Here is a 57,671-nt window from a genome sequence, read left to right on the forward strand (position 1 = left end):
GCCCGTTGTCAGAGCTGAAGAACACTAGCGTGTTCTCGGAAACGCCTTGAGCTTCCAGTTCTGCCATGAGTTCGCCCACGTAGTCATCGAGCACACTCACCATTGCAGCAAATGCAGCACGCGGAGTTTTCTGCCCTTTGTAGTACGCCATCGGATACTCAGTCTCCGGTTCATACTTACCGCGAAACTGGTCCATATAACGCTCGGGAGCATCCATATCGGCATGCGGTTGAATCGCGGCATAATACATGAAAAATGGCCCCTCTTTGTTATCACGGATAAACGATAGCGCCTGCTCATGAATCAGGTCTGGTGCGTAGTCCTCGGTGTGCGAAGCCACATTTCCCCAGAGCAACTCCCGCTCATCATCATTCCACAAAAAAGCAGGATAGTAGCTGTGGGCGATACGCTGGCAGTTATAACCGTAAAAGCGGTCAAAACCCATTTTTAGCGGCTCACTGGCTGTGCCTGGCCCGCCAAGTCCCCATTTTCCAAATACTCCGGTTTTGTAACCCGCAGTCTGCAACATGTGAGCCACTGTGAAAGTGTCGGCAGGCATTGGTTGCTGACCTTCCGGCTGCAACTCAGCGTTACCACGCACCCAGGTATGCCCGGTATGCTGCCCCGTCAGCAAGGCCGCCCGCGACGGCGCGCACACCGCACTACCGGAATAGTGTTGAGTGAAAAGCATTCCCCTCTCCGCCAAAGCATCGATGTTCGGGGTTTTAAAGTGCTTCTGACCTAGGCAACTCAGATCTCCGTAACCTAGGTCATCAGCGAGGATAAAGATAATGTTGGGCTTCTGCTTCGCGTCTAGGGCCGCAACCAGGAATTGAGCCAAGACAAATAGGAAAACGAGGGTCAGCTTGAGCCCGACTCCATGGTCAGGCAGAGAGGAAGATAAGCGCTTCATTCGATAACAACAGTTTGGGGAGAATCAGATAGAGCCCAAAGTGTATCGCTCCACCTCCTCCGCCGATAGTTCATCTTGCGTAAAGCTTGTACACTATCTCGCCAAAGAGAGCGCTGATGCCAAAGGTAGCGTCCGTTGTCTCCAACGGATACAAAGCCGATTTGCCCGCTGGGGACAGCGGCTCTACCTTTGGGAGATTTTGGGCACACAAAAAAGCGGAACCGCCATTCGGCGATTCCGCTTCGGGAAATTTGAACTCTCAACCGGCTTACCAGAAGACCGCGTAGAGAATCAGAGTCGCAACAACGACGAGCCCACCGAGGAGCTTCGCAGTTGGTGACGATTCGAGAGCGATCGCGTCGTTCACTGGCATTTGTACCTTGTCCTTCATCGGTTTAATGATGGTCAGCGCGATACCGATGGCTACTACGCACCCGAGGGTGATCGCCATGCGGTTGAGGAAGGCGATGTCTTCCGTACCCACTTTCAGGGCACCGTAAATCACGATACTCATTACGATACCTGCGAAACCGAACCAGCGTGGAGTCTTTGGCGAGAAGAAGCCAAAAATGAATACAGCCAAGATACCTGGAGAAATGAAGCCTTGGAACTCCTGAATGTAAGCGAAGATACTATCAAACTTGTCCAAGGCAGGAGCGATCAGGCCGGCGATGATTACGAAGATGACAACGAAGATTCGTCCCACCTTAACGAGCTGGGCTGGGTTCTCTTCGCCGGAGAACTTGGCGTACAAGTCCATCGTAGCGATCGTCGAAGCCGAGTTGAGCATGGACGCCAACGAGCTGATCACCGCACCACACAAGGCAGCCAAGACGAACCATGAGATCCAAGGGGTCGGCTTGATCAGGTTACGAACGAGCACCGGGAAGGCCGCGTCGTAGTCGTAAGACTTGAGAACAGCTGCCTCGATCGCGCCATTCGCAATCGCCTTTTCCGCAAGCGCATTGATGCTATCCGAGCTCAATGAGCCGGGAGCGCTGCCTGCTTCAGCCGCGTTGTGGGCCAAGATTTTGGCAGCGAAGGCGCTGTGTACTTCTACAAACTGTTCGTCTACCGTGAAGACCTCGCCCTTCTCCACCGCAGCGAAGGCTGCCTCATTGGTGTCAGCCATCGATTGCTTCAAATCGCCGCTGAAAAGGTTGAAAGCCAAAATACCTGGAATTACCACGATGAACGGGATGACCAGTTTAAGACCTGCTGCAAAGACGATACCCTTTTGCCCTTCCGCGAGCGACTTGGAACCGAGGGTTCTTTGCACGATGTACTGGTTGAGTCCCCAGTAGTACAGGTTCGGAATCCACAAACCGATCAGCAAAGCCGTCCAAGGAATGTCGGAGTCAGTCTTAGGACGAATCATGTGAACCTTACCGCCGGCCCCGTTTGGTCCTTCCAATGCGACCGCTTCACCATCGACACCATCGTTGAGCAGCATGAAGCGCTCGGCAGGGCTCGCGCTCTCCAAATCAGCAATTGTTGCGTTGGAGTTCGCAACCTTGGTGAGGATAAGCTCTTCAGCAGGCTTTTCAGCGAGAGCGTTGAACGACAAATACATGACGATCGCGCCGCCGACGATCAGGGCCGCACCCCAAACCAAGTCCGTCCAAGCACAAGCCTTTAGGCCACCAACAAAAACGTAGACCGCAGCCAGAATCGCGATCGCCCAGCACATCGCTGGCAAGCTGTTGAGGACTGGGACAGTATTGTAGTATTCAGAGACGAACTTCGCGCCCGAGAAAATAACGGAAGCAGTAGTCACGAACACCAAGGTCAAAATCATTGGGATCGCCATCGCAAGACGTGCCTTCGAATCATAGCGGTATTCCAAGAATTCAGGGATCGTGTACAACCCAGCCCGCAAGAACTTAGGCAGGAACCAGAAACCGACAAAAATCAGCGTGATGGCGGCCATCCACTCGTAGGAGGCGATCGCCATTCCCAGCCAGTTCGCAGAGGAGCCCGACATGCCCACAAACTGCTCAGTGGAAATGTTGGCCGCGATCAGCGAGAAACCAACCAGCCACCAGGTCAGGCCACGACCGGCCAAAAAGTAGTCCGCAGCACCGGATTCTTCCGATACATCAGACTTACTTTTCCAAATTCCTAGCCAAATGACGCCGACAACGGCGACAATGAAGAGTATGACTTCAACTGCGTTCATAAATTATAGGGTGCTGAGGGGTTGCTTTTAGGGGTCAGAAGGTCGAATAAGCAGCATAAACTGGGTTAAACAGTTAAAATAAACATAAAGAACCGAGGCTGCTCTATAAGATTGCGTAAAATGCATGTCCGATTCCGCCAATTCAACTTATTTCCCACCAACTCCCTTATAATTAGGAGCATCCGGACTGAAAAACGGCGAGCAATACACAAAATCATCTTCAGGTATTTCCATTGATCCTGAGGAAAACCTCGTCAGATGTCTCAACAACGAGCTATTTTTCGCTCAAGCCACCGAATGGAAAACGTGGAGTCTCTTGCGACGTCAGTCGAAACTGCTTCTCAAATTCTTGAACGAGCTCAGGGTGATTCGCTGCGAGATCATTCTCTTCGCCGATGTCCCTCCGCAAGTCGTAGAGCTCAGTTTTCTCCGCAACACCATAGCGAACCGCTTTCCAGTGCCCGCGGCGAATCGCTTGGCGAAATCCTTTTCTACCCTGTTTTCCAGCAACATGCGGAGAGTGGAATTCCCAATACAAGTACTCGTGCTCGGGCTGCGGATTCCCTGTAAGCTCCGGCACGATCGAAATTCCGTCCGTCTGCTCGGGACACTCAACACCTGCGATCTCCGCTAGGGTCGGCATAAAGTCATAACTCGCTCCAATATGGTCCGAGACAGACCCCGCTTTAATCTTGCCTGGCCAATACGCAATGAACGGCACTCTCATACCCCCTTCGTAAAGGTCGCGTTTGTAGCCTTTTAGCGGGCCATTGCTCATGAAAAACCTGTGGTCGTGCTTAACTTCCGGCGGACCTTCGGCATGCCCCCCATTGTCGCTCGTCAAAAAGACGACTGTATTCTCAAGCTCGCCCATTTCTTCCAAACGCTGAAATAAACGCTCAATTTGCGCATCCAGCATTGTGATACGGGCCGCATGCGTTCGCTCAATCTCTGGCCAGCCCCTGTCCTTATACAAGTCGTTATCGCGAATCTTGAACTCATGAGCGTGCGGGCTCCGATAAGACATGAACAAGAAGAATGGCTTCTCCGCGTCCACCGTATTCAAATACTCAAGTGCGTACTCCGTACGGAAGTGATCGAGGCAATCCCAATCTTCGTGATTATACATAACACCCTCTTCACGCTGACCGATCCATTGCATTCCGTAGGGAAACTTCTCTCCACCTCTAGCAGAAGACCATTGTTCCTGTATCGCGTAATCGAAGCCTCTATTGATCGCCCATGTTGAAAGATCATTAGGATCCTCCACATGAAACTTTCCCACAAATCCAGTCTGGTAACCACCGTCCCGCAACATCTCAGCTAGAGTAACTTCGTCTTTGCGAAGCGGCACTCGATCCCAGACTCCATCGGAATAGATCCCCTTGTTACCACGAATACTAACGTGCCCGGTATGCCGCCCGGTAAACAACACAGCCCGCGAGGGTGAGCACACAGAGCTCCCCGCATAGAAATCTGTGAAGCGCATTCCTTCCGCAGCGAGTTTATCCAGAAAAGGCGTTTTGATATCCTCTTGGCCATACGAGCCAAGCTCTCCGTATCCTAGATCATCAGCCAAAAGAAAAACGATATTCGGACGCTCGTCGGCCTGTTTCGTCTCACCGTGTCCACTGGCTAAAGCCAGAAACAAGGCAGCAAGTACACTCATTCCAGTCAGTCCTTTCATCCTTAAAATCCTTCGTTGTTCGAAACCTGGAGCGTTTCCCTGCTAGACGCATCTGCTTCGATCGCCTTGGCATAGCTTCCGATGTAGCGGTTCCCCGAAATCTCAACATCGCTACAATTCTTGAAGTCAAACAAAGCCGCTTCTGGATGAAGCTGATCCCCCTGGTCCACCTTCTCGATAGTGTTCCCTTTGATCACCAATCCTTCGACCCGATCCGCCCAAACGATGCGATTGTCAAAAGTTCTTATGTGGTTATCCACGAATCGAATGTTTCGATCATAACGGATACTCTTGTCGAAGCTCTTACCCAGACGTGGAGTCACGTACAGGACCGCATGCTCCATAGCGCTGTAAGCACAGTATTCGAATCGATTGTTCCGTATCAAAACATCAGATACTGCACCAGATTCGTACCAAAAGAAAGTTTCCCCTCTAAAAAAGATTGAGGACATCATTGAGGAGAATTCGTTATCCTCGATCACGATCTTGTGCGGTGTCTTGATAACAATATTCCTAGCACGGTGATCCCGAGCGATGCATCCACGAAATGTAAACGTCGGATTCCAGGTTTTGTTCTCAAGAATGTCACCTACGGCAAGAGCGTCAGGAAGCTTTTCCTCAAATCGCAGTTCGAAATAGTTTTCGTTAATCTCTCGAACAGACTCGACCGTATTCACATCCCCACGACTCGGGTCAGGGCTGTGAATAAACCAGACTTCATCTCCAACTCCAGCAAACTCAAATCCCAACTGCTGAAAATGACCGTAGGTCGCGCGAACCGTACGTTCATTCAACACCTCGTCCACAACAACATAGGTTCCGTGCACGTTAGTCGTGTCGTCGAGCATGTTCTCGAAGCGAGAGTTCTCGATCAGGATATCCCCTTTGCAATTACAGAAGTGAGTCGCATCGGCCAGCGCTGAAATCACACGGTTCGTCCCCTCCTTCAAATACACGCCACTACGGCGTATCACGATATCTTCGCAACGCTCGAACAGGAAGCCCATGCCTAAGGCGTGGTGTACCACAACCCCATCGAAAACAATATCTCGAGAGTTCATCAACTGAAAGGCGGGAGCGTATCGATTCTCATCCATGCCTCCTTTCGAACTCAGCAGACTTCCAACTGGCGGATACTGCTTGAGCTTCTCATGGAATCGCAAAATTCCGCCTGGTCGTCGTTCTACGTGCTCAGGATCTGAATACTGATCCCATGCTCCGTGCGAAACACGTTTTTCTTTAGCGTCAAAAGGAAGTGTCGCACCCATAATCTTGTACTTGAACCCATCGATATTTGGAAACACGAGTTTCCCCTTCTCCAGCTTCCAAGAATACCCTTTTTGAACTGGCCGAATATCGCGCCAACCTTCCTCTTCGTTGGTAGCGACCACTTCTCCGAGGAAAGTGAACGGATAGTCCCAATCAATCGACAAGTCACGAATCCTCACTTTGTCGCAATCCTCAATGCGAAACGGCAACACTTGTCCGTGGAAAACGAGTTCCGCTCCATTCCCCTCGATCGTCACCGAGTCGAATCCGCTCAATGGAAAGATGATATTCTTCAAGCCATTGTTATGGTTCGTCACGTAACAGTATCGCTGAGTCGCGTAGTCCGGCTTGAAGAGGTAAGTCCCCTTCGAAAGCACAATCGTCACGTCCTTACTCTCAACTCCCTCAAGCGCCTCTCTGAGTTTCAGGGTCATATCCCCTTCCTCTGGTGGCAGCTCGATCACACGAGCGGATACCAATGAACAAACGCAGAGCGCGGCGGCAATCAGGGTCGCAACGCAACGGATCGCCGAAGAAAGGGAATGGGGGAATCTCATAAGTCAGACTTTTGGAAAACGGGCCGTTTTGCTGCCCCGAGAGTGAAAACAAGATCGAGACAGCAGTCCGATTGAACCACATGGGGTCCCTTTTCGCTACCCTGTTTTACGTAATTCATATACGCGATACCGCCAATACGACCCCTGTTCAACACGACGGCGTGATCGCATATGTTTTATACGCGATGGGATATTGTGAGCACTTTAGGATTCGCCTATAGTCGTTCTAGATCTCGACCGCACCCCAAAGTGCCCCCACGAGAAACACTCCAATTTACTAATCTACCCGATGAAAAAACTGCCTCTGTGCCTATTTTCTCTTTGTGCGCTATCGTCTCTGGGAGCTCGTACAATAAACGTCGCTGACCACGGCATTGTGCCGGGCAAAGACGTTACCTTGCAGGTCAACCAACTCATAAACGCGGTCAAAGACGAGCCGGACGTTACGCTCTTCTTCCCCCAAGGAACCTACGACTTCCATCCTGAAAACGCTCTGGAGATCTACCGTGCTGTCGCCAACCACGACAACAGCCTCAAGCGAATGGGCTTCCCGCTATACGGACACAAGGACCTGACAATCGATGGCGATGGCTCTCTCTTCATGTTCCATGGACACATGGTCCCATTCACTCTGGAGAGCGTGGATACAGTCACACTCAAGGACTTCACCATCGACTGGAGCCGCTCATTCCATGACGAACTCCTCGTCGTCGAGCGCGATGATACGGACCAAAGCTTCATCGTTGAGATAGATCCCAAGCAAGATCCCTACACCATAAAGGGCGGAAAGCTTTACTTCGAACGCTACAAGATCGCGGAAGACGGAATCGGTTCGAATATGGTCTGGGACCCTAAGACGCTCTCCCCCATCTACGACACCCGTTCCTATCAAATGAACGCGGGCAAAATGAAGGTCAGCCATGCAGGCAAGAACCGCGTAAAGATCGAAAAAGCGGTCAAGGTTGCTCCTCCAGTCGGCACAACCCTTATCACATACGGCACGCAGACAACGAATCGTCTTGCCCCTGCCATGCACGTGACCAATTCCAAAGACATCGTCATCGACGGTGTCACCGTACTCGATGGCGGAGGTATGGGCCTCATCGTCGAGCGTACCGAAAACGTCACCCTTGAAGGTATGAAGGTTCAAGCGAAGGAGGGTTACTTCGTATCCACCCGAGCTGACGCCACACACTTCATCGGATGCAAGGGCACCATCAAACTCGAGAACTGTGAATTCAAGCATATGCTAGATGACGGAATCAACGTCCACGGCGCATATGTGAAGGTCGAAGAGTACCTTGGAGAAAACCAGTTTCTCTGCGAGATCAGCCACTTCCAACAATGGGGTCTCACATTCGCAGAACCCGGGGATAAGGTCGCAATCCTATCACGTGAAACCATTCTCCCTTTTCACGAAACCGAGGTCACAGAGTTTGAGATCATCAACGAACATCGCTTCCTCATGACCGTCGCTAATGTTCCAGCAAACCTCCCCAAAGGGCCGCTCTCCGTTGAGAACCTCTCTTGGTATCCAGACCTCATAATGCGCAACAACCGCATTTTGCAAAACCGTGCCCGTAGTGTTCTCGTAACTACAAAGGGAAAGGTCGTCATCGAAAACAACTACTTCAACTCCCAGATGCACGGGATCCTTATCGAAGGCGACAACAACAAATGGTACGAATCCGGGGCTGTGGAAGATGTCGTCATCAGAAACAACACCTTCGATAACGTCGGCTACGCAAAAACCGAACGTTACCCGCTACTCGCCTCCCCACTCTTTCGTCCAGAACAACGCTTCGGCGAGGGTCACTACCACCGAAACGTTCGCTTCACAGGCAATACCATCAAGACATTCAATGGCCTTTCAGTGAAAGCGCTTTCAGTCAAAGGACTCGATATAACGAACAACACGCTGATCTTCGATAACAAGTATCCAGAAGCGGACGAAGGACCGTCCATCGTTCTTGAATACTGCGACGACGTATTGATCAAAGGCAACAAAGCCAAAGGTTTCAGCCACGACATCGGCATTAGCCAAACGGATGACTGCACTTCGATCACAGCCAAAAACAACAAAGGCCTATAACTCACTTTTTCATAAAATGTCGAATCGGAGAAGGGTAACTCCGTGACATGGTTTGGGCGAAGGGCCGAGGCGAACACCTCGGCCCTTTCTTTTGCACATGTAAACTGCCTACCAACGGGATCAATTGACGAAGCCACTGAATAGCCATAGCAAATCCCAACCGTTTTTATGCTTCCTCTAGCGACAGTCAATAGCCCCACCCGCCTCCGTAAAATTCTCGCAGGCGCTCTGATCCAGTATCTCGCACTCACGACTGCCGTATCCGCCAAGCCAGCGAAAAAAGACCATATCATTCACGTTCGTCACCCAGGTGACGATGGTTCGGGTCCCGAGACTCAAACGCTCGTCCAGAGATTCACCAAAAACAAGAAGGCGAAGGATTATTACCTGGATGCAGAATCGGTCTTTTGCGCCGATGGCGAGTGCTCCATCGTCAACGTACGCATTTTCTGGGATAGCCTAGGTTACTATGACCGTTTCGAGCTCGAACCCGGTGTCGAACTCGAAAAGGCCGAGGGTGCTCCCTTTACCGCAGAGGACTATCAGCGTCTCCACGAAATCCTCGGCGAAAGGGACTCAGTCCTAAAGGACGTCAAGCGCGAGGACATCAAGAACCACGAAGCCGAGCTCATCGAGGACCCACACGCAACGTCCGGAGCCACCCCAGAGATGTTCGAGGGAGCAGCAGTAGAAGGCGCAGCTTGGACAAGCTACACTCTCTGGCATTGGGCGAATGGAGAATTAAGCAAGCGAGCACGTGCCCTAACGACCTCCCTCTCCGACCGCGACGATTTGCACGCGTATCTAAAAAGCGGTGACGTTCGAGCCAAATCCTTCGCGCTCGAGGAGATGAGAACGAGAAACATCAATGATACCCACTCCATGGAGATCGCAGTGACTGCACTTCTCCACACACCCCGAGAAACCAGTAAGCTCGCTCTCCGTTACTTTGATTCAGCTCCATCAAGCGATCGCAACAAGGCCTACGCCTCTCTCTTCGAATCAGGCAGTACCGAACAGCGGGTGCTTATTCTCAATTCACTTCTTGATTCAGAGTCGCTGCCCTCGCCTTCTTTACTAAAGTCCTTCACCCGACACCTGCTCGATCTCAAGAATTACCAGGAAGTCGATCTCCTGCTTAGACTTCTCCAACGCGAAGAGCCACCTTCTACTCAAGCGATCGATAAAGTTGCCCAACTTTTGAATACAGACAATTTCATCTTCGCCCGACGAGCATTCTGGTTTCTTTCTGACGTCAAGATACCCAGTGAATACCTACCACGCGTTGACGCATTTGCTCAACGACACCAATCACGTTTGTAAATTAGCTAGAAAAGCCAGATGACTTGCCGCAAGTTGAGGTGCCTTAACCACCCCAACTATGCTTCGTCTCATCACCTTCGTATCACTCTTCGCTTTTCAACTGTCCGTCTTCTCGGCCGAGCGGGCGGGTCCAAACGTTCTCTTCATCGCGGTTGATGATCTTGCCGCAGCCTTGGGCTGTTACGGAGATAAGGTAGCGATCACTCCAAACATCGATCGCCTAGCTGCGACGGGCGTTCGCTTCGACAGGGCTTACAACCAACTCCCGCTCTGCAATCCCACTCGCGCGTCGGTCATGACAGGCCTCCGGCCAGACGAAATCAAAGTCTACGACCTCGACGCCCACTTCCGAGATACGGTTCCAGACGCCATCACCCTATCTCAGCGTTTTATGCAAGAAGGCTGGTTTTCGGCCCGCGTCGGAAAAATCTATCACTACAACGTTCCAGCGAGCATCGGTACCGACGGATTTGACGATCCCCCATCGTGGCAACGCACCGTCAATCCTTACGGACGCGACAAGACAGACGAAGACCTTATCTTCAACGCCGAGCCTCACCGCAAAATCAGCGCCGCTCTTAGCTGGCTCGCGGCCGACGGAAAGGACGAGGAGCAGACCGATGGTATGATCACAACTGAAGCCATCAAAATCATGGCCGAAAAGAAGAACGAACCCTTCTTCTTGGGCGTCGGCTTTTTCCGTCCCCACACTCCATACGTCGCTCCCAAGAAATACTTCGACATGTATCCGTTGTCGCAAATGCGGCTTCCCTACGCGCCCGAAAACGATCGCGAGGATGTTCCCACCGCTGCCTTCGCCCACAACAATCCAGTTCCCCACTACAATCTCGATGAGCTCACATGCCGCAAAGCCATGCAGGCCTATTATGCATGCGTTTCGTTCATCGATGCTCAGGTTGGCCGACTCCTAGATGCTCTCGATGAACTTGAAATCGCCGACAATACGATTGTCGTATTTTGGAGTGACCACGGCTATCACCTCGGCGAACACAACGGTATCTGGCAAAAGCGTACACTCTTTGAGCAAGGCTCCCGCACTCCGCTGATAATTAGAGCCCCTGGACTCGCGGGCAACGGTCAAGCCTCGCCGCGAATCGTCGAGTTCGTTGATATTTACCCAACTCTCACTGACGTAGCCGGCATCAGCTCACCAGACGGCCTCGCCGGCCGCAGCCTACGCCCCCTTCTAGAGGGTCCAATTCGGGAATGGGACGGTGAAGCCGTCACCCAAATCCTTCGTCCCGCCGACGATCGCCTAGATACACAAGTAATGGGATGCTCAATACGCACTCATCGTTGGCGCTACACCGAGTGGGCAGAAGGCGAATCTGGCGTCGAGCTCTACGATCACTATTCCGATCCAATGGAATTCAACAATCTCGCCCTCAATCCCGATCCAGAAGCTATTGCAATAATGAACGAGCTTCGTCCACGTCTTCGAGCTAAGGCAAGCGGCCAGATTCCCACTTCTCCAGTCAACCCAAAGCGGTTGTAGGGTAAACGAACTACAGGGTTCTTCCAGCCGCCACCTTGGATCCTGAAAAAGGCACATAAAGGACCGAAAACTGTATATACAAGGAGTACCGAAGTGGGTTAGGATCTCGTCCTAAGATGAAGCCCCTACTCGTATCCCTTTTTCTCTTCACGTTTCACTTTTCACTCTTCTCAGCCGAAAGGCCGAACATTCTTTTCATCATCGCCGATGACGCATCGATGCGGACGTTTGGCGCCTATGGTGGCACAACAATCGAGACGCCAGCCTTCGATCGTCTCGCCGAACAAGGGGCCATCTTCAATAACGCTTACAACTGCAACCCGAAGTGCGCCCCGGCTCGAGCCTGCCTCGTCACTGGCCGGTTCAGCTGGCAGTTGAAGGAAGCCACGAATCACTGGCCAGATTTCCCGGCCGAATTCAAATTCTACCCACACCTGCTCATGGAGAAAGGCTTCCACGTCGGTCACACCGGCAAAGGCTGGGGACCTGGGACTTACGCAACGGAACACAATCCGGCTGGGCCCGCATACAAGAAGCTCAAACTGAAGCCGCCTTTCAAGTCGATGAGCAACGATGACTACGCAGGGAACTTCGAACTCTTCCTCGATCAGAAACCATCCGACGCACCCTTCTGCTTCTGGCTCGGCACCTACGAACCCCACAGAGCGTACGAAAAGGACCAGTGGAAAAAAGTCGGAATGAAACTGGAAGACGCTGTAGTCCCTGCCTTTTACCCAGATAACGAAATCGTTCGTGGCGACCTCTTGGACTACGCCAACGAAGTAAAATGGTTCGACCTCCACATCGGCCGTGCCGTCAAAGCCCTGGAAGATCGCGGACTGCTCGAGAACACGCTCATCCTCATAACCTCCGACCATGGGATGCCCTTCCCACGAATCAAAGGGCAGCTCTACGACGAAGGCGTCCACGTTCCACTAATCGCATATTGGAAAGGAGTCATTAAACCGGGACGCGTCATCGAAGACTTCGTCAATTTTCCCGACTTTGCTCCAACCATAATGGAGGCAGTTGGCTACGAGCCACACGAGCAGATGACTGGCAAGAGCTTCCTAGACGTTCTCATGTCTCCAAAGTCTGGCCAGATCGACAAAAGCCGTGACCACGTTCTTCTCGGGAAGGAACGTCACGATACAGGTCGAGCCACCAAAGACGGTATAAACCTATCCTATCCTGTCCGTGCCATCCGCACCAAGGAGTTCCTCTACGTCCACAACATAAAGCCAAATCTCTGGCCCGCAGGGAATCCAGAATACGGATACAGAAACGTAGACGGTTCCCCTATCAAGACTTATCTCACCGAACTCAAGCCTGGCGATGCTGATTACAAATATTATGAGCAGAGTTTCGGCAAACGCCCGGAGGAAGAGCTTTACCAAGTCAGCAAGGATCCAGATTGCGTAAACAACCTGGCCGACAATCCCGAATACAAACGCATAAAGCAGCGCCTTCGCAAACAGATGGAAAAGGAGCTCACCGACCAAGGCGACCCTCGCACCTTGGGTAATGGCGACATCTTCGACGAGTACCCGTACACAGGTAAGCAGCTCGACTATACTACAGGCAAAATAGTGCAGTAGGCAGGACGTGAACACCCCTCCCCAAAGTTCACAGTGAAACTCGCCTCCGCCAGCTTACTCTTTGTTCTGTTTAACCTAAGTCTCTGGTCAACCCCCACAGACCTATCACTCGACATTTCTTCTGCTAGCATTGAGCTCTCAGCAACCGAGATCACTCCATCGCCCTCGCCTGAGGAACTCCTTGCTGTCGCCATTACCGACAAACGAAACCTGTTTCCCTCGGTCAAGATTCCTTTAGCACTAGAACAACAGGATCTTTCTCGTCACCACTACCTCGATACAACGATCGTCAATACAGGAGACGCTCCTCTGAAAATTACTTTCTGGGCGGTCGGCGAAGTCACATGGGATCCTGCAGCAGGAACAGTGGAGCTCGCCCCTGGCGAATCCAAAGTCTGTTCGGTCGATCTCTGGCAATCTTGGCCTGGCGGACTAATGAGCAAGTGCGATCCGAGCAAAATCACACACATCCAGTTCACTGTTGATCGCCCCAAAGCATTCGGAAGCTACACCATTGGGAGAATCACTCTCCGAGGTCAGCCACCAAGCGAACGTCCAGATTTCAGTGCAGCGAACCGCCTTAGCGTTCCTCCTATGATCGATTCCGCCCCTGCTCCTGGCAAGAGAGTGCGTCAAAAATTACCGTCATTCGAAAATACCAGCATCTACCATAGTCTCTATCTTCCAAACGACTGGCAGCCCGGAAAACGCTACCCAATCATCGTCGAGTATGCTGGAAACCGTTGGCTCACCTCAAAGGTCTATTCCCCAGGCACCCCCGAAGGGTCCCGCATGGGTTACGGCATGTCCGAAGGAGATGGATACATTTGGGTCAATGCGCCCTACGTCAACGCCGACCTGAAAACCCAAGCGCTTAATGGCTGGGGCGATGCCGATGCTACCGCTGACTACGCAGTGGAACTCGTAAAGATGCTCTGCGAGGATTTCGGCGGCGACCATTCTTCCGTCATAATTACCGGCTTCTCCCGGGGAGCAGTCGCCGCGGGATTCATCGGACTCCGCAACAAGCAAATCTCAGACGTCTGGCTCGGCTTCCACGCTTGCCAACACTACGATGGCGACGGCATAGGCGGTGCCGACTACGATTCCGCATTAAGCATCCGCGGGCCTCGAAAAGCTGGGCGAGCAACCTTCCATACCGACAACACCCAGCACCAAGAGCTCCACAAGCTCTTCGAGAGACTACAATTTCCAGTTACATTCGCAGACTCAAAACTCAGGGCACACACAGATACTATGTTTCTCGAGGATCGCCCCTCCACACTTCTGCTCCGCCAATGGTTGGCCGATACGATCGCAAACAAACCTGGCACAGCCTCCATTTCGGGTCGAGTGAGCAAGAAGAATGGGAAGCCACTCCCTAACGTCCGGATTCAATCCGGAGATACTCACTTCACCTACACAGACAAAAATGGAGATTACCTCCTAGAAGGCCTTGTCACGGGAAAGAGAAACGTCAGCGCCACCCTGAAAAACTGGACCGCGAATCAAACGATCGTCTTGGAATCCAACGGGACTACGGGCCTCAATTTCAAGATATAAAAGGCCTCGTTCAACGGCGTGAAGACTATTGAGCTTCCTCAATCTTCACTCTGAAGAATGCCTTCGCCGGAAGGCTCGAGGCATCTGCTATCTGCAAAATGACCTCCTCAAAATCCGGTTTTTCTGCCAACTGTTCGCGGCTGTGTTCGATCTCCCCTGCAGAAGTCCACTCTCCGGAGCCTAAGTGTTCACGCATTTGCAAGGTGTAGTTAACACCCCGATACGATCTTTTTTGACGCTCGACAGTTCGTATTACGAGAGCCCCATTCTCCGCCCTCATGAGTTTAGGAGCAAATCCACGACTCTTAAAATCCGAAGGGTCACCACCGACACTGAACTCGTAGAAGTTTGAAAGACCGTCATTATCATCGTCGCCACTCAGACCACCAATCAAACCGCTCTCTTCCGCATATTTCTGAAAGCCAATTTTCTGCCCATCTCGAAGAGATTCAGGATTCTCCAAATCCTCAGCAACCGCAACGGGTACGTCCATATGACGAAACATGATCCGATCTACCTTAAAAAGCTGTGATCGCCCTGAAAGGACCAACTTGTAAGTCTCACCTGCCTTGAAGTCATAGACAGCCTTTCGCTTGTTGTTGTGGCCTCCGGGATCGAGACGATTTCCGGACGCCCAGACGAACTCCCTGTTCTTTCCGCCAAAGAACTTGGTGTTCTTTTTCAACAAGCTCAGTAGACCGTCGTCCCCATGTTCATTTCCAGCGTTTGGGCCTTCACCGTAATCGCCTTCGACCCTCACGTATCCATCATTCGCTACATCATGCCGATTCTCACCATTGATGACCACCATGACCCGAGCACAGTGAAGATGTAAGCGGTACAATCCCGGTTTCGTAATTTTGAACTCATACTCGAGGGGCGAGTTTGCAGGGCCTGACGCAGGAGAGTTGCCGCCAAACTCTATGTATCCATCTCCTTGGTGTCCTTCGATTTCGGTCTTTTTCGTCCAGAGACCGAATTCCGACTCTGTATTTTCGGCTTCGAAGATCACGATACCGTCCTTTTCAATATAAGGACCTAAAACGTCATCCGCGTTCAGTAAGCAACAGCTCGCCAACGCCGAGAGAGAGAACAAAAAGCGATTCATGGATTGGGGTAGGTTTTTGGGGTACAAAGGGACTCAGAGACTCACTTGCGTCGCCAGATTCTAACATCATCGACGTAAGCATGTCCTGGAACGAGCAGACGAAGCAGCCCTTTCCGCCTATGGGCAAAGCCTTCTGAACTGAACTGTTCAAGTACAGTCCCATCAATCTCCATCCAAATCGTATCTCGATCCACATGAACAAACAATTCATGCCAAACGCCCTTCTCAATTGAGTGGACCACCCGGAGCTTTTTCGTCTTCAACATTGCCGATTGCTCTTTACTGAGACTCTTCTCCCTTCGAGCTTTCCGTATTTCCAGGTCCATTACGCCTGTTTTCTTATCTTCGTAGCTCACATAGTCCAAGCCAACGACGGCATCAAACAAATGCCCCGCGTGCACCGACTTCAGGGTCATGTCCGCAAAGTTCAGCTTTAACGAGTCCCCATCGTTTGGCAGCATGAACTTCATCCCGATCGATCCATCCTCAAACTCAAATGCGTGCCGCGTGGAGACGGCGTGATTCGCGCCCTCCAGCGTCTGCATGTGCATCACACCATCTACCAAGTCCACCTGCTTGCGACCTCCAGCCGTTTTATCGCTGCTGGTGGTCCACTCGTTGCCCGGTTCATCCTTGATCTCCTGCGACTCCTGACGTTCGAAGTCGTCAAAGAAGATCAACTCGCCATAGGAAACCTCCGTATCCAACTTTTTGGCATAACATGACGCGGCGAGAGAGATGGCAACAAGCGACGACAAACAAACGTTCCAGTTCATGAGCATTTCAGGCGGGGTTGGCAAAAGGGACGGCAAAGAGTACACGCAGCTTCCCCCGAAAGGAATAGACAAAGACTCTTCGATTGATGGAAGAAGTGAAACCAAACGCCGCACTAGCGCCAGCCTCCTCCCAGTCAACAGTACACGATATCAACCACAGATTCGCCCCCAAACAACAAACGTTTGGAGGCCCTCTACCTGCACGTGGCGAGTTTCCACAGACCTAGCGGATTCTCGCCCCATAACCCTGTCAATCCGTGGCTGGTTCCAAACGATTTCTGATGATCGCCACAGAAAACCAGACGACCATACCGATCGTCATCGCGAGCTTCAGACTCTCGATCGAAATGGCGTCGAAAAGAAAAAGAAGCGAAGGAACCAAGGTCAGCACGAGTCCCAACCATCCGATAATTCGAAGCATAGTATTCATAGTATTGATATCTTTTAGGTTAGGATGCTGATGGTTTACGACTTAGAACCAGATAAAGAACCCCTGTTATGAGCCAGCACGGCAACACGAAGTTTACCGCCGTATAGCCTTGGTAAACGATCAGATAGAAGGCTGGCACCACCGGGATCAGCCACGCCAGCAGCACCGGCACGCTAAACGAAGTGTGAGGAGCGGAATCGTGGAAAGCGGCGACGTCCCCTTTTCGTCGTACATACCAGTCAAAAAAGATCACGCCGCCCATCGGGGCCAAAATCGTCCCGTAGAGTCCGACAAACCCTAGCAACTGCCAAGCGAAGGCCGGAAACGCCCCCGCAATCGTCGCGATCAATCCGGCAGTAAACGTCGCCCAAAATCTGGATACATTGGGAAATATCGTCTGAGCCATGGCTTGAAACGCCAGCCCCGCTCGGTAAATAGTGGGATTCGCGGTAGTCCAACCGGCCACCACCACACAAATGACACCCGCAAGGCCGACTACGTTGTTCGCCATCGGTCCTGGCACCGGATTCGCATCCTGGTTCAGCTTGATCTGGGCAGCTAGCATGAACGCTGCCGCAACCCAGGCCATATAGTGCCCGACGTACATCCCGGCGCTGGTCGCCCACCCTGCCGAAGCCTTCTTCGCGAAGCGGAAAACCGACAAGTCAGCCATGCCAACGTGCATCGCCGCATTACAAAACCAGGCAAAAAGAAAGACGCTCCAAAATCCCATGGTCGACTCGCTCTCGCCGTCCTGAGCGAAAACGATCGATTCAGTCCAAATGCTGTTGAGCTCCTCCCAGCTTCCCGCTCCCAGTTGCTTGAACGCCACAATCCCGCAGGCGAGGAAAACAAGAACCATCCACGGGGAAGCGATATTCGCGAACTTGGCCACCGTATCGTAGCCGAGGGACGCGACAATCGCGATCACAAGCCCGACCGCCAGAACGACCACAACAAACATCGCGCTATTCGGAAGCCAATCGTCCGTGGTCGGCATCGTCATGTCGAAAGGGATACCAACAGCTGTGGCCGACACCGTGATCATCGCACCCGCCAAAAAGCAAAACAACAACCCGTTCGCCAGATTGTACAAGAGCACAAGCCACTTGCCCGCGATCTTCTCCAGATGATGATACAGCGTGTAGCGAGCCTTCGTCGCTATCGGCACACAAACGTATCGCCAACTTAGAACGGCCATCAAGTTCCCCAACAGCAGCCCCCAAACGATATTCTGTAGCGATACCCCCGCGAGCAGGAATAAAGGCCCGATCATGAACTCGGTTCCGGCCGCATGCTCGCCCGCATACATTCCCCAGAATTTACCCGCTCCTTTCTGCGCGTTTTTCGGTACAGGCTCTCGCTCATACTCGTTAACTTTGGAGTCGGAGCGAGTCGCTTCGACAGCCGTCGGCTTAGAATCGGTTACCATATGCAAATCTACATTGAAAGGCGAAGTCGCCAAATTCGGAGGAACGGAACGGGAGGAGGCTTAAAAAAAGCACAACGAATCCCGAAGGTTTTATAAATAATTCCTAAAAACGTATTCTCAACCACACAGCCGTAGGTCCTACCCAAACCTCAGCTTATTCCGTTCAAATTCGGCCGTTACGACCGAGGAGGCCGATGGAGGTTCCGGTTAAGAAATCAAAAAAGATTCAAAGACTCCGGGAATCAACACATGTGGCTCGATTCCTTAGGCTAAGCAGCGATACTATGCTAATATTTCATCGTTTTAAACGACATGCCCCATACCCACCCACTCCCGCAACTTGTTTGCATTTTCACCCTACTAATCCTCACCGCCTTCTCTTCGGCCCAGGAGAGGAACTTCGAGAAGCTACGCTTCCAATCCCTCAACGAACAAGCCGGAAGCCAATTCGGGCAAATACACTCGGTCGCGCAAGGCCCTGCAGATTTCATCTGGTTCGGCACCAGCCATGGAGCCCACCGCTACAACGGCTACGACATCGTTTCCTACCAAAACGACTCGAACGATCCCAATTCGCTCATTCACAGCACCGTCTGGTGCTTCCATCTGGATTCGAGAAAACAGTTCTGGATCGGCACCCAAAAAGGCATCAGCCGCTACCTGCCGGAAATAGACTCCTTCAAAAACTACGTTCTCAACCCGGTCGACATGAACAACAACCTCAACAATCGCTGCAACGCGATCGTCGAGGATAGTTCAGGCAACATCTTCGCCTCCGCCGAAGATGGGTCGATCTATGTCTACAACCCCGGTGAAGATCGCTTCGAAGCGAAGGTCACCAACCGCTTCGGCACCATCAAGTCGATGTCCTTCGATTCGCAGGACGTGCTCTGGATCGGCTCCGACTCCGCGCTCTACAGCTTCGATCCCCAGAATTTGAATACTCGCAAGTACGTCGACGGCCTAACTCCGCCAGAAGGAAGCGCCAAGAACTTCCTCTACAGCCTCGTGCCTGACCGAGAGCGCGGGATCGTCTGGGTCGCCTCCTCCTATCACAGCATTACCCACATCGACATCCTATCAGGGAAGGCGAGCAGCCTTCGAGACGCGTTGACCTCCTCCCGAGTCCACAAGCTCTACCCTCACGGTTCAGACCACATTTGGGCCTGCCACGCGGGCGGAATGACACTTTTCCAGCGGGATGGCACAAAACTGTTCGACCACCGACCAACCGAACGCGACGACTCCCTTCCCGCAGGATCTACTCGCTGTGTTCTGATCGACACCCAAAGCAATCTTTGGGTCGGCACCTACAAGCACGGAATCTACGTTTCGAGCAACAACAAGGAGTTCGACACCTTCACCCCTCGTCCGCCAGATCACCGACCTGGCTTCAAACCCGTCGTATCCTCGCTCCTGCGCGACAGCCAGCAACGCCTCTGGCTCGGATACAGCCATTCCGGCATAGACGTGTTCGCGCGCGAAGGGACCCTCCTCTTTTCACTCCGAAAAGACCCAAACAACCCGCGAAGCATCGGACGCAGCGGCGTGTATTCCATTTTTGAGGACAGTCGAGGACAAATCTGGGTAGGAACCTACAATGGAGGCCTACAGCTCTTCGATGAGCAAGGGAGAGACTTCACCACCTACCGCCACGATCCCGAGGACCCCAACTCCATCGGCGGAAACGATCCGCGCGCGGTAGCTGAAGACGAGGATGGCAACCTCTGGATCGCCCTCAAGGGAGCAGGTATCTCACGTTTCGATCCGACAACCAACACCTTTAGCTCATACCGCTACAATCCCGAAAACACCAAGCAAAGCCTGCTCGATGACTGGCCTTCCGACATCGAGGTAGGTCCAGACGGAGCTGTATATGTCGCAACTCCAATCGGGCTGTCCATCCTCAATCCAGAAACCGACACATTCGATAGCCTAACTCCCACCGATACATCCGACTCCCTCTCGGACGCCCACTGCCAAACCCTCTTCTTCGACTCAAAGGGACAGCTTTGGGTCGGCACAAAAAACGGGCTCAATCTATACCACCCAGAGAGCAAGTCCTTCACTCGCTACCTCACGGATCCCCAAGAAACCGCCAGGCAAGTCCAAGCGATCGCCGAAGACGATTTCTCCCACCTATGGGTCGGAACCGACAACGGTCTCGCTCGCATCGATCCTAGCAGCGGCGAATTCAAATTCTACGACACGCTCGACGGTATCGTGCACGATTCGTTTCTGCCATCCGCCGTAGCCAAATGGGAAGATGGAACCATCAACTTCGGACAAAACGGAGGAATAACATTTTTCCAACCATCGAAAATCAAAGACAACACAACCCCGCCTCCCGTATTTATTACCGACCTACAGGTCTTCTTCAAATCTCTACAAATCGATCCCGACAACAAGGCGAACAGCCCGCTCCAGAAAAGCATCCTCGAAACGAAGACCATCACCCTCGGCTACGAGCAAAAGGTGCTCACCATCAAGTTTGCCGCAAAAAACTACATCCAGTCTCCAAAAAACAATTACAAATACAAACTCGAAGGATTCGATAAAGACTGGAACTTCGTCGGCACTCGAAGAGAAGCGAACTACACGAACCTCGACCCCGGCACCTACCTGTTTCGCGTCCTAGCCAGCAACAACGATGGCTACTGGAACGAACAAGGAGCCAGCCTCGAGATCATCATAACTCCGCCTTTCTGGCAAAGGACCTGGTTCCTCACGCTGAGTGGCCTGTCTATCGTAGCGCTCATCGCCGCGTTCATCTTGAAACGTGAAAAGCGACTCAAGAGCGAACACCGGCGACTCGAAGATCTCGTCGAGAAACGCACCCACCTGATCAACGACAAGAACGAAGAACTCGCCACTCAAAGTGCTCAGCTCATCAAGCAACGCGACGAGCTAGCCGAGCACAAAAATCTCCTTGAACGAAGAGTGAAAGAGCGTACTCGGAAACTCGAGGAAGCAATGCTTCAGGCCGAACAATCCGACCAGCTCAAGTCATCGTTTCTCGCCAACCTATCCCACGAGATTCGCACTCCCCTAAACGCGATCGTAGGTTTCTCCAAGCTCCTCGAGTGCGCCGAAGATGCTGCGGAACTAGACGAGTACATCCCCATCATCATCGACAACTCCGACTCGCTGCTACGCCTCATCGACGACATCCTCGACATTTCACTCATCGAATCCGGACAGCTGAAGATCGCCAAGTCCGAGTTCCAACTGAAGGAGCTAATCGAGAACATTATCCACTCCCATTCCGTTCAAGCCCAAGAGAAAGGGCTAGAACTTCGCCTACAGAACAAACTCCCCACCCTCGACATCTCGATCGATTCCGACCGCAACCGCATCAAGCAGATCGTCGACAACTTCATCAACAACGCGATCAAGTTCACAGAAACCGGTTCCGTTACACTCGCCGTTCGAGCAGAAAACGAGAAGCTTCGTATTTCCGTTTCCGATACAGGAAACGGTATACGCCCAGATGATCAGAAAGCCATCTTCGAACGTTTCTACAAACTACAAGAGGACGATAAACGAGCGAGACGCGGAGTCGGCTTGGGGCTCGCCATATCACACAGTTTGGCCGAACTTCTAGGAGGTGGAATCGAACTAGAATCGACCCTCGGCAAAGGCTCCTGCTTCGAGCTGGTACTGCCGCTGCCAAAGATCAACCACTTGGACGAGGCTTCCACTTTCGATCCTCACAACGCCAACCTTCCCGACCTCGACCCAGAATTCCTGGACAGTTTGAAGGTTCTGGTGGTCGACGACGAAGAGACCAACTTCCGATATATCGAGGCGGCCCTTAAGCGCTGCCGCGTGAAAACAGTTTGGGCGCACAGCGGACCAGAAGCTGTTCACGCATACGAACAAGAAGGGCCATTCAATCTCATCATGATGGACATCAAGATGCCTGGCATGGACGGATTTCAAACCAAGGAAGTTCTCCGAGCAAAAGGCTGCAAGCTTCCCATCGTAGCCCAGACCGCCTTTGCGATGAAGGAAGACGAGGAACGTATCCGCGAAGCCCAATTCGACGACTACCTCTCCAAACCGATCGACCGCATGCTCATGTACAAAAAGCTAGCAAGACATCTGGTCGAACAGCTCCCAAGAAAAGCCTCGAAACTGTAGCCCTTGCGAGACGAGGGCAAACGCTACCCCGAGACTGGCTTCTAGATGAAGTTCAGACGTCCGATACCGTCTCCGGCACAAAGATAACCGAATACATGCGGCATTCGTCAGGGCCGACCTCCCGATTCGATCCAAGCGTCACAGATTCGTTCTTCTCAAGTTTCCGCCCATAAAGAACAAGGCGAGCGTCATTCAATTCAAGAGCAGGTCGCGCCTGCATTCGCCCCACAAAGCCCGTATCCAGTTTTTCGTACGCCTTCAGCCATCCAGGGGTTGATAAACGGTCGTCATGGGCGATGTAGAGCGTGCCCCTCTCACTAACAGAAAAGTCCATCAGGTCCACCGCTTCGTACAGTTTTTCCCCGTCAGAGGTCTGGATATAGTCTGCCCCACGCATGAACTCAGGAATCTCCTCGAAATAGTCATCGCAATCGACGTAGGGCTGAAGTCCGTCCTCGGCATTGCTCATGACCGGTAGCGACAGGCGCGTACCAGAATACGAGAAACCTTTGATGTAGTTTCCTTCGCTTTGCTCAAAACTCACTCCATCCATCTCCTCGTCCACTAGCTTCAGTTCCCCCGAGGATAAGTCATATGGCATCGCCGAAGGAGAGACGCCAACCCCGCTCTCAACCCCAACCTGCCCCGCCTCGAGCACAACGCTAGCGGGCTCCAAACCGCTACCCCGAGCAGTAAGCTCGATCCGGCCTGCCTCTCGTGTCGAGCGAACCGCGACGCGATTGATCCCGCATTCCAAATCCAAATACAAATGGTTCGTCGAATGCTCTTTCCCGCTGTTGTAGCCACCTCTCCAGACCGCCGGACCAGCAAGGTCGAATTCAACTCGTTGCTGAAACGTCGGGTGGCGGCGTCCTTCTGAATCAACCGCCTCCACATCAAATAAGGCGACATCTGAACCGTCGGCCATGAAGCCCTCAGGACCAACGATCGGGGTCACTCTCAGGGCGACAGCAGTCGCGACAGTCTCCTTCCTTTGCCTCGCCTGCTCGTTCCCCTCCCCGTCGTAGGCCACCACTTCCACCTCTCCAGCTTCCCATCGAATCGAATCAAAAGTGAAGAGGTATTTGTAGCTCATCTTGCCAAAACCGCGCGACTCGCCATTCACAAACAGCTCCACCTCGGAACAATTGGATACGACGTAGAGCGGCTTTTCAGTCACACGATCCAACGGATAGGTCCAATGCCCAATGAGGTGAACTTGCGGCTCCCAATGAAACAGAGCCCTGCAAGCATAGAACGCCTCCTTGGGCAATCGAACCGCGTCGACGACCCCGCTCGCCCGCGTCACTTCGCAGTCGTTTCGTCCACCACTCGTCGAATCGGAAAAGATCCAGTTCGCCCCGCCACAGTGATTAGAGGCGCCCAGGCGACGAACGAACTCGACAACCTGGTTCACTGCGAACGACTCGCTGGTCAACTCATACTCCTGCTTCCTCGGAACCTTGTATCCAAAATCTGGTGGAGAATAGTCGTCCCAAACGCGCCTCGGGCACTCCTCCCGATTGTACTCCCCCTCCACGACCGGCTTATCGCGAAATTTGTGCCCGCCTTGGGTCCCGATCTCGATGTCGCTATAATCGATCGTTACCTTACTCGGCCGACGATGCGCGTAGGCTCGCTTTCCATGAGGATCGAACCGGTCACAGTAGGAGCGAAGCTGCTTCACATGCGGAAGCGAAACGGCTTGATTGCCCCCCTCCCACACAAGAATGGACGGGTGATTACGGAAATACACGACAGCATCCCTAAACGCCTGGGCGCGCACATCCCAAGAGTGTCCTTCCAGATCCCCCTCGCCATCAACTCCTGGCTGGATAGTAATCAGGCCCAATCGATCTGAAGACTCAAGCTGCCCCGGTGAACCAGCAGTATGCCCCCAACGCACCATGTTCCCTCCCGCTTCGCGCATCTGATTCATCGTATAGAAATGCATCCAATCCGGAAACGCATTTCCAAGGCCCGCCCACTCATTCGTAGACTTCTGACCCCAGCCTTGCAGCTTCATACTGCGACCATTCATCAAGAAACCACGATCTGCCGTGAACTCCCAAAACCGGATTCCCAGCGGGGTATCAACTGTATCAACAACCCGACCGTCCACGAAAACGCGAGTCCGCGCCCTATACAGATAGGGGCGCTCGGGATCCCAAAGATTCGGATTCTCAATACGTCCTTCCGAACTCACGACTACGGTTTCACCACTCGAAAGCTGCGCGTTCTCTAAAAGTTCCAACACACAAAAACCAGCCGCATCCAATATCTCAGTACGAACTTCACATTTTCTGGAATCCTCGTATTCGTTTCGCAGTTCAATCTCCACGCCCACAAGCGCATGATCAGGACTCACCTCGGGCGTGTAAACGTACGTACCAACCGTCTCCAGGTTATTGTAGAGCGGCAAGGTCACGTGCAACTTGTCCATCACGTGCAAATAGACATTGCGGTAGATTCCACCATGTGCGGGATGCCAGTGCGGATTATTCCAGGAAACCCGGGCGCCTCCCTCGTAGCTGGACCACTTGATCTCCCCTTCCTCGTCCGATACAAACGAGTTATCGCACATCACTACCAACACATTCTCGCCTTCCACCTTCAGATGCGGGCTCAGGTCAAAGCCGAAGGGCAAGAATCCATTTTCGCACTTCCCCAGAAAAACGCCGTTGAGGAAAACCTCCGCTAACTGGCGAACTGCCTCAAACTCGACAAAAACCTTCTTGTCGCGAGCGGATTCAGGCAACCGAAACGTCTTCCGGTACCATGTCCGCCCCGACCATTGCTCTCGTTCACCCGAGTGATTACGCGACTGGAAATGAGCGAACGTATCCACATCGTTGTAGGTATGCGGAGCGGAAACAAGCTCCCAACTCTTGTCATCGAAGTCCTCGGACTCCGCCCCTTCGACATCCGCCTGGAGAAACCTCCAGTCCTGGTTGAAACTCAAGCGTCGTTGAGCCAAGCCCGCGCCTTCACCACTCGTCACGCCCTTCAAAACGACCGCGTCCACGCTCACCCTTCGCTCCCCTCCAACAAGCCTTTCAACACAGATGTGTCTTCGGAGAACTGCTCCAAGCAATCCCCAAGCACAAACTCCAACATAGCATAACGATCCCCTGCCAAGGTTCGCAGTTTCTGGATGTATGCAGCCCAGCGTTCCCTTCCTTCCGACAACGGACGACGGTCTACCGAAAAGCCATCCTCCTGAAGCAGCCAGTGAAAGACATGCACATTGGAAATTCGATCTCCCAAGATCGATATATCCTCCAAGTTCCCCGCTAGATCAACACCATGACGAGGCTGCCAATACGAATAGAGATTACGACGGCCTAACTCCTCAATCAACTCAACCGTGCTATCCGCCGTATCAGCAAGCGTATTACGATGAAACTCCAAATGCACCGTCATTCCGAAATCCGCAGCCTTGTCGCAAAACGAAGACAGACAACGCCTAACCTCATCACGATACTCGATCGAGGCTAACGCGCTCGCTTGCCGCCCCGCCCAGACTCGGATGGAGCTCACTCCCAAGGTCCGAGCAGTTTCCAGAACCGGATCAGCCCCTCGATTCCAGCTGAACTGCCCGCTGCCACCTGCCTCCTCGTCGCACGGATAATACGAACCGTAGCTCGCGCAGATCAGGCCACTGCTTTCGCACAGCTCCCTCACAGACCTAGCTCTTTTCAGATCGCCAGGAGGTACATGCTCGTTCCCAACCCACTCAACCGCCGAGATTCCGTGGGCTAGCAATGTCTCGACCACTTCTTCCGGAGCGCTGGAGCGCAGGGTCACTGAGTTAACGGCAGCCTTCATCTACTTTCTTCGATCTCCCTTCTTCAATGCGTAACCAATAACGATCAACACGCCTCCGCAAAACAGAAACGACACACGCCCGATCAGCGGGTTAGGAATCAAAGCCAACAGGGCGACAAAGGCACCGTAAATGAGAGATAACATCCCCAATGCGCTCCCCTGATTCGAGTCCATCGCTTCCGAGCCATCTTCCTCGGCTTCCACCGGCGTATCCAGGTTTGTGAACAAACTATTCAACTCATCAGCACGTTTCCCCTCTGGTTCACGACAAAACAGCGTTGTCGACAAAAAGAAGACCGTTCCAACGAACAGGTTGATCACCACGCCAAAAATCAGAGTGATATCCTTCGCTTCGCGACCCGAGAAATCGACTTCCAAGCCAAGCAGCCCCGACAGCCACTCGGCATCCAAGTTCGTCTTCACCAGGAAGGACGTTAGCAAACCTACCAAAATAGAGACCCAACTCGCCCAGTCCGGGACTCGCTTGATCACGATTCCCCAGATCAAAGGCACCTGCATTGGAATCGCTACCAACGCGCCAAACTGCAACATCAGGTCAAAGAGCCCGATCTCCTTCATCTTGCTGAACTGAATACCCGCCAGAATGATCGAGGCCCCGAAAACGAGCGTTGAAATCTTACCCGCTAGAAGCAGCTCTCGCTCGCTCGCCTTCGGACGCAGTAGCGGGTAGTAGAAATTTCGCACAAAAATCCCCGAGTTACGGTTCAACCCACTATCCATCGAAGACATCGTCGCCGCAAAAATGCCGGACAGCAAAAGCCCCAACATTCCAACTGGCAGCGTTTGAATACAGATCGCCACGTACGCCGCTTCAGAACCGTTTTTCAGCTGAGGAAAAACAGAGTCCAGATCTGGATACAATATAGCCGAGGCCATCGGCGGAATAAACCAGACCACTGGGCCAATGATAAACAAAGCCGATGCCAACAAAGCCGCCCTTCGGGCATGCCAAGTGTCTTTCGCGCAGAGATAGCGAGACGCATCCATCAGATTGTTTGTAGAGGCAAACTGCTTCACAATGATCACAATTATCCAGACCCAGATCAATGCCGGGTAATTCGTACCGCCCCCAAGGAAGCGATCCGCCGGAAACCTCTCTACCAGCTCGCTCACACCGCCCACTTCCTCCAGCGCGAAAAAGGCCGCCACCACCGAGATCGGCATCAAGACCAAGACCTGCATAAAGTCCGACGCCACCACGGCCCAACTTCCCCCAGTTACGGAAAGGATCAACACCACCGATCCAGTGATCAGGATCGTCGTCTCAATATCGAATCCGAAGACCGCCGCGAAAAATACGCCAAGCCCATTCAGCCAGATCCCAGCATACAAGGTTCCAATCGGCAACTGCAGCCAAGTGAACACCTGCTCCGAGGTCTTGCCAAAACGCTGCCGCATAGCCTCAACCGCCGTAATGACACGCAACTGACGGAACTTCCCAGCGAAATACAGATAATTGCAAAGGAAGCCGACCGCATTACCAAAGAAAATGACCAAGATCAGCAATCCGTCCTGATACGCCTTACTCGCCGCCCCGGTAAACGTCCAAGCACTGAACTGAACCATGAAGGCGCTACTCCCGGCCATCCACCAAACCATCTGGCCTCCACCCCGAAAGTAGTCGCTCGTATTCGTAATGTAGTTACGAAAAAAGACGCCAATCCCCACCATAAACAGGAAGTAGAAGGCAACTACGCCATAATCAAAATAACTGAGACTTATATCCATTCTATCAATATCCTAGCGGTTTCGCCCACAGACCTTTGCAGCGACCACATTCCTCACTTCGCCAACTCAGGTGCTCCGATCGTAAATATCCGTAGTAACGATCGAGCTCACGGCCTCCCCGTTGAGGAACCTCGCAACATTGTCATGTGCATGATCTCCCGCATCACGCCTGCGATCGGTCGTCGGTCCCGCGATGTGCGGCAACATCACGATGTCATAGCAGCCTCGAAACGGATGATCCTTCGGCAAGGGCTCAACTGAATACACATCGACGCCTGCCTTGATATGCCCATCGTTTACCACCCTCAAAAGAGCTTCCTCATCAACAAGCTCGCCACGAGCCACATTTACGAAGATCCCCCCTCGCGTCATGGAACGAAGCAAGCTCTCGTTCACGACCTTCACACGTTCTGGGATCAAAGCCTCCAGTTCGAACACCACATCGCGATCTCGAAACAAATCTTCCACCGAGTCGGCTGAAGAAACGCCATCAGCCTTGAAAACCTCAGCAGGAACACCATCCGAATAGACCACGAGCTCGCAGTTAAACGGCTTCAGCAAAGCGATCAAAGCCCGAGCGATACTACCGTATCCATGAATGCCGACACGCTTCTCAAATAAGGATCGCGTTGTCGTCGTATCATCTTTCCAACCACCACAATCGTGCATCTGACGATTCCAATGAGCCAAATTGCGACAACAGGAAATGGCCAAAAACAATGCGCATTCAGCTATTGTCCGACTGATGGACGCCCCCCAGTTACTTACCAACAAACCATCTTCAATCAAAGACCTGGGGACGACCTTCCTCACCGATCCCGCCAAATAGCAAACGTACTTCAGATGAGGACAGACCTCTCGCAAGGCGTCCTCCGGCAATCGACTCATCTTCCAGCCTGCCACAATAATTTTCGGATTCACCTCGGCCAGCAGAGCGCGCCATTCCTCGGCACCCATGTCCCGGCAATCGACAACACGGCAATCCCCCAAAAGCGACTTCAACGCTTCGAAGCGACCCTCCGGAAAAAACGTGTCGATCTCGACCTCGGTCAAAACCAATATACTCTTAACACTCATACAGATTGTATCATCCCCTCAACTACTTCTTGGACTCCGCGTTCCATCGCTCCAGTTCTTCAACGAGAAAACCAGGCACACCCCCTGTTCGTTCCATCAACTGAGCTTCAAACAAAGACAGTGGATCAACCCTTTTCCCTAAACTCTCGACCAGTCCCATATTCTCTAAATTGAACTCAGTCTCAACGCCGTGGAATCCCACGAACACAGGTTCGAGAAAAAGGTCGCGATCATCAAACTCCCCGCTTCTCCAAAAATCGAATTTCGGCTCCTTGCCTCCTGTCCGCTTAAAATTCCAAACTACCAAACCTCGCATATGGTTAGGCATTCCCGCCATAGGACCGCCACTACGGCCATAGCGCCAACCACCTGAGCACGCATCCAACAGAGTCGCGTACGGAAACGTAGAGTGAGCGTCAAAGGAACTCTTTGAACCGTAGTCATACCTCCAATACACTGTACTAGCACTTTGGTAACCAACGCTCGGCCCATGAAAGTGCCCAGCCTGGTCCGATGAAAGCCCGACCAAAACCCCATACCCACCACGAGCCTGCACGCCATGATGCCCTGGAGTACCGGTCAAACGCGTCCGAAAAACTGAAAAAGCCGAACACGCGCTCATCTTCAATGCGTAGTTCCAGTTCTTAAACTCGACATCCCGTATCCATCCGTTTCTCACATTCTTCAGATACAAGGCACTCCACCCCCCATCATCCAAGGCGCTGCGATGATGCACAAAGTCGCCCTTCCAGTCACCCGTTAGACGCATGCCTTCCAAACCAACTTCCTCAAGAGCCGGATAACTACACAGCGTCCAATCATGAGCGTCTTCGACATCAACCTGCAGAGGCTCCTTAAATCGAACCGCTTGACCGTCTATCGCGACCACTTGATGCCTTTCCGCGACCTGCACTCCCTGAGTCCAGCTCCTCTCCCATTCCTTCCGCGGCGTACGCCCTCCAAAAAAGAGCTTAATCGCCTTGGGATCGCTTAAACGAAGCGTAATCCAGTCTCCAACCGAAAGCTTAGACGCGTCCGCAACCCGTATCTCGAACTGCCCCTTTTTCGCTCTTCCAATCAATTTGGTGAGCGTTTTCTCCTGAGTGCTTTTCGGCGATACTTCGATCATGAACGGAGTCGAATACATCTTCCCCGGAACCTCAGGCTCTAGATGTCTAGGCCAGTAGAGTTCGGTCCCCTCAAGCCCCGACCCCATTCCCTTCAGGACAACATTCGAAGCAGCAAGCCTGAGTCGCTTCTCAATGCCACCTTCACTATTCATGAGATACCTACCGCCTTCAAACAACACGACACCACCACCGGCTTTGCTAGCGGCATCGATCGCCCCTTGCACCGCCATCAAATCCAGCTTCCCGTCATCCGGAATCGCCCCAAAGTCGCGAACAAGAAACGCAGGGCCGTCGACCTCCGGAATCGGACGCTCGGAATAATGGTAACCCGCAAAAGAGAAATCCGGCAGGACGGCCTCCTCTCCGACGCCTCGCGTCTCGAGAAAATTCGCCCAGCTCTTGGGCATCGCAGCTCTGCCTATCTCTTGCTCTTCGCAACCTCCCAACAAGACAGCCAGAGAAAAGACAAGAGCGATCAGCCTGTACGTTGAAAATGAAGCACGCATTTCGTCCAACTAAACGAGTTCCAGCCAATGGTCTACCCAACAGTAGGATAAACCGGGATAAAAAGATGCCTTCCTCTTACGGAAGGCATCTGAAAACACTAACCCAGATCGGTCAGCCCCCAAATTACATTTTCACGCGGTAACGTAGGATGAAACGCTGCTCATCACCACGCTTGGCATCACCGCGTATATAGTCCTCATCAAAGAGGTTCTTCGCAGTCACTTGCACGGTGTGCTTCGCGTCATTGCCCCAACGGTAACCGATACCACCTTCTACAAGCGTGTAACCGTCCATGTAGAGCTTCCAGCGGCCACGGCTACGATCGCTCCAGCGAGACTCGCCTACATCGCGAACACCGAGCATATAGAATATACCGTCACCACTGCCGTACTTCATGACAACGTTAGCGCTGTAGTCAGGGATCTGAGCAACAGGAAGACCTGCGAGATTCTCATCTCCAACATCAACCATCTCCGAATCCACAAAACCAATACCGCCAGTAAAGCTAAGCTCCTTGTTGACCGCGTAGTTGAAGTCGAACTCGACACCGGTAGCATTTACGAGACCCGCTTGGCTCAAGTAGTTGAAGGTGTCGCCAGGATCTCCATGAGGAGAGCCTGCTGGATACTCACCCACCAAGTCGAGAACGATGTCCTCTCTATCCGTGTCGAAGTAAGCGAGAGTGAAGCTCAGCTTTCCTCCAACGCTGTCCCCCTTGATACCGACTTCATAGCCGTCACCCTTCTCAGCGTCAAATACCTCAGGAGTGATTGGAGCGCCGGTCACAGGATCCGTATCATTCGTCGCACGACGTGGGTTAAGGTTGAAGGAAGTGCTCTTGCTCGCATAGAGCATAAGCCCTTCGGCAATACGGTAGTTCACACCCAATTGGTAAGACTCTTGGTTCGTATCGCGAGTGGTTGGAGTGAATGAAGGATCATCCAATCCAAAGTAGGACGAATTGTCGCTTACCTCTTCCACAGACAGATCATCGTAGCGGAATCCCGCATTGAGGTTCAAGTCACCATCCAGCATCTTCAACTGGTTCGCAACGTAGATACCTTCGAACTTAGTGATGTTGTCGCGACCGCGGTCAACACGACCAAAACCACCTTCAACATCATTCGCCAACTCGAACGCCCGGTCACCAAGGAAGCTGTAGTCAGGATCCGATAGTGGCATTGTACGAGAAGGAGACTGATCAGTACGGTTGATACGCTTACGATCATCGACACGACGGAACTTGTTACGGTCGAAAGTCACGAGAAACCGTCCTTCAAGAGATTCGTTCGAGTACTCCTTGAGGAAATCAACCTGAAACGCGTCGCCACGCTCCCAAATACGGTGATGACGCAATTCGAGATCACGAAGAACACCTTCCTCCCAAACGACGTCGGAAGTGATTTCACTCGGGTCACGACCGTTCAATCGCAAGCGAACCTCACCCGGGTAGGCCGCACGCTCATTAAAGAAGCGGTTGAAGGTATTGAATCCAGCACGAACTGAGAACGTATCCGAAAACTGGTGAGAAAAGCGAACATCAGTGCTGTTGACAGTACGCTCGTTCAAGGCGTCTGGCCCCAACAAACTAAAGTCATAGAGCTCAGTCGCAAAACGGTAGTGCTGATCGTTCGTCGGCAAAGTGTCATCGCGCAAAGGAACGAGACCACGGTCTCTTAGCGTGTCGCGCTCGATGTACTCGCGCTCGAAGATAATCTCCGTTCTTTCAGTCGGGTTGTACTCGACAACGCCGGAGAGCGAAAGCTGGTCGCGTCCAGTAAAAGCAAAGTCGTCGCGATCATACCAGGCACCATCCAAGCGATAGAGCCACTTCTTGTCCTCGGTAATCGGACCTGTAGTGCCAATCGCATAACGCTGATAGCTATCGGTTCCGAGCTCGATCGAGAACTCCTGCTCAGGAGTTTCGGAAGCGGACTTTGTAATGACATTGATCATACCACCTGGGTCGATCTTGCCGTAGGAACCAGCCGCGGGCCCCTTGATCACTTCCGCACGAGAGATCGTTACGCGATCAACCAATCCAAGTCGGGTAAAGCCGTTACGCATCTGATTGTTCTGCTTGAATCCACGAAGCTGATACCAACCTTCAACCTCATCACCCGCAAACGAGCTCACATAAGCGAACTGGTCGTCAAGAGAGTCAGCGTTGAAGTCTTCAAGGAATTCGTTGGTAACAACGTTCACCGAGTAAGGCAGCTCCGCGATCTTAGTGCGGATACGAGAACCCGAAATGGACTCCGCAGCGTGGTAGCCGCTTTCGCCAGTGGAGCTCACCTCGAATGGGCTGAGTTCGAAAACCTCCTCTTCGTCAGTGCTCTGAGCGAAACTAGGATTGGTCGCGCCGATTGTCAGAGCCAATCCAAACATGATCGGGCTCGAAAAGGAGCGCTTCACGCCCCTCGCATGTGTTCTGTAAGGTAGTAACATCGTTTGTTCTGGTTAGGGTATAATCAGGTGCCAGTCCCGGCGGGATGGCCGAAGCGAGAACGCGCTTCGATTTGCAGCGGCGATAAGCCAAGCGTCTTTGGTATCACCAAATTACTACCTCGGGTCAATTATAAATTGATAATTATGAATTTTTAATATGATATTATGAACCACAACTCCCCTACCCAGCCGGTTCATAAAAAGAACGTCAGGATGCCGATCCCGTTTAACTCGACTCTTGCAAGTTAATAATTTGGAGAACTATTAATAATCAATTCAGCAAGTTCCCATGAGCAATCGCCCTCGAAAACGCATTTCCCAGTCCGCCATAGCCAAAGAAGCTGGCTGCTCCCAATCACTCGTGTCCATGGTCCTGAACGGCCGTACCCAAGGGATCTCAGAGGAGACCTACCGTCGCATCCGGGAGATCGCCCTGAAAAACGGCTACAGCCTGCCTGGCATGAAAGCCGACGCTAACGGTACCAGCGACGGCATCAAATCAGTCGGCTACATCCTCCGCTCTCCCCTCAAGCTCGCCAATAAGAGCAACTTTTTCAGCCATGTCCACCAAGGCCTGCACGAGACGCTCGTAAGCGAACGCATCAAGACCGTTTACCTGGGCTCAGAGGACGATTTAGCCTCCAATCCGGAGGAACTCGCCAGCCTCGTATCTGATAATATTAAAGCGATCGCCATCATGGGCGAAGTCGCCCCCCACTTCCTTGATGAGCTCAAGGCCCTCAAGCGCCAGCTCATCTACATCTCCGCTCGCGCCCCCGGTACCTGTCACTCAATCCTTTCAAACGAAGGCGACTCCGCTCAACTGCTCGTTGATCGACTCTACGAACTGGGTCATCGCAACTTCGCCTGGATCGGAGGCAACTATCCATCAAGCGTTCACGACGACCGACTCGCCGCCTTCGAAAAGGCGCTGGACACCCACTCGCTCAAGCTCGACCCCAAATTCCTGATACACACGAAACGGGCCGACAGAAACGAAGGCTATGACGCAGCTCACAAGATCTGCCAGTCCGTCGCAAGCAAGGACGAACTGCCAACCGCATGGCTGTCACTAAACGCCCTCATGGCTCGCGGCGCCATCAACTACCTCTTCCAATCAGGATACAAGGTCCCCAGCGATGTCAGCATCGCAGCCTACGACATGACACGTGTGTGCGAAGAAGAACGCCCCGGCATCACCTCCGCTGGAGCCGACCCAGAAGCCATGGGAGCGGAAGCCGCACGCATCATCCTCCAATTCTGCGAACGCGGCAATATCCCGCTCATGGACCTCACCCTGCAAAGCGCGATCGTGGAGCGCGAGACGACTGGCCCTGCTCGCACACCAGCCGAGGCAGGCGCTTAGCCGCTCCTCCCCTAATCGAACTGCTTCGCCAACCCTTTCCGGAACTCCGATACGGAATCTATCGCTCCCAGAGCCTTGAGTTGATAGGCCGCGTTCCCAATCACCGCAGCCTCCGTTGGATAAGCATAAACGGGACACCCGCTCCGCTCGTTCAGAGAGCGACACAACAACTCGTTTTTCGCTCCGCCTCCGATCAAAACGATTCGCGGATACCGACGCCCCAGAGCCGACTCGAATTCCTTGAGCGCCGCAGCGACGCTTTCGGCGATCGACTCGTATACAAGACGTAAATACGCCGCCAAGCTAGCAGGCAATGGCAATCCTCTAGATTTCAACTGAGCGTCGATCGCTTCCCTCATGTCACTGGGATTAAAAAGGCTCGAATCCCCCGTATCCAAAACCTCACCCGGGACCGGCTCCACTTCAACATTGTGCAGCAGGCTGCTCCAATCCTGTTGAGATTGCGGGTGAACGCCAAAGCTATCAAACAGACGCTCCACCATCCAAAGGCCAAGCAGGATTTTCGTAGGCCTCAAACCACCATCCCCGCAACGCTCGTGAGAGATACCCTTTTGCAACCCAAGCTCAGTCGGGAACGGCTTATCGGAAAACGCTCCGGCCAACACCCATGTCCCCGTACTCACAACGAAGTCATCCTCAGTAGCTCCAGGAGCCCCTTCGAAGGCGCAGGACGTATCATGCCCGGGCACGAGCGACACTGACAAACCTTCCAGCCCCTTTTCTGACTCAACCGAACCAAGCACCTTTCCACACTTGCTAGGTTCGCTAAACCAATCCTGAGGGATGCCCATGCGATTCAAGGTCTCGGCATCAAAACCGCCACCGTCGAGAGAGAGCAACTGAGAGGTACTCGCGATGGAAACCTCGTTCTCCTTGGCTCCACTGAGCAGGTAGTTGACGTAGTCAGGCAAAAACAGGCAACGCTCCACCGAGTCCCGCAAAGCAGGCATAGCAGAAAGCGTCTCCTTTAACTGTATCGAACTGTTGTAGACGACCGGCGGAATCCCCGTCCTCGCATAGAGTTCCGCAGCTTCCTCCGATTCCCGATCTGGCATGAGCAATCGTGTGCGCTCATCCCTATAGCTATAGATGGGATGGGCCAGCCGGCCATCCTTCAGCAACAAAGCATGGTCGACACCCCAAAAATCCAAACCGCAAGACGCAAGCTTCGGCTCGGCTTCACGCGCCAGTCGCAGCCCGTCAGTAATTTCCCGATACAAAGCCCCCATCTCCCAATAACAATGGGATCCGAGGCTCGCAAAACTATGACGAAAGCGGTGAGACTCAGACATCTCAAGATGCTCGCCATCCCATTTGGCCACAAAGACCCGTCCGCTCGTAGCGCCCATATCCACGGCCGCTACAGAGACCGATTTTGACTTACTCATATCTGTACTAGCAATATACGCAGAGAATCCTCTGTACCAAGCTCAAGCCTAGGCAAAGACTAGCGCTTGGAAAGAACAGCGGTCTCGTACTCCTTGACCGCACCTAAAAGTTCAAGCTCTCCAGGAGCTCCCTGCCGGCGGCAGAACTCCTCCCAAACTACGCTCCATGGAAGCGCCTTGTTGATTTCAAGCAATCCAAGGCGGGTCGTATAGTCTCCCGCCAACTCCGCCTCACGAAGTTTTTCGGCAGGCTCCAAAAGAGCGAGCAAGAGAGACTTCTGGGCGGCACGTGTTCCGATCGCCCACGCTGCGATTCGATTGATGGAAGCGTCGAAGAAGTCCAGCCCAATGTGAGTGCGATCCAACACGTCACAGCGAACAAGTTCCTGCATGATCGCTTGGGTCTGGTCATCCATTAGCACAACGTGGTCACTGTCCCAACGAACCCCGCGAGATACGTGTAGCAACAATTCCGGTACATACATCATGACCGAAGAAATCTTATCCGCGATCCCTTCAGTAGGATGGAAGTGCCCTGCATCCAAGCAAAGAGCCGTCTGCTCACGCTGAGCGTAGCCCATATAAAACTCGTGCGACCCCACCACAAAGCTCTCAGAACCAATACCGAAAAGCTTACACTCGACCGCATCAATGTTGTGAGACGGATCCAACTTCTCGGACAAAATCTCGTTCAAGCTAGTCTCGAGCCGACGACGGAAACTCAAGCGATCCGCAGGAAGGTCCTTCATACCATCAGGTATCCAAATATTGGTCACACACGGGCTTCCAAGTTGCTCGCCAATCGCCGCGCCAATCTTCCGGCTAGCCTGGCAGTGCTTAATCCAAAACTGACGCGTCTCCTCGTCGGGGCTGCTGAGCGTCAAACCATCGTCCGCTTTCGGATGGGAGAAACAAGACGGGTTGAAATCCATGCCAATCCCCTGTTTCTTACACCAGTCGATCCAGCTCTGGAAATGCTTCACTTCGATCTCATCGCGATCCACCTTTTCCCCGCCGAAGTCGCCATAAATAGCGTGCAAGTTCAGACGGTGATTTCCAGGAATCAGAGACAACGCTTGCTCCAAGTCCTGACGAAGCTCGTCAATCGTACGCGCCTTGCCTGGGTAATTGCCCGTGACAGCAAGACCGCTTCCCAATTCGCCCGCATCCGACTCAAAGCCAGCCACATCATCTCCCTGCCAGCAATGCAGCGAAATGGGAGTGGAAGCCATGACTTCCAATGCGCGCTCTACGTCCACGCCCAACTCGGCGTACTTCTCTTTAATTTGGTCAAACATAGGAAATTTAACAGGTATACCCCCAGAATACCGGATTTGCTGCCTGAGATAAAGTCACCTCCTGACATAAAACTTGCACTTTTTGACAAACAAAAGGACACTAAACGCATCCATGAAAATAGCTCCGGAGTCGTTCACACGCTACCTCCCCGTTAGCTCGCAATCGATCCGCTGGGGCTGGCACCTCATAGACGCAGGCAGACAACACGTGCCTCCTGGCTCTTCCTACCCGAGCGACGGGCACCCACTCAACTATCGCTTCGACAGCGACGGAGGACGCGTCTTGGACGAATTCCAAGTTGTATATATTGCCTCCGGAAAAGGACGGTTTTCTTCGCGCTCCGCGAAGGAAAAAGAGATAAAAACCGGCGACGCCCTCCTGCTTTTCCCCGGGGAATCCCACCGCTACCGCCCAGATCCCGCAACGGGCTGGAACGAGTACTGGCTCGGCTTCTCCGGAACAGACGCGACCCGCGTCATGGAAGCCTTCTTCTCCCCACGAGATCCAGTCCTTCGCTGCCAGCATACCGGCGAGCTGACACGTCTCTTCGACCAACTACTCCACTGGGTATCCAGCCCCACCGCCAGCTCGCCACAACTCCTCGCCAGCCACATCCCCATGATTCTGGCGTTCCTGAAAACCGGATCCAACGAACGCTCCGACGAAGCAGCCCTCGTCCAGCAGGCGAAAATGCAAATGCTGAGCGACCTTTCTAAACGCACCGACCTCCAAGCGATCGCCCGCGAACTAGGCACCAGCTACACGCACCTACGTTCCACCTTCAAAAAACACACCGGCTACGCCCCGAGAGAGTTTGAAAACATGATCAAGCTCAAGCGGGCCCACGACCTTCTTCTTTCCGGAAAATACAACGTTTCAGACACAGCTGAGGCCCTAGGCTTCAACTCCCTCCACTACTTCTCCCGAGCCTTTCGCAAGGCATACGGCCAATCCCCCAAGAGCTGGCTCAAGCAAAACGAAGCCTCCGCCAAACAACGTTTCCCCTCTCCGTCCACCAGAGAGACGTCGCCCTAGGAACAGAGCCTCAACCGAAAACACCAGCCAACGGGCACCCTTTAAAGCAAACGGCCGTTGGGACAACGGCCGCTACCGTTTAGCCCTACTGAAACGACATCGTAAAGCCGTATTCGTACTTTCCGGACGGGATCCGATACTTCTCGATCGCTTGAGATTTCGGACTCCAAGAATCGTTTCCACCAACACCAGCTTGGACCAAATCGATATTTACCGTGTTGTAGCCCTGGTAGACCAAATCGTACGGGTGCTTTGCTTCGTGCAGATTTTCCGCAGACCACGGCCAAACCGAGACGCTTAGATGCTGATCCCCATCGATACGCACCTCACCATCCTCGGAATCCTCCAAACAGAGCCAACGCACACCTGTTCGGTTACCGTTCTCCTGCGGACGAACGTATTCGACGATAAAGTCTGCGACGCTTCCGGAATAAACACCCACTTCGGCAGACTGAACGCGGTCGATGTAATTTTCCCACGGGCCCTTTCCAAAGAAAGTCATCTTGTCGTAATCGGACGCGACTCCCATCGCCATTCCAACACGCAAGAGATTCGGCAAAGTTTCATCGGCATCCAGGTCCATATTCACGTGAACAGAACCGTTAGCGGAAACCGTGTAAGAGATAGTCAAATCGACAGCGTCCTTGTATCGCTTCTTGGATACAACCTCGACAGAGCCCGAGGAGCGCTTTGAGACATCGACACTCACCGTTTCCATTCTGTCGGCGAGGCCATCCCAAACCGCATTGTGCTTATGAGGCTTCCACCCCCAAACTTCATTGTCATTCAGCGGACGCCAGAAGTTTGGCTTCATCTCTTCGGTTATGATCTTCTCGCCATCGAGCCTATACGAGCCCAACCAACCGGTCGACTTGTCTACACCGAGTTCGAAATTCTTTCCGGAAACGAGAATACGCCCACCCTTTTCCTCGAATGCGATCTTGCCCTTTCCTTGGTCGGAGTTGCTCGCAATCTTCGAGACAGGCAAGGCGAACTGCTCTTTCGCTAGCTCGAACCCAGCATCAGCCCAGAGGCTATCCTCCTTCGAATGCACGCTCATGCGCAGGAAATACTCGATACCCGCCTTCGGCTTGATTTTCGAGTACGGCACCTCAACTCGCAACACTCCATCCGGAGCGAGATCAAGAGAACCGAGAGAGCCCTCTTCGATCACATCACCGTTTTCGGAAACAGCCCAACGTACTTCGTATTCATTGAGGTTGGTGAAATTGAATCGGCTCAGCAACGAAACAGTCCCGGAGGAGAGATCCACCTCGTCGAAGATAATCGGCTGAAAAACGTACTTACATTCCCATGACTGCGGCTTGAGACTGCGATCTGAAGCGACAACACCGTTGATACAGAAATTGCTGGAGTTTGGCTTATCCCCAAAATCACCGCCGTAGGCGTAGAACATTTTTCCATCAGGTCCGATTTTCTCCACGCCTTGATCGATCCAGTCCCAAATGTATCCACCGATCAAATTCGGGTAGGAATACATCAGATCCCAATACTCTTTCAGGTTACCCAGTGAGTTCCCCATGGAGTGAGCATACTCGCAAGTAAGAATCGGGCGATCAATGTACGGACTACGAGCGAGATCCTCGAAATCATCCAATCGTGGATACATGCGGCTAATAACATCAACGAATGCAGGGTCAGTCGGATTCGCCATGGTCGCAAACGCCTCGAGACCATTGATGCTCTCAACCATGTTCTTCTTCAATGCAGGAGCAACGTAGGCCGGATGATTCGGATCGCCTTGCGCGCCCTCGTAGTGAATAAAACGTGTCGGGTCGAAATCCTTGGTCCAACCCGCAGCGGCCGCGAAACCAGGACCAGTGCCGGACTCGTTTCCGAACGACCAGGAAATGATGGACGGGTGATTCTTGTCTCGCTCGATCATTCTCACCACGCGCTCCAGAATCGAGTAAGTCCACTCCGGCATGTTTGCGAGCTGGCCTTTAACTCCGTGTGACTCGACGTTAGCCTCGTCCATCACATAGAGGCCATACTCGTCACAAAGCTCGTAAAAGTAGGGATCGTTCGGGTAATGCGAAGTGCGTACCGAGTTGAAGTTGAGCTGCTTGATCAGCTTCACGTCTTCCAAAATCTCCTCGCGTGTGACGGCCTTACCGTTTGTGGCGCTATGATCGTGGCGATTTACTCCAACGAGCTTCACCTCTTCCCCGTTGATGAGGAGCGGCCCGTCCTTGACCAATTCGACCTTGCGGAACCCTACCCGCTCACTGCGAGCTTCTACCAACTTCCCCTTCTTGTCCTTCAGGCTCAGGACCAGAGTATAGAGGTGCGGCTTTTCTGCAGACCACTTCATCGGCATTTTGACCTCACCTTCCATGAGGGCAAACGGCACGTTGTCGCGTTGGGGGTACTGCTCCTTGACAATCGACTTGAGGTCAATTGACAGAGGCTCCTCGAAAATAGATCCGCCATCTGGAGCGAACAATTGGGCCTCCAGGTTCCAGCCCTTGAAATTAGCATCGTTGAGCACGGTGATTTCAGGGCGGATCTGCAGCTTCGCATCCAAGAGACTCCGATCAAAAACGGTACGCACATGGAAATCGGACAGCGAGATTTCCGGCTCGGCTAGCACCAGCACCTCACGGTGGATCCCGCTCATTCGCCAGTGATCCTGGTCTTCCAAATAGCTGCCGTCGCTCCAGCGAATGACCTGAACTGCCAAGCGGTTCTTGCCCGCCTTAACATACTCAGTCACGTCAAACTCCGCCGGCAATCGGCTTCCCTGGCTGTACCCGACCTCTTCGCCGTTCACCCAAACGGTCATGGCCGAAGACACGCCACCAAAATGCAAAATGATGCGTTTTCCATCCCACTTCTTAGGAAGGTCGAACTCCCGCACGTAAGTGCCCACCGGATTGTCGGTGTCGATCTTCGGCAGCTTGACTGGGAAAGGATAGACCGAGTTCGTGTAGATCGGGATTCCGTAGCCCTTCATCTCCCAGTTGGATGGAACCGAGATATCGTCCCAAGCGGATACATCCGCATCCGCCTGCCAGAAGTTTTCCGCCTTATCGTCGATTCGCTCCGCGAAATGGAACTTCCACTCCCCATCGAGGGAGAGCATCGCCGCCTTCGAGCGATCGTAGCTTCGAGCATCCTCGACAGAATTGTACGAATACGAGGTGGCTCGGGCCGGCAATTTAGCACGTCCGATGACCTGTTCGTTCTCCCAATCATTGAGACGCGACGAAGCCACCGACGACGCTGCTAAAACACACGCCGACACGATTACAGAAAGAGATGTTCGAATCGTTCGATTCATAGATGATATACCAAAAGGTAGGGGTTTACGGGATGAAGCTAAGTCCACGACGGACCAGCTGAATCGCTTAGAATGACGATTGTAAGTATCTCTTCTAGGGGTGGTCTAACACAAGGTTACTTCCCCATATGCTACATACTCCAAAAACATTGATCTCTCATCAAAACCTGATCCGAGACCCAAAGCCCATTTTGAGACGAAATGACGGTCAATTTGGACGAAATATCGCCCCAGAACGCCCCAGAGCCCCCATATCTCCCTCTAAGAGTGATCAGCTAGGCACAGACCAAGAACCGCCGAGCACAGCAATTGATACTTTCGAACCAAGCCCCGACTAGTGCTTACCCTAGGTTTAGATCCGCACAACCGAACCACGCTCAACGATAGTCGAACGCAACTTCAGCGACTGAGCATGGTCGTCACTTTTGCTGCGAATCCGATTGATCATCGCCTCTGCCGCCAAGCGCCCCATCGAGTGCGTATCGAGCTTCATGGTGGTGATCGCGAAAGGATCCTCCTCCTGGTAAATAAGCAAATCACCGTGGGCGATCACCGACAAATCCTCCGGCACCTGGATGCCCTCTCGCATCAGATACATCAGCAGCTTGTTGGCCATATAGTCGCCATGGACGTATAGGGCTGTCGGTCTGTCATCCTTCGCCGAAACGATCTTGGAAACGATTCGTCCCAGCTCTTTCGGCGATACTGAGGAGAGCGATTGGTGCCACGATTTCTTGAACGGAATCGACGCTTCATCGAGGGCTTTGCCGTACCCTAGAAATCGATCCGTGGTCACATGCGGGGCATGGGCCCGGTTCCAATCCACGATCCAGATTTTCCGGTGCCCGTGATCGATCAGGTACTTAGTCGCCTCGTAAGCCCCTTGGACGTCGTCCTGACAAATCGTGTGAAAACGGTTCTGGTGAATCGAGTCGTTCAGCACGATCACCTTGATGTTGTTGTCCTCCAGAAACTGGATGACCTCGCTGTTTTCGCACTCGATCACAAAAACCATACGGCAATCCATTTGCCGCAGACGCTCCAGCAGCTGCTTCGCCGAAGTCTCCGGATCGTAGGGCACGATGATGGGCGTATAGTTCCCTCCACTAAACCCATCGCTCAAGCCCTTCATGATAGGCTCATAAAAGATCCAAGTGTATCCCCACTTTGGCGACATATCGACCACCAGAGCATAAGTCTCAGGTCGATCCGAGGCTTTCGGCTTGCGGCGACGCTTGTAGTTCAGCTCGGCCACCGCAGCGAGGACGCGTTTGCGAATCACTTCCGAGACGTTTCCTCGGCCGTTAATGACGAAGGAAGCCGTAGTCAGCGACACATTCGCCGCCTTCGCTACGTCAACCAACTTCGATTCCTCGCCCATGCCTCGCTTAGACTGAGCAATTATCTTCCGTTTTCAAGAGTTCCATCAACTCGGGGTAGTCATCGTCCTCGTCGCCATATCTACGCTTCAACTCCATGAGCTGAGCGGTCAGCGACTCTTGAACCTCCCTGTACGAAGGGTCGTCGTACACGTTCTCATTCTCATTCGGATCCTTCTCGAGATCGTAGAGTTCCCACCCCGCTGGCGTCTCGATCGGCAGGGCTCCGATCGCATCTAGCGGCAATCCGTAGAAGAAGACGAGCTTGTAGCGATCCGTCCGGATTCCGTAATGAGCAGGGTTGTCGTGGGCATGCATGTGCATCCAGTAGCGGTAGTATAAAGCCTCATTGTCCAGGGTAGGAGTCTTTTTCGTAAGGTTCCCGCGAATACTAGCCCCTTGAGCGCCTTCCAGTCTCGGTGCTTCCGCGAAATCGAGGAAGGTTTGTGCAAAATCCAAATTCGAGGTTAGGTCGTTACAAATCGTCCCAGCTTCAATCTCTCTCGGATAACGAGCCAGCACCGGCATCTGCAAGGCCTCCTCGTAGATCCAACGCTTGTCGATGAAGTCGTGTTCTCCCAAGAACATACCCTGATCAGACGTGTAGATAACAATAGTGTCTTCCGCTAGCCCCTCGGAATCAAGGTAGTCTAGAAGACGTCCCACATTATCGTCTATCCCCTTAACTGTGCGAAGGTAGTCCTTCAGGTATTTCTGATAGGCCGCCTTCGTACGTTCTTCAGCATTCAATCCTTCTATATCGAGCGGTCCTGTTGGGTAGTCGGGATCTGATTGAGTCTTTACCGCATTGCGACGCGTATTTCGCTCACTGACACTTGTACCGTAATTTTGAGTACATTCAGCTCTTTTGCTTTTGTCCTCCCATAGATTCTCCGGCTCTGGAATTTCTACGCCATCGAAGATGTGCTCATAGCGAGCATCGTATTCAAACGAATCATGCGGAGCCTTGTGGTGACACAGGAGCATAAACGGCTTTTCACGATCTCGCTTTTCAAGCCAATCGAGACAACGGTCCGTTATCAGATCAGTCACGTGGCCCTTATGTCGCGTCCCCTGCGGGTAGTGAATCTCACCTTCGGACTTTAGATCCGCGTAGTTCTCAATGTGCGGCCACGTTTCCCCCTTCTCAATAAAGTACGGGTCGTGATAAAGACCTTGCCCCGGGAGTATCGAGTAGTCGTCAAATCCTTGGGGCTCGGAATGCAAATGCCACTTTCCGAAAAGTCCCGTTTGGTATCCATCAGCTTGCAACACACGGGGAAACGTTTCGGAACTCGTGGGAAGCGGATCTTCCAAGGTCTTCACTTTGTTAACGTGAGAATGTTGGCCAGTGAGAATGGTCGCGCGACTGGGCGTACAAATCGCATTCGCGCAAAAACATCGATCTAATCTCACTCCCTCATTCGCGATCCTGTCAATGTTCGGAGTTTTGAATACATCGTTAAGGCGAGAGCTTCGATAAGCGCTGATCGCGTTCGCGCAGTGATCATCGCTCATGATGAAAAGAATGTTAGGGCGTTTCTTAGCCATAGAAATTCGGGCGTTTGAGTTTCTTTTGAGGAGTTAAACAAAATGGACGCCCCCTCGCCAATCAGGTCAAGCCTAGCTCAAACTAACACTCTATTTTACTTAAATAAGAAAATTCAAAGACGGCTTAACCGGCAGAACTAAACGTTTCCCCTCACTCTCACTTCAAACTTCGTACTATCAGGCTGTCTTATTTTATTAATATAGAATGGTTTGTTTGTTGCGAATTGACTCACTCGCTTTCGCAGACGAGGACGGATAAATCGACGAACCAAGCGGTTCATCAAAACCCAAGAAGTTTACCCTTCCCCAAACCTAATCCGAGACAGTGCCTAAAAGTCTCCAACCTTACGCCCCCGAAGCCCGAGCTCTCAACTGAGATCACCTCTCTAAACGTATCTTATTTTCTGATACTTTTAGAATTCGAGGGCGTACGACACAAACTACCAAATACTGACATGAATAAAAGAACTGCGTTTGTCGCGGCGGGTATCGCCATCGCGACAAGTCCCTATCTCTTGGGACAAGATGACGAAGGAGATACCGTTTACGAGCTCTCTCCTTTCACAGTGGGTGCCACTGAGAACGAAGGATACCGTGCAACAACAACCCTTGCCGGATCACGCCTAAAAACCGATTTGAGAGACGTAGGCTCTGCGATCTCGGTATTAACCAAGGAGGTCTTTGAAGACACTGGTGCAACCGATGCAGAAACGGTTTTGTCTTACGCACTGAATACAGAGGTTTCCGGCGTACACGGAAACTTCGCCAATACCACTCCAGCCAACGATGGCCGCGTCAATACTGCGAACGCTCGCGAAAACGCTCAAGGGGCACAGCGTGTCCGCGGTCTTGCCGAAGCTCAACTGACACGCGGATTTTTCCTCACTGACATCCCGTTCGACAGCTACAACACAACAAGCGTTACGATCAATCGCGGCCCCAACTCACTTCTATTTGGAGTGGGAACCCCCGGAGGAGTCATCGACAACGCAGTCAAAAGCGCGTCCACCAGCAGAGACTTCGGATCCCTCAGCGTTCGCTTTGGAGAACGAGGATCTCACCGCGAGAGTTTCGATTACAACAAAGTGTTGATCGATGGTCGCCTCGGATTGCGCGTAGCCGGTTTGAATGAAAAAATTGAATACCAGCAACGTCCCGCGTTCGAAGAGGACCAACGTCTTTTCGCAGCGATCAATGCAACCCTTTTCAAAAACGAGAACTCCGACTTTCTCGATACTACGAACCTCCGCGCTAACTACGAAAAAGGCGAAATAGACGGCACTCCACCCAATATCATTCCAATGGGCGATGCAGTCAGCGATTGGTTCGCTGAGCCTACCAACGTTTCTCAGATCGCTGAGATCGCCAACTGGGAAGGAAGAGGAATCACACCTCCGGGCTACCTCGGAAACTTTACTCCAAAGTACACGGTCGACAATCGACTCGGCAATCTGAACTCCGGAGCGCTCTACTCTTCCGTCGGTCCAAACGAAATTCCCTACTTCATCAACATTCCGTATATCTACACCGACGCGTCTTCCGCGACACCATCAGTCGGGCTCGCTGATCCGTCAATCGCCGGAGTTCAAGCGCGTGTACGTTGGGGAGTCGGGGCAGCCCAGAACGTTCCCGACGGCCAAGGAAACTCCGAACTCTTCGCCACAGAGAATTTCCTCGGAAAGAACCGTGTCGCTGTCCTGGCACCTGGCTTTGCGTATCCAGTTATCCAGGATCGCAACGTGTACGACAACACACGCCTTCTCCTCTCGGGCAACGCCTCTTACCGAGCTCAAGACTTCGAAGCCTACAACGTAGCCTTGGAGCAAACCTTCTTTAATAACAAAGCGGGTATCGAGATCGCCTTCGACAATCAGTCCTACGAGAACACAAGCCGTCTGGCTTTCTCCGATAGCCAGCACACCGACCTACGCATCGACATCAGCGAAACGCTATCTAACGGCCAGCCCAACCCAAATGTTGGCAGAGCATTCATCCAGAACCAGGGTGGAAACCAGACGCAAAACCGCTTGACCGAGCGTGACGCAATAAACGTGACCGCGTTTTACAAGCTAGACTTCACCGAAAGCCCGGTTAGCTGGCTAGGCGAACACACCCTCACCGGGTTCTACGGAACGCAAACCATTGACCGTACCAATCGCGGATACACTCACGCGTTCGTCGACATCGGCGACACAGATATTGCCTCCGCAATGAACGCGAAGGTTCATCAGTTCCGCAGGCAAATCTACACTCAGGTTTACTTGACAGACCAACTCTTTGGAGCGAACTCTCCGGTGGATCTCAACATCACTGACTACTTCCGCGGTCAGACTCCACAACCGGGCGATGTAGTGAAAGTTCACTACAACGAATGGAATCCGATCTTCGGCACCGATACTGACCGTTTGCTCACCGACGAGTTTCAAGTAGAACGCTTCCTCAGAAGCGGTGGTCGTTCACGTCAAGAAATCGATTCCGAAGTAGTCAGCATGCAGAGCCGTTTCTTCGGAGGCAATCTCGTAGGCCTGATCGGCTTCCGCTCCGACGAGCAAACCAGCACTCCGCAAATCACAATCGACGACTATGAGGCTCTCACAGGCGTTGCAGGTTACCGCTTCGATAACGGCGAATTCGACGAAGGAGCGCTCATTCTTGCTGACAGCGGCGACGTGGAAAAGGGAGACACCGTTACCTGGAGTCTCGTCGGCCACATTCCAGAAAACTGGCTCAAGCTTCCGGGTGACTCTCGTCTCAGCGTTCACTACAACGAGTCGGAAAACTTCTCCGCAACGGGAATCCGACGTGACTTTAACGGTAACATCCTAGGTTCCCCTTCCGGTACAACGACCGAGTACGGCGGAACGTTGGAAACCTTGGGAGGAAAACTCTCCATTCGCCTCAACTTCTACGAAACAAACAACGATCTAGCGACAGTCGCAGATCCTGGATTCGGCTTCCCGTCTTGGGTAAGCGGAGGCATGTCTCGCTATAAGGATGACGAACTCGGACTGATCGCAAGCGGCCTTACTCCAGAAGAAGCCTTACGCACTTCGCTGCAACGCTCGGTCAACTTCCGTCCTGAGATTCTGGATATCGATAGTCTAATGACTGAGTTCCCAACTTGGGACGCCCTCTACGATAGCTTGCTAAACCTGCTCCCAGAAACACAGCGTAGCCGTTGGCTCGGATTCAACGCTGCTGGCGATCCGGAGTGGGAAGCAAATCCAGGCCAGTCGGTAACGCAGTCGTTCGTGTCCGAAGGTATTGAACTCGATGTAGTTGGAAGCTTAACCGAAAACTGGACTGTCGCCCTCAACGTCGGCAAGCAAGAGACTGTTACTTCAAACACCGCGCCTGTCTCTCAAGTCTTCGTGAAAACAGTGTTCGACAACATCAAGGGTTCAACCTTCGAGCACCTCATCGATTCGCCGGTTCAAAACGAAGCTGAGACCTTCCTCGGACGCTGGGGTCGCCAACAGTTCAATACCATGAACGCTTTGGTTGGACGTGATGGTCAAGTCTCGCAGGAGCAGCGCAAGTATCGCGTCAACATGATGACCAACTACACCTTCGGCGACGGTCGTTTCTCCGGCTTCGGAGTCGGTGGCGCGCTGCGCTGGCAAGACAAGGTCGCCACCGGTTACGAGATCGTGGTCGACGATGATGGCGTGGTCATTCCTCAACTCGACAAGCCATTCATGGGCGACGACGAGCTGAACGGCGACTTTTGGCTGAGCTACAACAAGAAGATCGGAAACGACATAGATTGGAAGGTTCAGCTAAACATCCGCAATCTCATCGGAGACAAGGACTACATCCCAGTCATCACTAATCCCGACGGCAGCGTTGCGATCGTTCGCAATCCAAACCCAGAGGAAATATTCCTAACAAACACCTTCTCTTTCTAATCTGATTTCATATTGTAGTAGCAATTAAGATACAGACTCAGCGGATGCCCCTGATTTGGGGCATCCGTTTTCCTGTTTTTCACCCCAAATGAGCATAATCCCCCTCCTCACCTTCGTCCTGTTCACCGCCATGGTGGGCGTAATCTCCTATTTCAAGTCCCGAGATGAAGACCTCAGTCATTCAACCGGATATTTCCTAGCGGGCCGAAGCCTGTCTTGGTACGTAGTCGCTGGCTCTCTGTTCTTGACCAACATTTCCGCCGAGCAACTTACCGGGCTCAATGGCAACGCGTTTTCCTACGGAGCAAGCGTCATGGCTTGGGAAACAGTATCCGTCCTCGGCCTACTCGTCATGGCGTGGTATTTCCTTCCGCGCTACCTGAAGAGCGGAATCACCACCGTCCCTCAGTTCCTTGAAGAGCGATTCAGCACAGGGATGCGGAGAATATCCTCATTCATCTTCCTCTACGCCCTCGTGATCGGGTTCCTACCCGTAGTCCTCTACGCAGGTGCACTCACGTTGGGAAAATTATTCGACGTCTCCACAGTTCTTGGAGTATCCGAAATGTCGGCACTCTGGATAATGATAACCTCGCTCGGCTTGATCGGCGGATGCTACGCCGTCTTTGGTGGTTTGAAGGCGGTAGCAGTCTCGGACAGTATCAACGGAATCGGACTGGTCATCGGCGGACTACTCATCCCGATTCTCGCCCTCATTCGTCTAGGCGATGGCAATATCGGAGAAGGATGGTCCACCCTGATCACAGAATCCCCCGAGCGTATGCAAGCGGGAGGAACAAATCCTGAAATGGGGATTCCGTGGACTACTCTCTTAACCGGGATGCTGCTGATTCAGATGTTTTACTGGTGTACAAACCAAGGAATCATCCAGCGTGCCCTTGCCGCCAAAAATCTAGCTGAAGGCCAAAAGGGACTCGTTGGTGCCGCGGTGCTAAAGATTATTGGTGTATCCATGCTCGTACTACCAGGGATCGTCGCCTGGCACATGCACCAAAAGGGAATCATCGAAGTCCCCGTTAAAACCGTGAACGAAGACGGGTCCGTTCTGCTGAATCACGACATGGCCTACCCGCTTCTCGTGAAAGAAGTCCTGCCAGCCTACCTGACCGGCTTTTTCGGAGCCGCCATGTTTGGAGCGGTTCTCAGCTCCTTCAACAGCGGAGTAAACAGTATGTCGACGCTCTTCAGTCTCGATATCTACAAAGGCATGATCCGAAAAGACGCCACCGATGAAGAAACGGTCCGCGCCGGCAAGATCTTCGGCTCTATCCTCATTGTCGTGTGTATCCTCATGGCGCCGGCAATCAGTCTTGCAGACGGACTCTATACCTTAATGCGAATGGTTATGGCCGTCATCAACGTCCCGATCATGACAGTAATCCTTTTCGGAATCTTGTCCAAGCGAGGTCCCGCCCTCTCCGGGTACGTCGGCCTTCCCTTCGGCATGGCCTTCTTCTCCTTCGCTCACTTCTACCTGGAGAACGACTACGGATTCTTCAAATGGCACTGGCTGCACTCGGTTGGACTAAACTTCGTCCTGACTATGCTCGTGATGCTCGCTATCCGCTATTGGAAACCAAGAGAAACGCCCTACCGCCAACCCGATTCAGGCGCAGTCGAGCTCTTCAACTGGAAGTACCTCAGCGCAGCGACCGTCGTATTGGTCGGCCTACTACTGACTCTCTACTTCACATTCTCTGAATTCGGTATCCTCGCCACTTAACAGAGGGGCAATGCTCCGTCATTGCCACCCTCCACCGCTACCACTGGTTATCCAAAACCAAAATCGCTGGACCTCGGCGGGACAATTCCGCGTACGCATCCATCTGCTCGGGCGGAATTCCCACAGGCAAGTAGGCAGCTCCCAAGATGATTTCAGCATCTCCGTCGCCATCCAAATCTCCGGAATTTATGGTAAGCCAACGCCCTTTATCGGCAGCCTCCAACCGACGTGACCTGAATCCTCCTTCTTCCGACTGCTCCAGATAAATGAAGTTCTCAGGTCGCTCGGCTCTGAAATCAGAGTGATATGCTATGGCCGCGATATCGAGATCACCATCCCCGTCAAAATCCTCCACTGCCGCACCGAACGCTCCGTACATCGGATAGAAATAGGATTCCTCGAAATTCCCGCTTCCATCTCCCAAATAGATACGAATTCCATGGTCCCGCTTTAAAGTATTAAAGGGATCCGAATCGGCGTTGTCACCATTGACGGCAAGAAAGTCCATCTTTCCATCCCCATTGAAGTCACCCAGTTCGATATCCACGTATCCGAAGCCTGGATGCTTTTCGAGCAGGACTCTTTGTTCAAATTCTAAGCCACCGCGATTCAGGTACAAACTCACGTTCTCTCGAGCATGTCCCTGAACAACGAGAATGTCCAAGCGTCCATCTCCATCGAAATCAAAGGCCTCGCTCTTCACCGCTCCTGGCTGCGAGTTTAGCACAACAGCTTCGCTCGCAAACCCACCGCCCCGCTTTCCAGGGTACAAAGCAAGATTCCCCGTGTATTCACCGAAATTAGACACGACAACCTCCTCAAAACCATCTCCGTCAAAGTCAGCTAGCAACATATCCGAAGGGCGATGCAGCCCCTCGAGCAAAACCTCCAGACCGCTCAACTTGCCATTGTCCGTTTTCGCAAGCTGAACCTCTCCGTACTTCGCTCCTATCTCCGCCGCAAAAAGATCGCCGATAGATAGCAAATGAAGTCGATCATCCAGAAAGGCTTTCGCCTCGACAAGAGTCACACCGGGAGACAGATGCGACTCCAACACCTCTAGCTCTTGATCAAGAACAGTGAGCCTTCCCAATCGAGCATCGAAGAGCAAAACGCTCCGACTCCGTTCATCAATGTGGACGAGCGAGGTTATGGCATAAGGCGGACCATACTTGGTACTCAGAGGCACAAATCCAGCAGCATCCCCAACCGAAGGAGTTTTTGTTTCCTGCGGTATAGCTTCAGCTGGGGCGTTCTCGATAAAATAGTCCCTAATCGCCGACCACTCTTTCTTCTCCAGTACCGGTTGCGGCGGATACAATCCAGCCGTCTCCACAAATCCCTTACGCAAATCGATACTGCCTCTCGTTCGCTCCGACTCCCCGGACAAGGCTGTCCGATCGTCAACCCCCAGAAAGAAGCCCATATACGTCAGGGCATATTGCCAGCTTCGCTTGGTTAGCAGGTCGGGCTCGGGAAACTGATGACAGGATGCGCAATGGACCCGAGCCAACCGCTCCCCTTCAGTTTGCCCCGAGGCAAGCCCTGCACAAAACAGAACAGCACTGGACAAACGCAAAACTGGCCACAATCGAATCATCGCCGATCAAACAAGAACACCCCAACAAAGAAGGCAAGCAAGCGAACACCCGGTTTCAGGAGCGAATGAAAAATCAGGTTCGCCACCAAACGCATAGGAAGAAGCCACGTAACGCCCCCTCAAAAAGAGTCCCGCTTGATAATGGTAGAGCCCGCTGTCCCCAGCGGGCATGAGCGGTTATTTGCGGTACTGTGTCCGTTGAGGACAACGGACGCTACCCTTTCGGCTAATGCTCACCATCGTTTTTGCCCCTCCCCCCAAAAAAAGGCTCCCGCCTACGAGAGACGGGAGCCCAATCAAACCTAGCTAGATTAGCTAACTAGAACTGGAATGTGTTGGTCAGGAAGAACTGACGCGAATTCGGGATACGGATACGAGAGATCGTTCCGTCCGGGTTCGCTGCGACAGGTATGTCGTCGTTTCCATTCTTCCGATAGAGATTACGAGCGTTGAACTGGATGATCCAATCTACGTCGCCACCAGCGATTGGCAGCTTGTAGCGTAGGAAGGCATCGCCGGCAAGATCGTCCGGCCCCATGATTGGGTTGCCGATGTTTGGTACGACGTTGCCGAACTCGTCGATCATGTTCGGATAACCGATAGCGACCTCGTCTTGGTAGCGCAGAGAGCCACCAACGTTGAGCCCCTTGAAGCGACCGTCAGAGAAACGGTAGCGACCAGTGAGGTTGAAACGCCATTGGCGTTGCTCCGGCGACGCAGTGTCGTCCTTCGCCTTTTCAATGCGAAGCGTACGGAGCACACCAGCATAGCGGCTTGCGCCGATCGCTCCGGACTCGCCCTGTACCGGAGAGTCGCGGACATCCCAAAGACCAAGATCTTCGATACGCTGAGCGATCTCGAGAGCGAGCGGGAAGGCGACAGGTCCAGTGTTGGAAGTCACAGTCTCCTGCTCCGCAGCATTGAACGAGATGGAGAGATTATCGGTTACTTGACCGATGATCTCGATTTCACGCCCCTCTGCAACGAAGTCGTTGGTAGAGCTCAGACCGAGAACAGGATTACTTTCCTGGCGAACGATCGTGTTTCCGAGTCCGTCATCCGTCTTAACGATACGGTAGTCATAGATGTCCTGCACGTAGTCTGGGAGGATTTGGAGGAGCAGATCGTAGTACTCGTCGAAGCTGTTTACGCCGATCAAGTCGGCATCCGTACCCGTCAAACGCTGACGGTTGCTTGGAGTCGAAGTCGTCGTCCAGGTCAATTCCTCAGGATCGGTAGGGAAAAGCGGGTGGTCACCGTTCTCCGCAAGAATGATACGATCGAGATAGAAGCCCATACGGCCAACAACTTGACCAACCTGTCCGCCGAGGTTCGTGCGAGCGTTCGCGTTCTTCGTTACGAACTGGTTGTAACGAAGCGTCAGACGATCATCGAGGAAGCTAACGGTGACGCCCTTTTCACGAGTGCTACCAAACGGGCTCGCGAGCGGCTGGTTAAGAACGTTGTTCGAGATACCAGCAGGCTGGAAGCTCTCCGCCTCGTAGTAGTGAGCCGAGAGGTTCATTCCCCATGGGAGCTCGCCCAGCCACTTCTCTGGGTAGTGGCCCACGAAGCCCCAAGTGGTAGTCGAATCTTCGTCCACACTTGCTGGAGAGTCTTCGAGGAAAAGCAGCTCTTCATTGAAGTTACCGTCAACTTCATTGATGCCATCCAAGTCGATACGTTCTGGATACGGATTAGCCGCATGCGCAGGAATAGAAGGATCCCACTCAGGATGCCCCATTGGCACGCCAAAGTTACCCGTTTTCTGGATACGCTGCCACGCTTCCTGTTCGTCTGTACGACGAGCCCAGTTACCAATCAGGTGACCGTCGAAGAAGCTACTCTGCAAGTTGAACGCTTCGGAAGTGAGAACGTTTCGGCTCTTGTTCGCATTGGCGAGCGCCTCTACGATACGCCAGTCGTTCTTGACGGCTGTCTTGAGCTTGTTGTCCCAGTACCACTGGCCAAACACTTCGCCGATCTGCGGAAACTGCGTGTAGATCGGACCGTCGAGACGAAGCTGATCAGGGCTGGATAGGCTCGCGCCCGTTGGGCCGAGGTAAACCTGCTGCTTCACGATACGACGGAAGTCGTTGTTGGTGTGACCGATTGAGATTTCAGGGAGACCTGGGAACTTGCCACTGTCTGCCCACCAAACGCCGCGGGTGCCGCGTGTTTCGAAATCGTTGGTACGCTCTTCGTAGAGACCGGTGAGCGTGTGCTTACCGAGAATGCCGCCGAGACGCTCGTTTTCGATGAAGTCACTGAAATCGAGAATACCGAACGCAGTCGCACGGATCGTGTCCTGCTGGCGAAGCTCGTCAGTCACGAGATTATCATTCCAGCGAACAACTGGACGTCCAAAGTTCTCGTTCATCAGCGTATCACCAAAACCATCGAGGTCGGTGTCACCTGGAGCGTGCCAGATATCTGCGTCGATCGAGATGCGCTTGCTATCACCAGAGGAGAACGCGTTGAAGCGATTCTGCTCGCGACGTTGACTATCGAAAGCGATCTCAAGACCGAGCCTTCCATCGAGCATTTCCTGCTCGAGAACAGCTTGGAAGAGACGGAACTCCGTAGTCACCGAATTGGTGGTACCTTGGAAGAGGTAGTTATGGTAGTCGAACACCTCGCGATTCATGAGGGACGGCTCGCGGAAACCAGCGCCCGCAGTCGGGGTACGCGTCCAGCGGGTGTCGCGCGTTCCGCCACCTGCGCCGGTGCCACCGATACGCCAGCGACCCATGATGCCTTGGATCCCTGCCAATTCCGGATCATCCCAGCCTGGCTCGGTTCCGGCCGCGCTGCTGTTGTAGTTAATAGCAGAGTACAACCAGTACGGATTGTATGAAGTGTTGTTCTGGAAACCGGTCTTCTGGAAACGGTCGAACCCAACTTGCGGGATCAAACGACCTTCAATTGCGGCATACTCGTCGAGCGTCATGCCGTCAGGAACCGTGGCGAGACCTGCATTCACCGCCGCACGCACTTGGTCCGCAGTGATCGCGCCATTGCCTACATTGGTCAAATCCACACCTGGCGTGCGGAGAATCTGGTTCAGCGCCTCTTGGTCGCCGATACCGTTCCACCAGCCAGAGAAACCATCGAAAGGCGGAATCACATCCGGCGGATTACGGAAGATCTCACCGTACTCGACGTTACCGCGGAAAACGGTGCGGCCTAGAAACTCGGATCTCTCGTTCGGGAACAGCACAGAGTTCCAGGCGAGGTAGATACGCTTATCGTCCTCGTGGGCAGGGTCCTGCTTGTACTTGACGTTCTCGTTCAATGCAGAAACGCGAACCGCAAGACGATCCTCGATCAGCGTACGATTGAAATCCGCTGTCATACGGTTGCCGCCACGATGGTCGAAACGAAGGCTGATTTCGCTCGAATCAGCGTCGAGACTCGCACGATTCAGGGAGTTGTTGATAACGCCCCCTGGGGAACCGAGACCGAAGAGAACCGAATTTGGCCCTCTATTAACAGTAACACGGCTCGTGTTGTACCCGTCGAACGGGATGATCGTCTGGAAGTAGTCACGCGTGGTAGACGCGCTCACCAGACCACGAACACGCTGAGCGCTCTGTGGATTGTTACGTGCTTCGTTGGTACTTCCGTTGTCGATGTTCGCATTCGAGAAGTTACCTTGCGTGCCGCCGACTTCCATATTGCCCACGTAAGCAAGCAAGGATTCGCCGTCGGTCGCGCCAGTGTCCGTCATGAAGTCCTTGGTAACGACCGCGATGGACGCACCAAGATCTGTCAGCTTCGTACGAAGACGCGAGCCAGCAAGGGTAGTGCTCGCGCGATAGCCTTCGTTGTCTTGGCCTTCTACAGTAAAGGGAGAAAGCTCGAAGATATCTTCTTCGTCTTCCTCCTGCCCCTGGACAGAAAGGAGCGGGGTACCCACCAACATGGCAGGGACAAGGTACGTATTAAGTACCTTGGAGGTAGTTCTAATACTAATCATAGTTTGATTAATGGGGTTCGTAGGGTTCGGAAATTTGTAACGACCGGCACAGGTCATCTCCGAAACAAGTGCGCTCATTGTAGCAAAACACAAATTGCGCGCGTTATACCATAAGGTGCAATGTTTGTGCCTAGTAGATGTGTGCATTGTGCGAAATTTTACTTTATCTATGCTGCGCCGTGCACACTCCCTCGCAGCTTTGCTTATGTGAGAATATAATCTCGACTCTCCGCCCCTTACTAGAGGGAATAGCACACCACCTAACCCCGCTTAACTACCTTTTGCCCCTTATAATCAGACAGTTACTCCTCGTAGCTCTCTTGGCTCCCCTATCCGTCAAATTGTGCATTGCGGCGGAAAAATTCACTCCGGACACGCACATTGACCTAAATGAGCCTTGGCGCTGGACCGTGCTGGAAGAGCTCGAGAACCACGAAGCCTACTGCGCCGCATATGACACAAACGGCACAGTTTGGTTTGGGCAGGCCGCCGGATTGACCTCCTTCGATGGTGTCAACTACCGCTCATACCCCTTCGATTTCGACAGCGGCGGCGCCCTGTACGCAAAGAACGTTTTCTGCGCATCAGACGGCTCCGTCTACCTGATGACCACCAAGCGAATCGCAGTCCTGAAGCCCAACAGAGAGTGGGCCTGGCTGATGGACATCGATACCGGACAGACCAAAAGCCCCATGATCGCAGAGTCGCAAGACGGTTCGATCTGGCTCGTGGTCAACAACCAGCTTCACCACTACGGCCCCCAGGGCATCAGCGTCGTAAGGAACCTCCCTCTCATTCACGAATCCATCGTGGTCGATCGACGAGATCGGATCTGGCTCCGCGAAATGGAGGACAGCAACCTCCTCATCCACCCCGCCAAACTGGACGAAACCCTCAGCTTAGCATCTCCCGGCAAGGTCATTTCCATCAATCCATGGAAAATGGACACCACCTCCGCACTCTACGAAGATCGAGACGGCAGCATCTGGGTGCTAACCATCTGGGCCAAGCACTTCGCCCAACGCTTCGATCTCGATTTCAATCGCACCATCCACCCAGCGCCTCCCCCACTCGACAGGCGCTCCAACCTATCCTTCGTCAGCATCGACGAAGAGACGAAGCTCCTGCTCCGCCCTCCGGAGTTGCTCCTCTATCAAGATGGCCAATGGCAAAACTTGGACACCGGCAGCTACTCGGTTCCAAGCAACAATCCCTACCTCATCCAGCTCTCGGATGGCAAACTCCTGCTCGGAGGGAACGTCGAGCAATCCTACCTCATCGACTCCACCAACAACCGCTGGGAGACCTTCCACGGACTAAACATCCAGTGCGAAGACGCGAACGGCAACGAATGGTACCTTTCGCAAGACAACAAGGTCATCCTCCACGAAAGCGATAAGCAGCAATGGACCCGATTCGACACCGGAGACGGCCTCATCGACGCCCCGAACCGGATCACGATCAGCGACGATGGCACCGTGTGGGTTTCAGGAAGACATCAAGGAATCGCCGCAGTCTCCCGGCTCGAATCGGGAAGCTGGACCACCGACAGCTTCCCGTCAATCGGCTACACCTTCTCACACCTTGGTGTCCTTAAAACCCAAGACGGAAACATCATCTTCGGCAACGGTTCGGAACGACCCATGCCAGACGGCTCCGTCGGTGGAATCGTCGTCTACCGCAAGACCGAAGGAGAATACCTCGCCAGCCACCTTGCCCCCCCTCTCTATCCAGAACGCGTCGCCACCCTCGTCGAGCAACCAGGCCACGGG

Annotated in this window: 32 protein-coding genes (2 of these 32 running past the window's edge); 11 read left to right on the top strand and 21 right to left on the bottom strand. The window is 53.0% G+C overall.

Going from position 1 to position 57,671, the window contains the following annotated elements; genetic code table 11:
• The 4 genes from JIN87_RS00515 to JIN87_RS00530 form a co-directional block, all read right to left on the bottom strand.
• Window positions 1-913: the 5' portion of an arylsulfatase gene (locus tag JIN87_RS00515; protein ID WP_200353538.1), read on the bottom strand. The gene continues 533 nt to the left of window position 1, outside the view; the window shows 913 of its 1,446 coding nt (coding positions 1-913); the start codon lies at window positions 911-913; the stop codon falls past the left edge of the window.
• Between the two features lie 268 nt (window positions 914-1,181).
• Window positions 1,182-3,092, bottom strand: a complete 1,911-nt coding sequence (locus JIN87_RS00520) for a sodium:solute symporter family transporter (protein ID WP_200353539.1) — start codon at window positions 3,090-3,092, stop codon at window positions 1,182-1,184.
• A gap of 274 nt (window positions 3,093-3,366) precedes the next feature.
• Window positions 3,367-4,779, bottom strand: a complete 1,413-nt coding sequence (locus JIN87_RS00525) for an arylsulfatase (protein ID WP_200353540.1) — start codon at window positions 4,777-4,779, stop codon at window positions 3,367-3,369.
• 2 nt (window positions 4,780-4,781) lie between these two features.
• On the bottom strand, window positions 4,782-6,605 hold the full coding sequence (locus JIN87_RS00530) for a right-handed parallel beta-helix repeat-containing protein (RefSeq protein WP_200353541.1): 1,824 nt from the start codon (window positions 6,603-6,605) through the stop codon (window positions 4,782-4,784).
• 289 nt (window positions 6,606-6,894) lie between these two features.
• Between JIN87_RS00530 and JIN87_RS00535 the strand changes: the two genes are divergently transcribed.
• From JIN87_RS00535 to JIN87_RS28680, 5 genes are all read left to right on the top strand, one after another.
• The gene (locus tag JIN87_RS00535; RefSeq protein ID WP_200353542.1) at window positions 6,895-8,697 is read left to right on the top strand and encodes a right-handed parallel beta-helix repeat-containing protein; all 1,803 of its coding nucleotides are present in this window, start codon (window positions 6,895-6,897) and stop codon (window positions 8,695-8,697) included.
• A gap of 168 nt (window positions 8,698-8,865) precedes the next feature.
• A complete protein-coding gene (locus JIN87_RS00540; protein WP_200353543.1) occupies window positions 8,866-10,020 on the top strand; it encodes a hypothetical protein in 1,155 nt (384 codons plus the stop codon).
• Window positions 10,021-10,078: 58 nt separating this feature from the next.
• Entirely contained in the window at window positions 10,079-11,536 is a 1,458-nt protein-coding gene (locus JIN87_RS00545) for a sulfatase (RefSeq protein WP_200353544.1), read from the top strand.
• Window positions 11,537-11,652: 116 nt separating this feature from the next.
• Window positions 11,653-13,134, top strand: coding sequence for a sulfatase family protein (locus JIN87_RS00550; RefSeq protein ID WP_200353545.1), 1,482 nt, complete (start codon window positions 11,653-11,655; stop codon window positions 13,132-13,134).
• A 33-nt stretch (window positions 13,135-13,167) separates the two neighbouring features.
• Window positions 13,168-14,697 (top strand): carboxypeptidase-like regulatory domain-containing protein, encoded by a 1,530-nt coding sequence (locus JIN87_RS28680; RefSeq protein WP_200353546.1) that lies wholly within the window; start codon window positions 13,168-13,170, stop codon window positions 14,695-14,697.
• A 25-nt stretch (window positions 14,698-14,722) separates the two neighbouring features.
• Here the strand turns inward: JIN87_RS28680 and JIN87_RS00560 are convergent, their stop codons facing one another.
• From JIN87_RS00560 to JIN87_RS00575, 4 genes are all read right to left on the bottom strand, one after another.
• A complete protein-coding gene (locus JIN87_RS00560) occupies window positions 14,723-15,805 on the bottom strand; it encodes a hypothetical protein (protein ID WP_200353547.1) in 1,083 nt (360 codons plus the stop codon).
• A 41-nt stretch (window positions 15,806-15,846) separates the two neighbouring features.
• Window positions 15,847-16,587 (bottom strand): hypothetical protein, encoded by a 741-nt coding sequence (locus tag JIN87_RS00565; protein WP_200353548.1) that lies wholly within the window; start codon window positions 16,585-16,587, stop codon window positions 15,847-15,849.
• Window positions 16,588-16,831: 244 nt separating this feature from the next.
• On the bottom strand, window positions 16,832-17,011 hold the full coding sequence (locus tag JIN87_RS00570; RefSeq protein ID WP_200353549.1) for a hypothetical protein: 180 nt from the start codon (window positions 17,009-17,011) through the stop codon (window positions 16,832-16,834).
• Between the two features lie 19 nt (window positions 17,012-17,030).
• Window positions 17,031-18,443, bottom strand: a complete 1,413-nt coding sequence (locus tag JIN87_RS00575) for a purine-cytosine permease family protein (protein ID WP_200353550.1) — start codon at window positions 18,441-18,443, stop codon at window positions 17,031-17,033.
• A 312-nt stretch (window positions 18,444-18,755) separates the two neighbouring features.
• Here JIN87_RS00575 and JIN87_RS00580 point away from each other — a divergent pair, with 312 nt between their 5' ends.
• A complete protein-coding gene (locus JIN87_RS00580; RefSeq protein WP_200353551.1) occupies window positions 18,756-22,586 on the top strand; it encodes a hybrid sensor histidine kinase/response regulator in 3,831 nt (1,276 codons plus the stop codon).
• A gap of 52 nt (window positions 22,587-22,638) precedes the next feature.
• Here JIN87_RS00580 and JIN87_RS00585 read toward each other — a convergent pair whose 3' ends face one another.
• From JIN87_RS00585 to JIN87_RS00610, 6 genes are all read right to left on the bottom strand, one after another.
• Window positions 22,639-25,617, bottom strand: a complete 2,979-nt coding sequence (locus JIN87_RS00585; protein ID WP_200353552.1) for a DUF4982 domain-containing protein — start codon at window positions 25,615-25,617, stop codon at window positions 22,639-22,641.
• The gene (locus JIN87_RS00590; protein ID WP_200353553.1) at window positions 25,614-26,414 is read right to left on the bottom strand and encodes a sugar phosphate isomerase/epimerase family protein; all 801 of its coding nucleotides are present in this window, start codon (window positions 26,412-26,414) and stop codon (window positions 25,614-25,616) included. The genes JIN87_RS00585 and JIN87_RS00590 overlap by 4 nt, the downstream gene beginning before the upstream one ends.
• Window positions 26,415-28,163 (bottom strand): sodium:solute symporter family protein, encoded by a 1,749-nt coding sequence (locus JIN87_RS00595; RefSeq protein WP_200353554.1) that lies wholly within the window; start codon window positions 28,161-28,163, stop codon window positions 26,415-26,417.
• A gap of 66 nt (window positions 28,164-28,229) precedes the next feature.
• Complete coding sequence (locus tag JIN87_RS00600; RefSeq protein ID WP_200353555.1) at window positions 28,230-29,240, bottom strand: hydroxyacid dehydrogenase; 1,011 nt, start codon at window positions 29,238-29,240, stop codon at window positions 28,230-28,232.
• Window positions 29,241-29,262: 22 nt separating this feature from the next.
• Window positions 29,263-30,876: a DUF4955 domain-containing protein gene (locus tag JIN87_RS00605; RefSeq protein WP_200353556.1), complete on the bottom strand. Its 1,614-nt coding sequence runs from the start codon at window positions 30,874-30,876 to the stop codon at window positions 29,263-29,265.
• Window positions 30,877-31,000: 124 nt separating this feature from the next.
• Window positions 31,001-33,325 carry a TonB-dependent siderophore receptor gene (locus JIN87_RS00610; protein ID WP_200353557.1) on the bottom strand — a complete coding sequence of 775 codons (2,325 nt, stop codon included), beginning with the start codon at window positions 33,323-33,325 and terminating at the stop codon, window positions 31,001-31,003.
• Window positions 33,326-33,614: 289 nt separating this feature from the next.
• Here JIN87_RS00610 and JIN87_RS00615 point away from each other — a divergent pair, with 289 nt between their 5' ends.
• Entirely contained in the window at window positions 33,615-34,691 is a 1,077-nt protein-coding gene (locus JIN87_RS00615; RefSeq protein ID WP_200353558.1) for a LacI family DNA-binding transcriptional regulator, read from the top strand.
• An 11-nt stretch (window positions 34,692-34,702) separates the two neighbouring features.
• On the opposite strand, the gene JIN87_RS00620 is transcribed toward JIN87_RS00615, so the two are convergent.
• A complete protein-coding gene (locus JIN87_RS00620; RefSeq protein WP_200353559.1) occupies window positions 34,703-36,100 on the bottom strand; it encodes a rhamnulokinase in 1,398 nt (465 codons plus the stop codon).
• A 59-nt stretch (window positions 36,101-36,159) separates the two neighbouring features.
• Complete coding sequence (locus JIN87_RS00625) at window positions 36,160-37,398, bottom strand: L-rhamnose isomerase (protein WP_200353560.1); 1,239 nt, start codon at window positions 37,396-37,398, stop codon at window positions 36,160-36,162.
• A gap of 112 nt (window positions 37,399-37,510) precedes the next feature.
• Between JIN87_RS00625 and JIN87_RS00630 the strand changes: the two genes are divergently transcribed.
• A complete protein-coding gene (locus tag JIN87_RS00630; RefSeq protein ID WP_200353561.1) occupies window positions 37,511-38,434 on the top strand; it encodes an AraC family transcriptional regulator in 924 nt (307 codons plus the stop codon).
• 85 nt (window positions 38,435-38,519) lie between these two features.
• On the opposite strand, the gene JIN87_RS00635 is transcribed toward JIN87_RS00630, so the two are convergent.
• From JIN87_RS00635 to JIN87_RS00645, 3 genes are all read right to left on the bottom strand, one after another.
• Window positions 38,520-41,738: a glycoside hydrolase family 2 TIM barrel-domain containing protein gene (locus tag JIN87_RS00635; RefSeq protein WP_200353562.1), complete on the bottom strand. Its 3,219-nt coding sequence runs from the start codon at window positions 41,736-41,738 to the stop codon at window positions 38,520-38,522.
• A gap of 352 nt (window positions 41,739-42,090) precedes the next feature.
• Window positions 42,091-43,119, bottom strand: a complete 1,029-nt coding sequence (locus JIN87_RS00640) for a LacI family DNA-binding transcriptional regulator (protein WP_200353563.1) — start codon at window positions 43,117-43,119, stop codon at window positions 42,091-42,093.
• A 7-nt stretch (window positions 43,120-43,126) separates the two neighbouring features.
• Window positions 43,127-44,668 carry a sulfatase family protein gene (locus JIN87_RS00645; protein ID WP_200353564.1) on the bottom strand — a complete coding sequence of 514 codons (1,542 nt, stop codon included), beginning with the start codon at window positions 44,666-44,668 and terminating at the stop codon, window positions 43,127-43,129.
• Between the two features lie 455 nt (window positions 44,669-45,123).
• Between JIN87_RS00645 and JIN87_RS00650 the strand changes: the two genes are divergently transcribed.
• Complete coding sequence (locus JIN87_RS00650) at window positions 45,124-48,576, top strand: TonB-dependent receptor plug domain-containing protein (RefSeq protein ID WP_200353565.1); 3,453 nt, start codon at window positions 45,124-45,126, stop codon at window positions 48,574-48,576.
• 88 nt (window positions 48,577-48,664) lie between these two features.
• A complete protein-coding gene (locus JIN87_RS00655; RefSeq protein WP_200353566.1) occupies window positions 48,665-50,320 on the top strand; it encodes a solute:sodium symporter family transporter in 1,656 nt (551 codons plus the stop codon).
• 37 nt (window positions 50,321-50,357) lie between these two features.
• Here JIN87_RS00655 and JIN87_RS00660 read toward each other — a convergent pair whose 3' ends face one another.
• The gene (locus JIN87_RS00660; RefSeq protein WP_200353567.1) at window positions 50,358-51,746 is read right to left on the bottom strand and encodes an FG-GAP repeat domain-containing protein; all 1,389 of its coding nucleotides are present in this window, start codon (window positions 51,744-51,746) and stop codon (window positions 50,358-50,360) included.
• 493 nt (window positions 51,747-52,239) lie between these two features.
• Complete coding sequence (locus tag JIN87_RS00665; RefSeq protein WP_200353568.1) at window positions 52,240-55,899, bottom strand: TonB-dependent receptor plug domain-containing protein; 3,660 nt, start codon at window positions 55,897-55,899, stop codon at window positions 52,240-52,242.
• Between the two features lie 320 nt (window positions 55,900-56,219).
• Here JIN87_RS00665 and JIN87_RS00670 point away from each other — a divergent pair, with 320 nt between their 5' ends.
• Window positions 56,220-57,671 carry the 5' portion of a hybrid sensor histidine kinase/response regulator transcription factor gene (locus tag JIN87_RS00670; RefSeq protein WP_200353569.1) on the top strand. It continues 2,439 nt past the right edge of the window, so 1,452 of the gene's 3,891 nt are visible here — the first part of the coding sequence; it begins with the start codon at window positions 56,220-56,222; its stop codon lies off the right edge, out of view.

Origin of the sequence: Pelagicoccus mobilis, assembly GCF_016595505.1 — a bacterium.
Lineage (GTDB): Bacteria > Verrucomicrobiota > Verrucomicrobiia > Opitutales > Opitutaceae > Pelagicoccus > Pelagicoccus mobilis.

What these genes read in the sequence shown, in the direction of transcription:
- JIN87_RS00520 (WP_200353539.1), bottom strand. Translation starts at nt 3,092, where the DNA reads ATGAACGCAGTTGAAGTCATACTCTTCATTGTCGCCGTTGTCGGCGTC.
- JIN87_RS00525 (WP_200353540.1), bottom strand. Translation starts at nt 4,779, where the DNA reads ATGAAAGGACTGACTGGAATGAGTGTACTTGCTGCCTTGTTTCTGGCT.
- JIN87_RS00530 (WP_200353541.1), bottom strand. Translation starts at nt 6,605, where the DNA reads ATGAGATTCCCCCATTCCCTTTCTTCGGCGATCCGTTGCGTTGCGACC.
- JIN87_RS00535 (WP_200353542.1), top strand. Translation starts at nt 6,895, where the DNA reads ATGAAAAAACTGCCTCTGTGCCTATTTTCTCTTTGTGCGCTATCGTCT.
- JIN87_RS00540 (WP_200353543.1), top strand. Translation starts at nt 8,866, where the DNA reads ATGCTTCCTCTAGCGACAGTCAATAGCCCCACCCGCCTCCGTAAAATT.
- JIN87_RS00545 (WP_200353544.1), top strand. Translation starts at nt 10,079, where the DNA reads ATGCTTCGTCTCATCACCTTCGTATCACTCTTCGCTTTTCAACTGTCC.
- JIN87_RS00550 (WP_200353545.1), top strand. Translation starts at nt 11,653, where the DNA reads ATGAAGCCCCTACTCGTATCCCTTTTTCTCTTCACGTTTCACTTTTCA.
- JIN87_RS00560 (WP_200353547.1), bottom strand. Translation starts at nt 15,805, where the DNA reads ATGAATCGCTTTTTGTTCTCTCTCTCGGCGTTGGCGAGCTGTTGCTTA.
- JIN87_RS00565 (WP_200353548.1), bottom strand. Translation starts at nt 16,587, where the DNA reads ATGCTCATGAACTGGAACGTTTGTTTGTCGTCGCTTGTTGCCATCTCT.
- JIN87_RS00570 (WP_200353549.1), bottom strand. Translation starts at nt 17,011, where the DNA reads ATGAATACTATGCTTCGAATTATCGGATGGTTGGGACTCGTGCTGACC.
- JIN87_RS00575 (WP_200353550.1), bottom strand. Translation starts at nt 18,443, where the DNA reads ATGGTAACCGATTCTAAGCCGACGGCTGTCGAAGCGACTCGCTCCGAC.
- JIN87_RS00580 (WP_200353551.1), top strand. Translation starts at nt 18,756, where the DNA reads ATGCCCCATACCCACCCACTCCCGCAACTTGTTTGCATTTTCACCCTA.
- JIN87_RS00590 (WP_200353553.1), bottom strand. Translation starts at nt 26,414, where the DNA reads ATGAAGGCTGCCGTTAACTCAGTGACCCTGCGCTCCAGCGCTCCGGAA.
- JIN87_RS00595 (WP_200353554.1), bottom strand. Translation starts at nt 28,163, where the DNA reads ATGGATATAAGTCTCAGTTATTTTGATTATGGCGTAGTTGCCTTCTAC.
- JIN87_RS00600 (WP_200353555.1), bottom strand. Translation starts at nt 29,240, where the DNA reads ATGAGTGTTAAGAGTATATTGGTTTTGACCGAGGTCGAGATCGACACG.
- JIN87_RS00605 (WP_200353556.1), bottom strand. Translation starts at nt 30,876, where the DNA reads ATGCGTGCTTCATTTTCAACGTACAGGCTGATCGCTCTTGTCTTTTCT.
- JIN87_RS00610 (WP_200353557.1), bottom strand. Translation starts at nt 33,325, where the DNA reads ATGTTACTACCTTACAGAACACATGCGAGGGGCGTGAAGCGCTCCTTT.
- JIN87_RS00615 (WP_200353558.1), top strand. Translation starts at nt 33,615, where the DNA reads ATGAGCAATCGCCCTCGAAAACGCATTTCCCAGTCCGCCATAGCCAAA.
- JIN87_RS00620 (WP_200353559.1), bottom strand. Translation starts at nt 36,100, where the DNA reads ATGAGTAAGTCAAAATCGGTCTCTGTAGCGGCCGTGGATATGGGCGCT.
- JIN87_RS00625 (WP_200353560.1), bottom strand. Translation starts at nt 37,398, where the DNA reads ATGTTTGACCAAATTAAAGAGAAGTACGCCGAGTTGGGCGTGGACGTA.
- JIN87_RS00630 (WP_200353561.1), top strand. Translation starts at nt 37,511, where the DNA reads ATGAAAATAGCTCCGGAGTCGTTCACACGCTACCTCCCCGTTAGCTCG.
- JIN87_RS00635 (WP_200353562.1), bottom strand. Translation starts at nt 41,738, where the DNA reads ATGAATCGAACGATTCGAACATCTCTTTCTGTAATCGTGTCGGCGTGT.
- JIN87_RS00640 (WP_200353563.1), bottom strand. Translation starts at nt 43,119, where the DNA reads ATGGGCGAGGAATCGAAGTTGGTTGACGTAGCGAAGGCGGCGAATGTG.
- JIN87_RS00645 (WP_200353564.1), bottom strand. Translation starts at nt 44,668, where the DNA reads ATGGCTAAGAAACGCCCTAACATTCTTTTCATCATGAGCGATGATCAC.
- JIN87_RS00650 (WP_200353565.1), top strand. Translation starts at nt 45,124, where the DNA reads ATGAATAAAAGAACTGCGTTTGTCGCGGCGGGTATCGCCATCGCGACA.
- JIN87_RS00655 (WP_200353566.1), top strand. Translation starts at nt 48,665, where the DNA reads ATGAGCATAATCCCCCTCCTCACCTTCGTCCTGTTCACCGCCATGGTG.
- JIN87_RS00660 (WP_200353567.1), bottom strand. Translation starts at nt 51,746, where the DNA reads ATGGGCTTCTTTCTGGGGGTTGACGATCGGACAGCCTTGTCCGGGGAG.
- JIN87_RS00665 (WP_200353568.1), bottom strand. Translation starts at nt 55,899, where the DNA reads ATGATTAGTATTAGAACTACCTCCAAGGTACTTAATACGTACCTTGTC.